We start from the raw sequence: 56,838 nt of genomic DNA on the forward strand, positions 1-56,838 counted from the left end.
CCCGCGGAGCGGGTACCACATCGCTGCGCGATGTGCAAGCGAACACCCGCGCTGCGCGCGGGTGTTGCGCTCCCGCTCCGCGGGAGCGCCGGCGGGACGCTGCGCGTCCCGCTCACCTCGGTTGCTGCGCAACCGGGGTGACGCTCCGTCCGCTGCGCTCCCGGAGCAGTGTGGGCTACGCCCACGCGAGGTAGCTTCCGCTGCGCTCCAGCTACAAGTGGCGCTGTGCGCCACCAAAGCCGGCATCGCTGCGCGAAGCCGGCCAACGGGCCTTGCGGCCCGGGCGGCAGCTAGGTGGGCCGCCTGCGTCGTGCAGACCGGTTGGCTACCAGCAGCCAGATCCACACGAGAACCATGCCGGCTGACACCAGGATGCGGCCTGTGCCATCACCATCGACTATCCGCCACACCAGCAAGCCGATGCCCAGGCAGAGCATCGGCCAGTAAAGCCACGGCCCCCAACTGTTGCCCGGCCTCGCCCATGACGGCGGAACGTAGGGCTCGGAGCGTTTCCTCATGCGCGCCCCCTCCTTCCTTGCCTGCAGCTGCCATCAAGCGCGCCTCTCCCCGGGCTAGATGCCGAGGCGGGCAGTCTGGCTTCCGATCAGATCTGCGCCACCAATATCCATGTGGCGATCGCCAGGAAGAGCACCCCCGTAACCCGCTGCATGGCGTACCCCTTACTGGTGGGCTCGGTCGCGTCCGGGTCCTTCACCCATCCCCGCTGAAGGTTCCTGTTCGCCTTCCAGAGCAGTTGCGGACGTGTGACTTGAATGAACCCCATGATCAGCAAGGCGCACAAGATCGGGATGAAAACCGGACTGCCGCCGCCATCGGAGGCAGCCTCCATTACCGCATCGCGATTCATGCATCTGCGGATGCCCTGACATCGCCTCAGATAACGGACAGCGCCCCCTCGGCGGATCCACTTGCTTCTCCGCCGCCCCACGATCCTTCCGGCTGCGCCTCCAGGAGCGGCGGCCCGCCGACACGGGCAAGGCTGGGTGCGAGGGGTGCTCGTGACTATCGGGCTCAGGCGTTCGCGTGGCGAGAGGCGAATGCCTGTCGCGGTGCAGCGTGATGCGCCGGCCTGTTTGCTGTGGCGGCCTGGAGGCGCCTCAGCCACAGGGAGGCCGTGAACAGCAGGCCGGTGAACACCGCCAGGAGAAGTACGGAGACCCACATCTGCCGGCTTGCGGGATACGCCCATCCCGTCCAGGCCGCGGCGGCCGCCCACAACAGGACCCCTACCGCGTAGAAGGCACGGACCTGACGCAGCTGGCGCTCGGCCCGCAGGGACATGAGGTGATCAGTCTTGGGTGCCATGCCGGCCCGTGTACCCCGAACCGCGCTATCCAGTGGGCTTCGTTTGATGCCCTTCAGGTTTCGCTGCCCGGCTTCCATGGCCTACCAGCCGGTTCGGGCGGCTGAGGACCATCCAGGGCGCTGCGGAGTTTCTCCTTGAAGCTTTTCGGCGGGGCCTCCTTCTCTTCCTGTGTATGCATGAGCCGGGCAGTGGTCACCCGTATGTGACACTCGCGGTGCCGCTGCCTGAGGAGCACCAGCCAGGCCCCGTCCTGGGTGAGGAAAGCATGCCGGGCCGGTTCGTCTCCCGGTCGGGCATGCCGAGCGAGCACTCCCGGCATGTAGTTCAGGGCCGCATCCTCGGCCGCGGCGGCGGCCTGTTCCTGATCTCCTGCGATGTGCTGAGTGGCCGCCAGTTTCCAGCGGTGCAATCTGAGTTCAACGCCGTCGGCGCGCTTGGTCTCTCGTGTGTCCTCTTCGACGAGGACGTACCACTCGGCGGTCATGGCGGGAGCCTATCTTCCCTCCACTGGCCGAACCGCGACCAGCCGATTGATGCAGCATGTAGAGTTGACGAAAATGTAGGACACCCTCACCGCTTGGACGGTGCGCAGCGCAGGCCGTCCAGAAAAGGGAAGCCGTATGTGGCCTGCTCGGGATGTGCCGCGGGATCGGGTCCGGCGTCAGGCAAATAGCCTGGACGGTGCCGTTGCGCAGCGGGTCGCAAAAGCCGCTGCGCGTGAGCGTGAGACAGCGGATCAGTCGCGGCGGGGCGATTCCTTCTCAGAGTTCGAGAGGGACCCGGAGCGGCTGGCTGACACCTGGGCGGCCAAGCATGTGGAGTGGCGGCGCGTCAGGGACTCGACGGCTGCAGCCGGCTTGGCGCGTACGAGGCGAGACAGGGGATCCAGGGCTCGGACTGGGCTCGGGAGCACGAAGATCAGAGTTCAGGTCCTGGCGCCACCCGCCGAGCGGGGCATGGTGGGCGAAAGACGGTACGGTGTCCGTCCCTTTCTTTACACCGTCCCGGTGATTTCCTGCAACGGTCGTAGATAGAGCTTGAGGAGGGGCACTAAATGCGGGGTATTCAACTCCGGGAACATCAGGTCGACCAGAAGGCTAGTTTCCGTTAGTGGGTCGGATTCTCTGCAAGGTCATCTGTGCCCCCTCAGGGAGCCCGTGGCACGATCGTGTCAGCTACCGGGTCCGGCAAAACGAGCATGGCCGCCGCGAGCACGCTGAACTGCTTCCCCGAAGGCCGGATCCTCGTGACCGTGCCGACCCTGGACCTGCTCGCACAGACCGCCCAGGCGTGGCGGGCAGTCGGCCACCACTCCCCCATGATCGCGGTGTGCTCGCTGGAGAACGACCCAGTGCTGAACGAGCGGACCTGACGCCCAGCGCCGCCCATGAACCACCTCTGGCTCGGTGCACCGACTACCGGCACTACCGTCGGATCATGGACTGGAACTTCCCCGACGACGACATCTTCTTCTGCGGCGGGTGCGGCGACGACGACACCCCCGACCCGCGGGTCCCGCGTCAGGACAAGGCCCTGTGCGTCCGCTGCGACAGAGTCGAACGGCAGGTCCGCCGATACCGGATCACCGTGCCGCGGAGGAACGCGATCATGCGCTTCCAGCGCGACGTCTGCGCCCTGTGCCAGGAAGGCCCGCCGACCGACCACTGCCCCGATGCCGTCAGCTTCTGGCACATCGACCACGACCACCGCTGCTGCCCTCCCGGCGGCTCATGCGGGCGGTGCGTCCGCGGCCTCCTGTGCCTGCCCTGCAACGCCACCCGCCTGCCCGCCTACGAACGCCTCCCCAACGTCCTCCGCGACAGCCCTCGCTTCAACACCTACCTCAACAGCCCACCCGCCCGGCACCCCGAAGCCCGCCCCACCGCCAGGGACCATGCAGGCCCCCGCGACGCATCCAGCTACCTCATCGACGCCTTTTTCACCGCCGCGGACCATCCCGAGGGGAACGCCCTCAGCTCCTGAACGCCGCTGTCCTCCCGGGCGGCGGCCGGCAGCCACGGGGCTTGGTTCGGGCTCGCGACGTTCGCCGTCCTGAGCGCAAGGCCAGAAAAGCGTCCTTGGCGAGCAGCAGGGCGCGGTGGCGGTCATGCCGCAGCTGCTGCGCCAGCCGATCCGAAGACGTCGTCGAAGCAGTGTGCTTGCTCCGTGCGTACGAGGTGGAAGGCACCGCTGCGGTGGCGCAAGGCGTGAGCGGTGTAGTGGACCACCTCCGCCGGCGTGAGGACCTTCAGGTCGCCGAAGACGTAGTACAGCGGAGTCGGAGCGTGGGCCGCGGTGAAAAAGAGGCCGGCGGTCACGGTGTCGGCGCTGACGGCGTAGCGGTCGGTGTCGGTGCTGGGCATGCGGTCCTTGGCGTCGATGGTGATCAGGTCGGCGCCGCGGGCGGCGATGAGGTCGGGGAAGTGCCGCAGGGCGGAGCGGGTCCGGCGCAGGGCTTCCCGTACGGCGGGCGGGTAGGTGCCCTGTCCGCAGGGCTGGACGGTCCAGCCGCGGGCGCGCAGCGCGGCCGCCACCCGACGTTCGTGCATGTCGCCTATCGCCTGGCGGTCCTGCCACTGCGTCACTCGGGTTCCCCCTGGGGTAAGTGCCACGATCCCTGTGCGTGATACGAAGGATTCATAGTTCGTCCTACCCTCCTGAAGGCTATGATGCTCCTCATGGCGGCATACGTTGACCCACGCTTTCGTCCTACGCTATGGCCTGGAACGCCCGTGCCGACACCGGAGTTGATGCCTCTTCGCGGAGCGCGGGCCGACGGTGAATGGATCGTCTGGACCCCGCAGGTCCGCTCCCGCTCGCACACGGTCCCCGTGCCGGAGGACTTCTACCTGCGCGAGTTCATGGAGGTCGACCCTGAGGACCTCGACGCCGTGGCCGCCCTGATGGGCGCCTACGGACACCTCGGCGGGAGCATCAACACCGGAAGCTGGGACGTCGACGTCTACGAGCGCCTCAAGGAGCTCACGGAGCGCGAACACCCCCGCGCGCCGTTCGCCCTGCACGGCGAACTGGCCACGCTGTTCATGAGGGAGGCGCAGGCGGCCATCACCACCTGGCTGGCCCTGCGCCGCGAGGGCGGGCTCGACGCGCTCATCGAGCCCGAGGTGTCCGAGGAAGAACTGGCGCAGTGGCAAGCGAGCAACGCTGATCTTGAGGAAGCGTGGCCGCGGGACCTGGACCACCTGCGCGAACTCTCCCTGGAGATCAGGATCAGCAACCTCGTGAGCGAACTGAACGCCGCGCTGAAGCCGTTCAGCATCGGCATCGGCGGCCTGGGCGACCGCTACCCCACCATCCTCGCTGTGGCGTTCCTCCAGCTCTACAACCACCTCGCCGAGGACGCCACGATCCGCGAGTGCGCGAACGAGACCTGCCGCCGCCACTTCGTACGCCAGCGCGGCCGCGCCGCATACGGGCAGAACCGCACCAGCGGCATCAAGTACTGCACCCGCGAATGCGCCCGCGCCCAGGCCCAGCGCGAACACCGCCGGCGCCGCAAACAGCAGACCACGACCCTCCAGCAGCCGCCGGCGCCTGGTCCTCAGTCTCACGACACCTCAGAGCCGACTGCCGAAGGGCGCTGACTGATGATCAGCCTGCGAGAACACCAGGTGGAAGCGAACGCGCGCATCCGGGCGTGGGCGGGATTCCCCACGAGGTCACCGGTACCGGCGCAAGGGCTGCGCGGGACCGTCGTCTCCGCGACCGGCTCCGGGAAGACGATCACCGCCGCGTGGGCCGCACGGGAGTGCTTCAGGGGCGGACGGATCCTCGTCATGGTCCCCACGCTCGACCTGCTCGTGCAGACCGCCCAGGCGTGGCGGAGGGTCGGCCACAACGGGCCGATGGTCGCGGCCTGCTCGCTGGAGAAGGACGAGGTCCTGGAGCAGCTCGGCGTGCGGACCACCACCAACCCCATCCAGCTCGCACTGTGGGCGGGGCACGGGCCGGTAGTCGTGTTCGCCACGTACGCCTCACTCGTAGACCGTGAGGATCCCGAGGACGTCACGGGCCGGGCGAAGGTACGCGGTCCGCTGGAGGCCGCTCTGGCCGGCGGGCAGCGGCTGTACGGGCAGACGATGGACGGCTTCGACCTCGCCGTCGTCGACGAAGCCCACTCAACCACCGGTGATCTCGGGCGGCCGTGGGCGGCGATCCACGACAACAGCCGGATCCCCGCGGACTTCCGGCTCTACCTGACCGCGACCCCGCGCATCCTCGCCTCCCCCCGCCCGCAGAAGGGCGCGGACGGCCGGGAGCTGGAGATCGCGACGATGGCCAGCGACCCCGACGGCCCTTACGGTGAATGGCTGTTCGAGCTCGGGCTGTCGGAGGCCGTCGAGCGGGGCATCCTGGCCGGCTTCGAGATCGACGTGCTGGAGATCCGCGACCCCTCCCCCGCCCTCGGGGAATCGGAGGAGGCGCAGCGGGGCCGGCGCCTGGCGCTGCTGCAGACCGCGCTCCTGGAGCACGCCGCCGCGCGCAACCTGCGCACCGTCATGACGTTCCACCAGCGGGTCGAGGAGGCCGCCGCGTTCGCGCAGACGATGCCGCAGACGGCAGCCCGGCTCTACGAGGCCGAGGTCTCCGCCGAGGCCCTGGTCGACGCCGGGGCCCTGCCGGAGTCGTCGATCGGCGCGGAGTTCTACGAGCTGGAGGCAGGCCGCCACGTACCCCCGGACCGAGTGTGGGCGGCGTGGCTGTGCGGTGACCACCTCGTCGCCGAACGCCGCGAAGTCCTGCGCCAGTTCGCAGACGGCCTCGACGCCGGCAACAAGCGCGTGCACCGGGCGTTCCTGGCCAGCGTGCGGGTCCTGGGCGAGGGCGTCGACATCGTCGGCGAACGCGGTGTGGAGGCGATCTGCTTCGCCGACACCCGCGGCTCCCAGGTGGAGATCGTCCAGAACATCGGCCGGGCCCTGCGCCCGAACCCCGACGGCACGAACAAGACCGCCAGGATCATCGTGCCCGTCTTCCTCCAGCCCGGTGAGAACCCAACCGACATGGTCGCCTCCGCCTCGTTCGCACCCCTCGTAACCGTCCTCCAAGGCCTGCGCTCACACTCCGAACGCCTCGTCGAACAGCTCGCCAGCCGGGCGCTGACCAGCGGGCAGCGGCACGTGCATGTGAAGCGGGACGAGGACGGGCGGATCATCGGCACCACCACCGAAGGAGAGGGCGGGCAGCACGAGAGCGAGGGCGCAGTCGAGTCAGCACTGCTGCACTTCTCCACCCCGAGGGACGCGACGACGATCGCGGCGTTCCTGCGCACCCGGGTGTACCGGCCCGAGTCGTTGGTGTGGCTGGAGGGCTACCAGGCCCTGCTCCGCTGGCGGAAAAAGAACCACATCACCGGCCTGTACGCCGTCCCGTACGACACCGAGACCGAGGCCGGCGTCACCAAGGCATTCCCGCTGGGGCGGTGGGTCCACCAGCAGCGGCGCACCTACCGTGCGGGCGAACTCGATCCCCACCGCACGACCCTGCTCGACGAGGCCGGGATGGTGTGGGAGCCCGGCGACGAAGCCTGGGAGAACAAACTCGCGGCCCTGCGCTCCTTCCACCGCGCCCACGGCCACCTCGCCCCCAGACGCGACGCCGTATGGGGCGACGCCGACAGCGAACTGGTCCCGGTCGGGGAACACATGGCCAACCTCCGCCGCAAGGACGGCCTCGGCAAGAACCCGCAGCGCGCCGCAACGCGGGCCACGCAGCTGGCCGCGATCGACCCCGACTGGAACTGCCCCTGGCCACTGGACTGGCAACGCCACTACCGCGTCCTGGCCGACCTCGCCACCGACGAACCCCACAGCCGACTCCCCGACATCCAGCCCGGCGTGCAATTCGAAGGAGACGACCTCGGCAAATGGCTCCAGCGACAACGCCGCAGCTGGGCGGAACTCTCCGAGGAACAGCAGCAACGGCTGACCGCGCTGGGCGTAACACCCGCCGAACCGCCCACACCGACCCCGTCCGCGAAGGGTGGGGGGAAGGCAGCAGCCTTCCAACGCGGTCTCGCGGCCCTCGCACAGTGGATCCAGCGCGAGGGCGCCCACAAGGTAGTACCAAGAGGACACGTCGAAGCCGTCGTCATCGACGGCCAGGAACACCAGCACAAGCTCGGCGTATGGATCTCCAACACCAAAACCCGCCGCGACAAACTCACCCACGACCAGCGCACCGCACTCGCCGCACTCGGAGTCGAGTGGGCTTAGCAGCAGGGTCTGCCTCAGCGGTTGGTGTTCTCCTCTCGGATCATCCGTCGGAGGCTGGTGCGTGCTGCCGCCAGGTCTGTTTCCAGGGTGCCCACGCGAGCCGGTGGTTGTCGTCGGTGGCCTGCTGGAGGCTGTCTTCGAGCCGTTGGTTGTTCCGGGTGAGTTCGTCGACGCGTTCGGTCAGGTGCCCGGTGTCGAGGGCGTCGAGTTGCTGCCCAAGCTGGCGTTTCCGTGAGCACCGACGCACTCCCCCGGACGCGGCCGTGGCGCCGTGGGCGGCGCAGCAGCCCCCGTATCTTGCCCCGCACCAGTTCAGTCTCCTGCCGCTGCCCGAACTGCTGCGCTGGGAGGTCCTCTACGGTCTGCAGCAGGTGGACCCGTGGCTGCGGATCTTCGAACCTGCGCAGGTCCGCCGCATGGTGCGGGACCTGGCTGAGACCGGCACGCTCATCGACGGCATCAGGGACCAGCAGATGTGCCCTCGCTCCACCGTTGCGGTCTTGCGGATGCTCGGCCGCGTGCGTACGGCGGTCCGTGCGGGCCATGCGGAGTACACCGGCACCGCGCCGGCACAGGACGACGTCCTGGATCTGCGTGCGCTCGGCCAGCGCTCCCGCACCCCGGCCGGTATCCGGCAGCCCAAGACCGTCGATCTGCGCACCATCCGGCAGCCGTGGCTGCGCGGCCTGCTGCGTACCTGGACCGTCCAGCAGCGCCCGGGAGCGGACGAGTTCGCCCGCACGCTGCGCGGCGTGGAGCTCGCCTCCCGGGCTCTCGCGCAGCGCCCGGGAACCGACGACCCCGCAGGCTTGCGCTACGACGACGTCACCGCCGTGGTCGACGCGATCCGCACGGCACTGAAACGGGACGGCGAACCGGCCGGCTGGAACTACCGCATGTCCATCGCCAGCCACTTTTTCGCCTTGATCGACTACGGCCACCGCTCCGGAGCCGCGGACGACCTCTCGGCCGCCTTTGTCCGTGACCCCGCCCTCCACCGCATCCCTGAGCAGGAGGCCAACGAGGACGAGATCGGCAAGGCGATCCCCGAACCGGTGATCCGCCAGCTCGACGCCCACCTCCACCTCCTTGGCCTGGGGCGGGCCCGCGGCCAGCGCACCCTCGCCCCCGACGACCTGCAGCTGATGTACCGCACGCTGTACATCCTGCTCAGAGACACCGGCCAACGGCCCCTGGAAGTCCTCTCCCTGCCCCGCGACTGCCTGGAGACCCGCAACGACCAGATCTCCCTGATCTGGAACAACCACAAGGCCCGCCGACACCGCCGACGCCTGCCCATCACCACGTCCACCGCCCAGGCCATCCGTACCTGGCAAGAACGCCGAGAACAGCTCCAGGCCAGCCTTCCGCCCACCGGCGCCGACTACCTCTTCCCCGCCCTCACCCACCTCGCCACCCGCCCCTACCTGCACACCAGCTACCTCGGCGAGACCCTGCGCGACTGGGTCGACTCCATCCCCCACCTGCACGGCGAAGGCACCGACACACAGGGCAACCCACTGCCTTTCGACCGCTCCCTCATCTACGCCTACGCCTTCCGCCACTCCTACGCACAACGCCACGCCGACGCCGGAACCCCACTCGACGTCCTGCGCGAACTGATGGACCACAAGTCCGTCAGCACCACCCAGCGCTACTACACCGTCTCCCTGAAACGAAAACGCGACGCCGTCACCAAGCTCGCCGCCCACGTCGTCGACCACCACGGCCACCCCAGCCCCAGCTCCGAGACCGCCTACGAACTGCGCTCCGTCGCCGTCCCCTACGGCGGATGCACCGAACCCAGCAACGTCAAAGCCGCAGGCAGCTCCTGCCCTATCCGCTTCCAGTGCGCTGGCTGCGGTTTCTACCGCCCCGACCCCTCCTACCTCCCGGCGATCGAACAGCACATCAACGAACTGCGCGCCGACCGCGAAACAGCCCAGGCGATGGACGCCGCCGAATTCGTCATCACCGCCTTCACCGCCCAGATCACCGCCTACGAGCAGGTCACCGACCGTATGCAGCGCCGCCTCGCCGCTCTCCCCGTCGCAGAACGCTAGGAGATCGAGGAGGCCAGCACCATCCTGCGCAAAGCCCGAGCCGGCAACACCCACACCCTCCTGCCGCTCACCGTCGTCTCCAGGACCGGCCCGGCATGAACCCCCGCGGCAACCCGCACACCCTCGCCCAGGCCCGCCACCGCACCAGCCTCGACAAACGCCAGCGAGCCCTGACCGCGCTCACCACCCTGGAACAACAGGGCGAAAAGATCACTCACACCGCGGTCGCCCGCACCGCCGGCGTCTCCACATGGCTCACCTACGCTGAAGGCATCCGCGAGCACATCGAAGCCGCGCAACAACGCCAGCACCCCACCACCCCCTCGCCCGCCCGCACCCGCAGCACCACCGCCACGCTGCGCACAGAACTCGAGCTCGCCAGGCAGGAGATCCGGACCCTGAGGGAAGACAGAGACCGGATGAGGAAGGCCATCCAGCGCTGCGCATGATGCCGGCACAGGCCCCGGCCGTACAGGCCCGGCAGCGGGCAGGCGGGAGCCGGGCAGGCAGGGGTATCAGCATACGGGACGGCGGTGTCCTCCCACCGGCCGGCGGTCTTGCGGGTGGAATGGGTTTTCCACTGGGTGTAGTGCGTGGCGCACAGTTCCTTGCAGTGGCGGGGCCGGACACAGCGCTGCCCGTCCTTCGTGAAACTGCACGGCTCCGGAACACCACCGAAGGCAACGCGGTTACGCACCGGCACGAAGGCCCGCGCGAACTCCGCGTCGGGCAGCGGCGACCGTTTCTGCTCCTCCTTGCAGAAAGGGCAGAAGATGTTGGCCGGTGAGACCACGGTGTCGCACGCCTCGGTACGGCACAGCGCAACCGAGCTGCGCGGCTCGTGGACACTGCCGGTGAACAGCCAGCAGTCCTGCCGCCATTCACTGGTCCGCCAGGCGGGATCGAGATGACCTCGCAGCCACGCAGCCCATCCCCCGCCGTCGAGATCCCCCGCGTTTTCGGCGCGCGGTGCGGGCAGCCGCGACAGTGCGGACGAGATGCTGCTCATCGGCGCTCCTTCAGAGAACCGACGCGTTCGACCGCTGCCCGTGCCTCGGCGTCGTTGACGTGCCGGTAGCGCTCCATCGACAACGGGGAGGCGTGGCCCAGGAGCCGCTGCACCACATCGCGGTCGACGCCGTCACGCAGCCAGCGGGTCGCCGCCGAGTGACGCAGCATGTGCGGACGACGCGCATGCCCGAGAGCAACGACGCCAAAAAAGCCACCGCCTCCGCCTGCAGATCAAACGAACCGGCGTCCACCACCACCCACCGCACCACACCGGGCACCGGAGAAACAGCACGCTCCGCCACAAATTCGGCATCCACGTGACAAACACAACCACCGCCCGCAGAACGGCGTACGGCACACGCTCACTGGCCATCCCCGCAGGCGACAACCCAAACAAACATCCCCCACCGCTGGCTCGCCCCGAGATAACTCTCGGCGGGGCCAGGACCAGGGGTCAGTGGGGTCAGCGCTCGTTTTCCAAAGCAGCGGTCAACCCGTAGGCACCTGCTTGCGAGAGCCTGTCGATGACGTCCAGGCAACGGATCCGTTCGGCCTGCCGGCTTTGCCGATAGAGGCGGAGGACTGCCGAGACCAGGTGGTGGCCGTCCGCCGCACGATGGGTTCTGAGGTCGCCGAGCTCCCTGCCCGCGTGCTGAACGATGCGTTCGCAGGCATCAATAGCGACAGTGGGAAGGGGGCCAGCGTGGTCGTAGAGAGCGAAGGCCAGATGTTCGAGGTGGTCGGGGAACGCCTTGCCATCGAGGAACGCTCTGACGAGTTCGTCGGCTTGCGCAGGAAACAGGTCGAACACCTGCCGCATGCCCTGGGAGGCGTTCTTTCGCACGTCGGCGTCATCGTCGTTGAACAGCGGGACAAGGTGCGGGTAGTGGTCGATGTTGTCGGCGAAGACCGATGCAGCCCCACGGCGGGCGAGGGCGTTGAGTTCATCCGTGCTGTTCGGAAGGTCAGGGGTGAGGCATCCCTGGATGGTGGCAACAGCCCAGGACTGGCCGGCAAGTTCGGCCGTATCGCCCGGCCCTTGGAGGGCTCGAGCGAGGTGGGCAGCGAAACGTGACGGTTCACGGACCAGTATGTTGATGAGCAGCCGTTGAGTGGTGGAGGCGTTGTAGGCATTGGCGTCCTGGTGGTTCAGGAGTTGCTCGGTGGTGTCCAGCGCAATCTGAGGGTCATGCTTCATCAAGGCCAGCACGGCCTGGGCGGCACAGACTCGGACAGCGAGCACAGAGTCGTTGGCGAGGCGGGTGACCAGGGGTGTCAAGGCGTGCAGGTGCTCACTGCCGTGGAAGAGCAGGGCTGCAACGGTGAGCGCTGCCTGGCCGCGGGTGGCGTTCATGCCGGCGGTCAGCAGATCCGTTCGGGTTCCCTCGGCATCGGCGTCGCGGATGTCCTGCTCGGGGTGGGGGTCCGTGGTGTAGCTGTCGAGGGCTGGCAGCGAAGCAGCAGTGAAGTTCTGCGGCGCCGACTGCAGGGCGCGGCAGATCGTGGGCGCGGCGGCGGGGCCGAGGATCTGGTGAGTGTGGAGAGCCAACTGCTCCCAACGGTCGGCGTCCAGATGAGGCGTGACCGCTCCCACGATCGCGCACAGGTAGGTGGCTGGTGCGTCCGGGCCAAGCGTGAAGGCGAAGTCGGTAAAGCGCTCGGGTTCCTGCTCCGCGCGGCTGCCCAGGGTCTGAGCAAGTTCGTGAACGCCCCCCTGAGGCGGCCAGAACCGCTCGGCCTGGGGCTTGGCGTACATGTTCAGAGCTCGGTGCCACTGTTCATTGGTCATGTGCCGGGCCGCATGGTCACTGATCGGCGAGCCGACGAACCCAGTCTGGATTGGTGTCGGTGGCGACGGGACCTGGCCAGGGAACTTGCGTTCCCATTCGGCGAGTCGGCGGCATCCCGCGTCGCTACGGCGCGAGGGGCAGATTGCCGACAGCAGCTCGTACTGGCTCCAGCCCCAGGCGCTGTGCTGCCCCTTCTGCCGTCGGTGTTCCCACGCCGGGTAGTAGTCGAGCAGCATCGCGGTCAGACGTTCCAACGTCTCGTCACTGCAGTGAGGCGTGGTTGCCTCGATGAGTTCACGCGAGGCCCAGCGCGCACTGCTCAGCCAGCCCAGGCGCAGGTTGCGTTCATCGTTCAGGAGCCAGGCGATCGCCTCGTCTGCCTGATTCATGACGGCGTAGACACGGCAGGCGAGGAAGCGCAGCTCTTGAACCGGTGAGGGAGTCAGTTGCTGCAAGGCGTCCGCAGCGGCAGCCGGGGAGTTGGCAGCCAGGGAGCGCAGTGCAGTGTCGAGGGCGGTCAGCAGTGCAGCGTCGACGCCGTGGCCGCCCACAAGGCGGTGAGCCCAACGGCCGCTGGGGGCATAGGCGTCGGTGCCCCCCGTGCTGCCTGCCGTAGCCACGTCGATGACAAAGGGCAGGACCTGGCTCACGTAGGCTTCCGGCTCGGCCTCCGCGATGCGGGAGAGGACCGTGTCGGCAAACTGGGAATGCGTTGACAAGTGCCCGGATTCGAAGGGGTCGCCGGAGTCATCGGCGCGCGCTCGGGCAAGGTGACGCCACAGATAGGCGCCTACAAGGCGCGCAGCGGGAGCGGGAGCGGTCTCGGCCAAACCGTAGAGGAGTGACCAGAAGTCACTGTTCACCGCGATGGGTCCACGCGCCTCGTCCGCATGTCCGCTCTCGATCAGGTCGACGGCGAGGTCAATAAGGCCGGGTGTGAGCGCCCACTCAATCAGCCGCAGAAGCCGCTGTCCCCACTGTGGCGTGGTGCCCGCATACGGTCGTACCAGCTCCGCAACACGGCTCGGGTCGGTGGCGCGCGACGGCCAGCAGTTCAGGGAACGCAGCATCGGCGGTCCGCGGCGTGCCCAGCCAGCGTTCCCACCTCTGATCGTGGTCGGCGGCGTCGAACCACTGCGGCAGGGCGAGCAGACCTCGTACCTTGCCCGCCACAGGCGTCTGACCCCAAGCGACCGGTTCGACGGCCTTCCAGTCAGGCAGCGCGGCATCGAACTGCCCGAGGACCGCGATAATCACATCATGCAGGTGCGGGCGGATCCGGTCGGAGCCCAGAAGCCGGCCCACTGTGGCGCGGAAACGTTCAGGGTCTGTGCCAGCAAGGTGTTCGAGGATCTGCCGGGTCTGGGCGCGACGGAACAGGTACTGACCTGAGTTGGCCAGGAACTCGTGGATGTCCTCTCCGGCGGAGATGAAGGACCGGGCGAAGAGGAAATCGAAGTAAGTCTCGTGGAAGAACCCGATCTGTTCCCCGTCGCGCACCAGCACACCGTGCGATTCGAGCACCTTGATGTGCTGGCGGGCAAAACCGTCGAGGAGAGCCATGGGTGCCTGGAGGGTTTCGCGTTCGCTCATGGAGGCGCACAGCGTGCCCGTGATACCCCGCCAGTCCAGTGCGGCGACCTGTCGCTCGATCTCCTCGCGTCGTTCATCGGTGTAGCGCGCGTACAGCTCCTGCAAGGTCCGGTAGGAAGCGGCCCGTGCGGAGGACGACAGACGGCTGAAGACCGACAGGTGCAACGGAGTCCGCAACAGCTCCAGCGTCACCGGCCCCAAGCCGTCGGGATCCGTCCCGCTGGCGGACAGCACAGCCCGCACCTGTTCCACGTCCAGCACGCTGAGGGGGAACCGGACTGTCCGGACGCGGTCGGCGACCAGGTCGGACAGCCTCCGGTCATTGTCGATGTCGATGGTGCGGGCCACCAGGAGCACCTTGACGTTCGGGGCGACGACCAGCTGTGCGAGTACGTCCTCCACGGCCTCATAGGCATCCGACATCCTGCCGTTGTAGGTGCTGACCGCATCCAGCTGGTCAATCACCAACAGCGCCGGCGCTTCGTCCGCGACCCCAGCCAGCAGCACCGCCGGCGAGTCCGGCAGGGTCATCCTGACCCCCAGGTCCTTGGCCGTCTGCACACTCGCGTCGGCGCCGTCCATCCGGACCGCGGCCGCCGGCCATCCCTGCTCGGTCAGCCGGACCAGGACGTCGGTGACGACCGCTGACTTACCCAAGCCAGCGCTGCCCTCGCAGACCACCATCTGCGGGCCGTCCTCAGCCACCAGGCGCTCGTACAGCTGCTCCACATGCGGACGAGCGGCCATCCCGAACGCGGGCTTGTCCCGTCGCACGCGCCGCACAAAGCGCTCGACCGTCCCGGCCAGGGCCGTGAGCGTCCCGGTGTCACCCGCCAGCAGACGTGGGCGCACCCCCGGCACGGTTAGAAGATGGCTGCGGATCTGGGAGCCGGTGAGACGCTGGTGCAGGTGCTCGTCGAGATAGCCGCTCAGCTGCCTGACGATCACTTCCGGGTCCCCGACAAACAGCAGCTCATACTCGGAGACCACCAGGCGGCGCAGTGCCTCTGGTGGGATGTGCTCCACGTGCACGGCCTGCAGATACCGCCAGCCGACCTCCCGGTCGACCGGCATCCCGTTGTCGGACCAGTTCTCGAGTACCTGTACAAACTGGGGAATCTGGGCCTTGGTGATCATGCCCTCGAACTCGGCGAGTGTGTCGGCGCCCCGGGCCCGCTTAGAAAGATCATGCAGTTCAGGGGCCCCCGTGGACAGCACAAGGCGCACCTTCTTGCCCCCCGCAAGATGCCCCGTGACCGCCTCGAGGATCTTGCCCGCAGCGCTCAGGGTCCACGGCCCCTTCGAGGGGACGTCCTTCACCTGCTCGCACCAGGTGCCGTCGTCCGCCTCGAGCTCGAACTCGATCCCGGCGCCCGCCGGCCCCGGGGGTTCCAGACGAATCCCCGTCGCCCGCCCCCGCAGCAACTCCGCCACCCTCAGCGCGGTCCACCAGTCCTCGTACCGGTTACCCGCCTTATCCGCAGCCCCACCCGCCAGCCCCACCCAGCCTCACTCCCCCAGGACATTCCATCGGTTCTCACCCTTTCGGAACCGCGCCACGCGACCCTACTCCCACCAACTGACAAACACTCAGAACATTACAAAACAGCCAAATCATGATCTTCTACAACTTCAGGCTCCACCACAACTGTCGGACCGCACGGAAGATTTCAGCGGGCGTGACTGTGACCTGGGCACTGAAATCTTCCGTGCGACGCCTTGGGGTGGCGCTAGCGCACCGATCGCTTCAGGTGACCGTGACGTCTCTTCTCCTCTTGTCCTGCGTGGTGATGGTCAGCGCTTTACGCGGCTGCGGACGGCAAGGACGGCCAGGCCGAGGAGGACGGGTTCGGCAAGCCGGGAGGTCATCTCGGTGTAGGTGCCGGTGGCGGTGAGGTCTTGTCCGGAGGAGCGGAAGATCACTGAATTGATCACTACCCGCAGACCCTTCTCCAGCCGTTCGGTGGTGACGCGTTCAGTCAGTGGACCGGAGGGGTTGACCGGGGCGGGGACGTCGGTGGTCAGGAGGACCTCCTGACCTACCGCGACCTGGCGGCCGGTGGTGGTCGGCTTCGGGTCATCGGCGGGCAGGCCCCACAGCACCATCACCGCGATCGTGGCGGCCATGGCCGCCACCAGCCAGGCCAGTGTTCGGATGGCGCGCAGCCCGTACCCGGACAGGGCCCAGTAGGCGGTCAGCAGTGCCCGTTCCCCCCAGGGCCGCGTGACGTCATGGCGGCGCATCTCGGACTCGCCGTAGTAGAAGTCGGCAGCGTCCGGCTCGTTCTTGCCGTCTTCCAGCGACTTTCGCAGTTGCCGGTACAGCGCCGCCACCATTGCCGGCTTCAGCACGGGGGCGTCCTGCGGCGAGGTCCAGCCCCGGGCGACGGCCCGGCCGGGGCGGCGGGCGGTACGCACTCGCCAATGGTGTTCCTCTACCAGTGTGTTGCGCTGGCTCGACGGCCAGGAAAAGGGTCGGCCCCAGCCAGCGGGAACGCCGGCGAAAGTGCACCAGCCGTCCACCTTCAGCTGGTCCAGGTGGACGACTCCGGCGAACCGGCAGGCACTCAGGTCGATGTCCTGCAGCGCCAGGTGCGCGGCATCCACCCCATCCACCGACATCAGACGCACTCCGGGCTCCCGGCCGGACAGCTCTGCCTCCGACAGCGAGACAGATACTCGGCTCCGAAGGGCGTTCGGGCGGGCGGCAACTGTCACGGGGTACTCGAAGACAGCGTCCCTCAGGTCCAGCTCGGCGTAGCGCAGACGCAGCGTGGCGGTCGATGCCCACCGGGTGCGCACACAGCTGACCTGATGGGCGGCAATCTCCACCGTCACCGGCTGCCCGAACACCGCACCGTCCATCACCACCTGCTTACTGCACACCAGTGGCCCCAGGAAGGACGACATCTCGAACCGTGCCCCGTGAAACCTGGCGTCGCCGGAGAAAGTTGCCCCCTGGAACGAGGTATCGCGAGAGAAGGTGGTTCCGTCGAACCGGGCGTCCTCGGAGAATTTCGCATCGACGAATCGCGCGCCAGCGGAGAAAGTTGCTTCGCTGAACCAAGTGCGGGAGAAGCGCGCGCCGATGAACCGGGCTTCGCCGGAGAAAGTTGCTCCGGCGAACGAGGCTTGGTCGGAGAAGGTCGCTACGTCGAATGATGTGCGGCAGGAGAAGGTCGTTTTCCCGAACCGAGCGCCATGCGAGAAGGTCGCGTTCTCGAACTCGGTCTCGCCGGAGAAAGCAGCTCCGTCGAACCGGGCGTCCTGGGTGAAGGTTGTTTCCCTGAACTGGGCCTTGCGGGAGAAGGTTGCCCCGTCGAACCGGACCTCGCGGGAGAAGGTTGCTCCATTGAACCGAGCCTCGCCGGAGAAGGTTGCCCCGTCGAACCGGGCCTCGCCTGTGCGGGGCTTACCAGTGGTGGGGTCACGCAGGGCGGCGAGGAGCTGGTTCAGCAGATTAGGGGTGAAGGGAGTGCCTCGGTGGTCGATGTCGGCGCCGGGTGACAGAACTGTGAGGTAGGCGGCACGGTCGGTGTCGTCCAGGTGGGCTAGGCAGGCGGTATGACTGCCGACGCGGAGGCCACGGCAGCCGACCGGATCCTCTGGAGTGGCGTCATGGGCACAGTGTGGCCACGCAGGTGGAGTGCTCGACGGCGTAGACGGCGTAGCAGACGGCATGCCCTAGGGACGCGCTGGCACCATCGGACAGTTGCAGGATTCGGTCGCAGCGAAGCTAACCCCTGAAAACTCCGATGCGTTACTGAAGGGCGCACTGAAAAGAATCATGCGCTACTGAAATCTTCGGTGCGGTCCGACAACAACAAACGTGCCTACCGAACCGCCCGCCCTGAGATAAAAGGTCTTCGGGCTCATGATGAAGAGGCAATCGAATTGCTGGCGATTCCGCAGGAGCCGCAGAAGGACGTCGCGCAGCCGTCCCAGCACATCGGTCCGCCGCCCGAGGAAGGCGAGGACGAATCACGGTTGCTGCTCCGTTTCGCAGCCCCGCGTGATCCGGTGATGGTCGCGGACTGGGTGTCCTTCAACGTGATCGACACCGAGAAGCAGGACTGGGCCCGCGGCTGGGCGGCACTCAAGAAGTTCACCGAACGTGAGCAGCACGCCAGAGTCCCCTATGGGTACAAAGAGGGTGCTTACCCTCTCGGGCAATGGGTCGCAGAACAGCGACGCGCATACGGGGCGGGGCAGATGACCGGCCAACGCGCCCGGCGGCTGGAGCAATTGGGCATGGTCTGGTCACCGGCCGATGAGCGATTCCAGGAGAACCTGGAAGCGGCCCGCGCGTACTTGGAGGAGCACTGGACGCTGTGCGCGCCCCGCTCCGCGACCATGCTGGACCGGCCGGTGGGGCAGTGGCTGTCCAACCTCCGCCGACCCGGCGCCCTGGAAGGACACCCCGAGTGGAAGACGGCGCTGGAGGCCGTGGACGAGGATTGGAACCCGTCGTGGCCGGCGGAGTGGCAGCGGCACTACGCCGCGCTGCGCGATCTGGTGGCCGACGAAGAGGGCCAGGCCGACGTCCTGCCGGGCTTCACGGTCCACGGCATGGACATCGGGAAGTGGCTGGCCCGGCAGCGGAAGCCCGAGGTCTGGCAGGCCCTGACGGACGGGCAGCGCGAGCGCCTGGAGCAGCTCGGCATCGTGCCGCTGGCCCTGGAGCCGGAGGAGCCCGCGAAGCCGTCCGCGACGCCCGTGGGGGCCTTCGAGCGGGGCGTGGCGGCCCTGGCGCAGTACAAGGCCCGGGAAGGCTCTGTGACGGTGCCCAGGGCCCATGTAGAGCGGCTGGAGGACGGCACCGAGGTTCGGCTTGGGGTATTCCTGACCCTCGAGCTGGTGCCTCTCCCAGCGCCAGTGGGACCGCCTGCGCCCTGTACCTGACGGCCGTCAGTGCCTACCACTGATCCGGCGATCATCGCCCCTGCCAATTCCCGGTCCCGTAGTCACCTCCCCGCCGCCTCGGCTGTCGAGAACGTTTCGACCTGCCTACGTCGTTGCGGGCCGTTTCCGAGTGATTCTGGTGCCGCTGTCAGGCGAACTGTTCAGCGACAGTCGAAAGTTCAGCTGCGCTTCAAAAGGTCAAGTGCGCAGGCATCTGTTCTGTAGCGCCGCATGGCGGAAATCGTTCGATCGGGCGTGCTGTGGCGAGTGGTTGCACGAACGCTCGGACGGATGTTGCCGCGGGTGCGGCCGATCGGTGGACTTCGCGGACCGCGGCAGTGCGGCGTGCTGTCCACACCGCCGCGCATCAACGCCCACACACGTTGTGTCGGGCAACCAGGACGACTCGTTTTCCTCAACGCGATGCATCACACCGTACTGCGGGTGACGACGGTGGAGCCGCGTGACGCATCGCGGTCGGACGCCGAGGTGAGGCCCTTGCCCGATCCCGCCGTCACCGCCGATGACCTCCCAAAACACCACAGCCGCGCCCTGCGCACCAAATTTTTTGCCTATCAGGAAAGTTCAATCACGAACTAATCACGTTCCGTACCTTCGCGGCAACCATGCAGGTCCTTCACCGGTCACCCACGCGCAAACACAGCAGAAACCCGTGGGGAGCACCATGAGCCAGCAGCAGTACCCCCAGCCCCAGCAGCCCGGCCGCAACGGCCTGGCCACCACCGCACTCGTCCTCGGCATCATCGCCGTCGTAGTCAGCTTCATCCCTGTCCTCAACGTCGTCGTCTGGCCGCTCGCGATCCTTGGCATCGTCTTCGGCGCCATCGGCCTCTCCAAGGCGGGCAAGGTCCGCAAGGGCAAGGGCGCCGGCATCACCGGCCTCGTCACGTCGGCCGTAGCGATCATCATGTTCTTTGCCATGAACGCCCTGTTCTTCTCCGCCGTGGACAAGGCCAGTGAGGAGCTCGACAAGTCGTACGACTCCACCACCGTCGGCGACGGCAAGTCCAAGACCGGCGGCGCCAAGGAGTCCAAGGTCATGAAGGACTTCAAGGTCACTAAGTGCGACGTGGTCACCGGCGACTTCGGCATCAAGGAGATGGCCATCCACGTCGACTACGCCAACAACGGCGACCGCCGATACTCGTACTTCGTAGAGGGCGAGGTCCTGGCCGACGGCAAGAAGGTCGACGACTTCATGTCAACCGCCGAGAACCTCGCCCCGGGCCAGAAGTTCACTGACAAGAACGCTGGTGCGCTGGTGAACGCGGACGAGATCAAGGACGCCAAGAAGCTCGAGTGCAAGACCATCAACGCGTCCCGAACTGACTTCTGATCGCTGACGTCGCATGACGCCGACCACCATCTGCAGGCCTCGCCGCGCACCCCGCAGCGGCGGGGCTCGCTGCATCATGGAGACCATGGAGTCGCAGCGGCACGGGCGCCGGCCGGACTGAAGCGGGGCGGAGACATGAGCGCAGGCCCGGCCGAGGGCCGGGCCGCGCGCGGGGAGCGGAGCGAGTCTCAATGACGGAGTCAAGCCGCTTGCGTGGCAGGCGGGGATAGACACGCAGACAGAAACAGATCAGGCAGGTGCTGAATCCAGTGCCTGCCTGATCTGCTGTTTCGGCTGTCGGGTGGCGGGATTTGAACCCACGACCTCTTCGTCGGTTACGAACGCCCCAAGTAGCCGCACCGTCGGGTGTCTGCGCACTGAACAAATCAGTGCGCAGATCCTCGATTCCAGCTGCGCAGAGAAGAGTTCAGTGCCCAGGTCAAAGCCTTGGGCGCTGAACTGTTTCCTCTCGTCCGACACCTGAGCGGCCGCCACCTCGCGCGGCAGCTCGCCGGAGCGGCGGACCTGGAGGCGGTGGGCCCGCGATGATCCGCCCGCGCTTAGCCCCGTGTCCGGCGCACCGACGGGGCCGTGACAGGCGCGACCATCATCACGGTGGCGCCCGGCCCGGGGATGCCGCTACGTGCCGTGCCGTACGGGCGTACCCGCGAGGCGGTGCTGACGGTCACGGCGACTTCCGGCCTGCTGGTAGCTGAACGAACCAGTGGGCGAGGTGTCGACGCTGCCGCGCTCGCCGCTCTGGCTGCGGACCCCGTGAGGCGGACCGGTGAGGGGGAATGCCGCACCAGATGCTGCGACTTGATGCCCGAGCCGACCGCTGCCGGGGAAGCGGCGTTGAAGCAGCCTTCATGCCCTGTTGGGCTGTGCCACCAGCGGTTCATCCCCGTGCCGCTGCCACCGCCCGCACGGCGTGCGCCCTGACGAGCCCGCCGTGCGGGCGGCCCCGCGAGACAACTCGACTTCCCTTGCAGAGGCAGGCAGGCGATGGCCCACGCGCAGGTCCGTGACGTCCCCCACACCACAAAGGCGCCGGCCCGCGCACCACAGCCGTTCCCCCTGCCCGCACCGGCCGACGACCCGGAGCTACCGCGCACCCCGCCGACCTTCCGGGACGTGCTGCGCCACCGATATTGCGGCCGCCTGCTGATCGCCTCGGTGACCGGACGCTTGTCACTGGGCATGGCGCCCGTCGCCCTGATCCTGGCGGCGCAGGCGGACGGCCACTCCCTGGCGAGCGCCAGCCTGCTGGCCGGTCCGGGTCATGCTGCCCGCCGATCCCCTGCTCGGCACCGATCAGCAGGAAGTCGTGGCGCGGCTGTGGAAGCGGCAGCAAACCGAGACGGGATGGGCCTACCTCGTGGGGCTGCCGTCCTACCGAGATCGCGAGGACGGCGATGTGGAGGCGGCGGCGTACCGGGTATGGGTGCGCGCTCCCGACCACGTCCGGCCGGTCGACGGCGTCGACTACGACCAGGTCGTCACCGAGAAGCTGGAACGGTCACCGCAGTCGGCGGTCCGTGAGGTCCTCGGGGAGCGCCGGCCTTCGGGGTGGGTGCTTGCGAAGCTGCGCGACGGCCGCGGCCCGGCCCGCTCCGTCCTGCACGCACCGGACTGCGAGGAAGCACCGGCGGGGGCGCCGCTGCTCGATATGGACCGCGCACTGGACTCGGCAGAACACCCGGGCACCCGGCTGTGCACGCTGTGCGGAGCCGCGCAGGAGCTGACACCTCTGCTGCGCGGCTTCGACCACATCACCGACTCCGCCCCCGACGACTCCTGACCCTGGCCGCCGCACCGTCGGCGGCCCTGGCGCGGCGGCCCCGCCCGGCGCGCAACACCAGCGAACGCGCCCCGATCCCCTCGCCCGCAGCCCGGGACCTGACCCACCACCCACCTTCCTTGTTCTTCCTGCTGTGGGGCGTGGTCCGGGGGCGTAGAGGGGATGTCAGAGGCCCGACCACGCCCGTACGGTGGGGGTGACCTGCACGGATGCGGCGGCGCCCGTGAGGCTCGCGCAAGAGAAGTCGCAAGAGATGCCGCAGGAGAAGACGCAAGAGTTGGCGCAGGAGATTTTGCCGCGCGACAGACCGGAGCGCGGTTCGAACAGCAGTACCTTTGCCTGGCGGCTTCGTACGACTTCCCCCAGGACCTGACCGACGCTCAGGACGAACTCCGTCAGGTCCGCGCTGATCTGCAGACGGTCTACCGGCGGGTGCCGTGGTCGGCCGAACCGCTGGACGCGTGGGAGACGCACGAGAACGCCTGGCGGCCCTCATCCCGCCCTGCCTCCCCCGGCTGGGGCCCTCAGGACGCGGCGGAGATCGCCCGGCTACGGGCGCGGGAAGTCGAACTCGCCACGGCGAACGTCACGCACGCGTACTGGAGCGAGTTCGCTCCGGCCCACGTCCTCGCGGCCCGTAACGCGCTCAAGCGCCACCAGGAGCAGCAGATGGCCGACGCCTCCAGCTAGCCGCCGACCACTTCCCCGGCCGCCGCACCGTCGGCGGGCCTTGGCGCGCCCGCCCCGCCCGGCGCGCAACCCGGCGAGGGCGCCCCGATCCCCGGCTGCGTCCGCGCCGCCCATCCCGCCCTCCCACCCCTCAACTCCAGCCAGGGCATGGGCGAAGGGGGTCGCAACGGGGATGTCAGCGGCCCGACCACGCCATACGTCTGCGGTGACCTGGGCGGACCCGAGGACGCGGTGAAGGCCTGCGCAACCTCTACCGCAACACCTAGCGCAATCCGGGGCCCTACGCGGTCGGGTGAAGACGCCAGGATCGGAGAACTTCTGCGGGTCGCGGCGCGTAGTGCCAAGGCATGAGGGAGATCACTGACGCGCACGTGGCAGAGCCGGACCTGGCTGTGGTGGAGGTCGCGGCCGCCGATGATGAAACCGCGCTCGCGGTCCAAGAGCTGCTCGCCGCGCGGTGCGCGATTGCACCGGCGGACCGTACGACCCGGGAGCCTGGTGAGCCCGGTGTACGGCTGCGCTGCTCCCTGGACCTGCGCCAAGAACCCGACTCGTAGGACTGCGGACGAGCGACCGCGTCCGCTGACCAGCCGTGGTCCGGGTCATGGTCGGGGCTGGCGGCGGCCTGGTCAATCCCGTGGTCGGTCTGCTACCGGTGGGAGTGGTCGTCCACAGTGGGGCGATGAGTGAACTCCGCCCCTAGGACGAGGTGTCCTCAGGCGCTGCGTGATCGGCGTGCTGCCGTCCTCTTCGTGGCCTTCTTCGCCGTCGTCTTCTTGGCCGACTGCTGCTTCGCGGTCTTCTTCTTCGGCAGCTCGTGGACGCCGGCGTCCACGCCGCGGGAGGCCTAGGTCGTGTCCGATGGGTCGAGTGACGCTCCCGTTGGGAACTCGTTCCGTGGGACATGGGGCGGGGAGATCTTTCGGATGAGGAGTGGGCTCGCCTGGAGCCGCACTTGCCGGCGAATCGCGGGCGGGGAGGACGCTGGAAATGCCACCGCCGGGTGATCAACGGGATTCTGTTCCGGCAGCGGACCGGCCTCCCCTGGCGGGATCTGCCTCCCTGCTTCGGTAGCTGGAAGACGGTCCACGACCGTCATCGACGCTGGTCGGCGGACGGAACGTGGGAGAGAATCCTGCGGGCCGTCCAGGCCGACGCCGATGCCGAGGGCCGGATCGACTGGAGCATGGTCAGTGTCAATTCCACGACCTGCCGCGCTCATCAGCACGCGGCTGGCGCCTCCACCCGCGCCCCGAAGATCCCGGGTCGACGCAGGAGCCCCGCGCGCCACCGTCCCGATGAGGCCCTGGGACGCTCGCGAGGCGGGCTCACAAGCAAGATCCACCTCGCCGGGGAAGGCGGGCGCCGCCCGCTCGGGTTCCTCATCACGCCCGGCCAGTGGGGGGATGCACCGCAGATGATTCCCGTCCTGGAAGAGATCCGCGTGCCCCGGCAGGCTGGTGGACGACCGCGCACTCGGCCCGACCATGTTGGAGGCGATAAGGCGTACTCGTCACGCCGCAACCGGCGTCACCTGCGCAGACGTCAGATCAAGCACACGATCCCCGAGCCAAGAGACCAGCGGGCCAACCGTCGGCGCCGCGGCAGCGGAGGCGGTCGGCCCACAGGGTTCGACAAGGCGATCTACCGCCGCCGCAACGAAGTCGAGCGGACCATCAACCGGCTCAAGAACTTCCGAGCCATCGCCACGCGTTTCGACAAACGGGCGTACGTCTTCCACGGAACGGTCACCGTGGCGGCGATCCGCCTATGGCTGCGTCCGGAGTGAAGTGCCCCGTTCAGAGATCCTCGGCACCCGGGTAGTGCTGGCGAAGTTCGCTGAGTACGCGCTTGTCGACAGCCCTGACATCCCACGAGGAGCTGTCGAACTCGGTCAGGACGAGCACCAGCTCGTCCCCGGCGAACCCACGTGCTTCGGCGTCGATCAACTGGAGGAAGGGGGTCGTCAACGACAACAGCGTCAACGTGTCCATGCCGGCGTCGGCGGACCGTCTCTCCATCTCGACACAGCGAGGATCGACGATCTCGTCGAACTCAATGCGCCACGTCAGGTCCAGGCCGAAGCTGCCGAGCCGAACCAGCACCTCAGCCAGGGTCACGTAGTGCTCTCCGTGCCAGGCAGGAAACGTGATTCCCCTCATCCCCACCTCTGCTACGGCTGTATCGCGTGACATGCGGCCCCCTTCGTTCAACGAACATTAGGCCACGGCTCTGATCAGCTCATACGACCCATCGGACAGGCCCTAGCCGTCGCCACGGGCCTGGTTCTCGAACCGGTTGAGCCCAGGGGTGTCGAAGGCCCTGGGCTGGTGGACGGTGCGGGCCAGATCGAGCAGAGAGTGAATGTGCCGGGTCCGGCCCCATCCTGCAGAAATCACCGGCCGTCAGCACCTTTGAGGGCGTTCACGGCGTCATCTCTGGACAGCTCAAGCAGTGATTCCTCGGAGTAATCCTGAATGTCGCTGACGTAGGGCGGGATGCCTGAGCGGCGTGTACAGAAGGTGACATTAGCCGTGAGGGTGTCGTCCGACAGGCCGCCCTCCGAGAGGGAAACGTACCCCAGGAGTGGGTGCTCGCTTTCCGCAGGGGCAGCCTGCAAGGCCAGGCAGGCGTAAGCGATGGAGCGTCGCAAAAGCCGATTCTGCCTTTCGGGCCCTGAAGCGGGGAGGTCGTAGTCCATCATGCCGCGCCCGTTCACCGTGGCTTCGAAGTGAACAATATCCTCGAATTCTCCAGCGGTGGATCCGTGGTACCCCGCCTGCAACGCGGAGAGCAGGTAGGCGCCATTCCCGTCCACGGTCCAGCCTTCCTCCGCGATCGCACGATACGCGGCAGGAACGTCGTCCGGAAGAACCGATGGCAGCTCGGCACCGGCAAGGCTGAGCATTATCTCGTTCATTCTCATCGCTAATCCTCTCCCAGAACCCTGAGCCCCTTGCGGATACCCGCTTCGAAACCAGGAATCTTGCCGACTTCCCGTTCAACCGAACGCGGCAATCCGTCGAACTTCCCTTCGTCGAAATTGTACTGATACTTCGCGGTGGGGTTGCTCTGGTCCTGGAAATGCAGCTGCCCGGCCCGCTGCCCTGGATTCGGATTCTCAACGTCGATCCGGTACGGCCCGTGATTCCACATGGTCTTGCTTGTCACCTGGGTCCCATTGGCTCCGATCATGCCGCTCGGCGGACGTTCCTTGATCCCGTACAACTCGCGCATCTCGTTGATCCCCCGCTCCACCGCGTCGGGGTGGTAGGGATCGTTCTTGAAAGCGGGCTGGGAGGTGTATCCCTCCGGCGGCTCGCACTTCAGCCCGAGCGGGTCGGCCCACATATGGGGATTGGGCACGTAGGCGGCCGGGTTGGGCGCGGGGCCGAGTCCGAGGGGGTCGGGGGTGACGTAGCGGGCGGTCTCGGGGTCGTAGTGACGGAAGTAGTTGTAGTGCAGGCCGGTTTCGGGGTCGTAGTACTGGCCGGGGAAACGCAGCGGCGTGTATGCCGTGCTGTTCTTCGCCCAGGTGGTGCTGCCCCACAGGGTGGCACGGGTGCGCCAGACAATCTCTCCCCGCTCGTCGAGGAGTTCGCTCGGGGTACCGACGAGGTCGGTGACGATGGCGAAGAAGCGGGAGTCGATCTCCTGCTGGGGTGCGTCGGCCGCGACGATACGTTCGGTCTGCGTGACCGGCCGTAGGCCCTGGTGGTCCCAGGTGAGGGTGACCTGGTGGGGCAGGTCGGGAGATGTGGTGGTCTGCTCGCACAGAACCGTGCCGTCCCAGGTGAAGTCGACTCGCTCGACGAGGGTTTCGCCGTCTTCGGCGAGGCGGAGTTTGGCGGTGCGCCGGCCCAGCGGGTCGTAGGTGTAGCGCCAGCGGGTGCCGTCCGGGGTGGTCACGGAGGTCAGGCGGTCTTCGGCGTCCCAGGTGTAGCGCCAGGTGTCGGGTTTGCGGGACAGTCGGGTCTTCTGGCGCAGGATGATGCGGCCGAGGCCGTCGTGTTCGTAGCGGACCTGGCCAGCGCGCGTGAGACTGGTACCCGTGTATGTGCGATTGCCGATCGCTTCCTGGCCGGGATGACCCGCCGGCCAGGAGGCCGACGTCTGGTTGCCCACCGCGTCGTAGGCGTAGGTCTCGGTCCAGTTCACCGCATGGACGGCCGTCACCCGGCCGGCCAGGTCCAGATCGAAGCGGCGCTTGCCCGAGAGTTGGTCCTCGATGCCGATCAGGTGGCCGTCGGCGCGGTAGGTGTACTGGCGGTGCTGCGTCCTGCGACCGGCCGGACCCAGCACGGACTGGGATGTCAGGCGGCCGAGGGCGTCGAAGGAGTGTTCCAGGGTGATGTGGCCGAAGCGGCGGCCAAGCTCGCGGCCTGCCTCGTCGTAGACGAAGTCGATGCTCCGACCGGAGCCGGTCATGCTGGTGCGGCGCCCGGCCACGTCGTAGGACCAGATGGTCGTGGCGCTGCTGGGGGTGGTGCGGCGGGTACGGCGACCGAGCTCGTCGTAGTCGTAGGTCAGTGCCCGGCCGTTGACCGCTTCCGAAATCATACGGCCGTGGCGGTCGCGCAGGATGGTGAGCGCGGTGCCGTCCGGACCGGTGGCCTGCGCCAGCTGGTCGGTGAAGTCGTAGGCGTACGTCGTGGCCTGTCCGGCGGCGTCCTTGCGCACGATCTGGCCCAGTTCGTTGCGCTCGAAGGCGATCATCTGGCCGAGGGCGTTGGTGCGCGAGGCGAGGCGGCCTGCGAAGTCGTACTCGTAGGTGAGGGTTCGGTTGTCGAAGTCCGTCTCCGCGACCAGCCGCCCGGCCGCGTCATAGGCGTAGTTCCAGGTAAGGCCGTGGGGGTTGGTGACCTGGGACAGGCGTAGCTCGGTGTCGTGCTCGAACTCGTAGCGCACCCCGTCCGGGCCGGTGCGGGCGGTGGGCAGGTCGAAGTGCGTGTACTCGAACAGACTCACGCCCCCGACCGGGTCGGTGTGGCTGGTGCAGTTGCCCTCACCGTCGTATGTCCACGACTCACTCGTGCCGTCGGGAGCTGTGCGCCGAGACAGGTGGCCCTCCACTGTCCACTCCAGCCGTGTGGTGGCGCCGGTTGGATCAGTGATCGCAGTGGTGCGGCCGAAGGCGTCGCGCTCGTATCGCGTCACCGCGCCCAGGGGGTCGGTGACTGTCAACGGCAGTCCGGCCCGGTCGCAGACGATGCCGGTGGTGTGACCGAGCGGATCAGTCATCGACGTGAGACGACCACCCTCGTCGTAGCCGAAGCGGGTGGTCTGACCGGACGGGTCGGTGACCGAGGTGAGGTTGCCGCGTTCGTCGAAGGTCTGCCGGGTGATCGTGCCATCCGGATTGACCAGTTTCACCGGCAGGCCGAGGGCGTTGTACTCGGCCCGTGCCTCGCGGCCGTCCGGGCGGGTCGCTGCAACGAGGTTGCCTGCGTCGTCGTAGCGGAACGAGGTCGTATGCCCGAGGGGGTCGGTCTGGGACAGCAGCCGGTTGTAGCGGTCGCGCTGGTAGCGGGTGACCGCGCCGAGTGCGTCCGTCTCAGCGATCACCTGACAGCGTCGGTTGATCAGGTAGTGGGTGGTTTGACCGTATGAGTCCGTGACGGTCGTCGTGTGTGCGCCGGTGCCGGGGTCAACTGCCCCGTAGGCGAAGGTTGAGCGCAGGTGGCCCGCGGCGCCCGACTGGTGGGTGCAGCGGTCTTCGTCGTCGTAGGCGTAGCTGAAGTGGCTGTCGTTGGTGTCGGTCCAGGAGGTGATGCGGCCGAGTTCGTCGCACACGTACTGAAGGGGGCGGCCGGAGGAGTTGACGACCTCGGTGAGGTGGCCGTCGGTGTAGCCGTAGCGAATCAGATCCTGGTCCCCGCCGTCCACGGCCGCGCTGGCCAGGTGCAGCGCGGTGACACGCCCGGCCTCCGTGGATATGCGCAGGCGGTAGCCGCCGCTGTGGGTGAGATACCGGGGTGCGCCGTCGGCGTCGTACTCGAACGTGATCCAGTTGCCGTTGCGGTCGTCGAGCTGCTCCAGCACCGCCAGAGTGTCGGAGCGGTCGACGAAGTGCCGTATGTGGCCCGACTTCTGGTCTGTCAGCGTGTAGCCGCCGTCCGTGCGGTCGAGTGACCAGCGCGGACCGTGGCTGGGCAGGGTGGGCACGCCGGGGGCCGGGTGTGGGTAGGCGAGCACCAGGCCGTCCTCGCCGACGAGGACAACACCCGCCGTGTCGACCTCCAGGCGCTGGTCGAGCGTTGAGGACCACGTCGGGCCGAACCAGCCGCCCAGCCGGTACGACGACTCGAACTGGCGCTTGACGACCAGAGGCAGCTGCCCCGGAAGCGAGACGTCGATCTGTGGCAGTACCATCCGGCCGGTCGCGACATCGACGGGGTCCTTCTCGCAGATCTTTGCGCCCCGCTGCCGCGACGCGTCCTCGGCCGCGTCCTCCACCGCGTTCCGCGCGGTCTTGCGCAGCCCCTGCTCCGCAACCCCCTCCATGCCCTCCTTCAGCGCGAGCCGCATCCCGCCGCGGGCCAGTCCCGCGCCCTTGGTGCCGATGAGTTCCGGGATGAGGCGGCCGACGAACTCCGAGGGGTCCTTCTTGAAGCCGTCCACGGCGGCCTGGACGACCCGTTCGGGGTGTGCGGCGGTGGAGACCAGGCCGGAGAGCGTCATGCTGACGTTCTGCAGGTAGACGGCCGGGTGGGTGAGGTTGTAGGGGTCGGTGGGGTTCAGGCCGGGGGCGAAGTCACCAGGCCGGCCGTGCCCTTGAGGGCGCCGCCCACCACGTGGGTGAGTTCGGTGTTGGCCGCCTGGAAGCCGTCTTTGAGGTCGTTGCCGATGCGGTCCAGGGGCGGGGGCTCCGCGGGCGCGTGCGCCAGGGCGGCCTTGATTTTGCCCTGTGCTTCGGAGGCGGCGGTGTTGCGCTGCTTGCGGGCCTCGGCGAGTTTCTGGGCGGCGGCCTTGATGTCGGCCTTGCCGGGGTCGTGGAACGGCTCGGGTTTCGGGCCCGGGTCCTCGTTCGCCTTGATCTTGGCGTTGTAGGCGTCGACCTTCTTGTTGTAGGCGTCGACCGCGTCCTGGGACGCCTTGACACCCTTCTTGTAGAGCTCGACGGCCTCCTTCGCCTGCCCTTGCGCCCACTTGAGGGTGTCCGCGTACAACTCCAGCGCCCCCGCCGCCGTGTTGCACGCCTCGGCCGCCTGTGCCCACTTGGTGGGGTGGACGCCGAACTTCTCCCGGAAGGCCTCACCGCCCTCACCCTGCCAGCCGGAGGAGTCGACCTTCCGCAGCCCCGAACTCACCTTGTCGAAGGCGCCGTGGAAGTCCTTCAGGTGCTTGGCACTCTCGCGGATCTTGTCCGGATGGCCGTAGACGAGTTCGTCGGGCTCCTCGGTCTGGCCGAGCTGCTGCTCACCCGGGGTGGCCCCAGGTCGGAGGCGATTTCGTCGCCCCAGTCCTCCACACTGTCGGCCCAGTCGTGCGCACCGACCTTGTCCAGGCCCTCGCCCACCTTGTCCGTGGCCCAGTCGACGCCCTCGCCGAGCTTCTTCTTGCCCGCGTCGTAGAGGTTCTCCGCGCCACCCAGAAGCGAGTTGGTGACATCGCCGAGTCCCATCAGCCCTCACCGCCCTGCTGCTCGGCCGCCTTGGCGCGAGCCTCGGGAGAGGGCCCGAAGGTGTCGTCCAGGTACTGGTTGTACTCGTCGTCGGACACTCCGAACGCGCCGTGCAGTTCCTCCGGGTTCACGCCCGGCACCGGACCGATCGTGTGCGAGGTCATCACGTCCCGGCCCGCGTCCTTCCAGGCCTGCCCGCTGTTGGCCATCGCCTGATCGAAGGACTCCTTGCTGTAGTCCACGTTGCCGCCGTACACCCCGGACGTGGCGATGTCGCCCCAGCCCATCTTCTCAACGTTCTCCTCTGAGGCGTACGGATTGCCGATGGCCGCGTTGGTGACGACCTTGAAGGTGCCCTCGATGTACTTGTCGGTTTCGTAGTATGTGCCCGCCGACAGGCCCGTCTTCAGCGCGAAGCCGTTGCCCTCGTTGATCAGCGACCGCACGCCCCACTCCCAGCGCTCGCAGAACGACGTGAACTCACCCGTAAGGCCCTCGTGGCCGAGCTCAAGCCCGGACAGGGCGATGTCGCCGAAGCCGCGCCCGGCTCCGGCCTCGCCGACCATGCCCAGCTCCTTCAACTCGCCCAGCGCCTCGGTCAGACCCTTGGCGATCAGCGCCAGCCCCTCGGTCTTCAGGTCCTTGCCGTCACCGCTCATGCCCCGCCCCCGCGTCCCTGTCGGCGTCGATGTCGAGTGCTGCCTCGTCCGGCACGATGCCGCGCACCGGCGGGAAGACCATGCCCTCTTCGCCGTCCGCGCAGTCCAGCGCCACCCCCCAGGGCACCCCTGCCGCGGGCACCGCCACATCCAGCAGTCGCGCGCCGAGGATCGTCTGGTACGTCCACTCACGCGCCGCCTCACCGCGTGCCACCGCGTAACGGGCCAACGCCTGCTCGTCCGAGAAGGCCAGGATGAAACGGATGCCACCCAAGTCCGCAGTCAACAAGCCGCGTTCCTCGTCCGGTCCGGGACCGTCGCCAAGCGGGACCAGGACGGGGGTACGGCGGAAGTCGCCGAGCAGCGCCGCGAACTCCCGCCTGCGTGCCACTATTTCGGGTACCTCGCGTGCAGCTTCGCGCAGAGGCTCCCGAGAGGGCGGATGTTCTCCCTGCTGTGAATCCGGCTCCCGCTGCTCACGCGACGACGTCACCGGCTCAGGAGCGGCCGACGCGTCAGTCATATCCGCGTAGTCCGCAAGTCGCGACCGTGGAACCCTCTGCGGCCCGTCGACCGCACCCCCGTGCTCAGACATACAGCACATCATCACAACTGCACACGGCACGCCGCAAACGCCAGCCGGAGCAACCGTCGCTTTCATGTCACCGTGCAAGCAAGTGACGGACGGTCATGCGGACGAACGACATCACGCTGAGCCAGCCAACCGTTCCGTGCGACATCGTCCTGCCGGCACCTCCAGGATCGGCTGCGTCATGCCGTACGTCCCGGTGATGGTGTACGCAAAGAGCGGGGGCTACCGGGAACTCGCCAGCACATCGAGTACGCGCAGAACACCAAGCACCTGCCGAGCAAGTACGACACCAGGAAGGTCGCTGACCGCACCCCGCACGATGGCACCCCTCGCCCCGATCTCTCCCCTGCCGTCGTCCCCCACCACAGGTACGGGACGACGGGCTGAGAACGGTGACGGCCAGAGGCCGTAGCCGGCCCGTGCAGCTGCTTCAGGTGTTCGCTTCGCCGTCTGGACCTGTAGCACGAAAGGAAGCCCAGGCATCCAATTGCCCCGAATAGCCTGCTCGACGGTTCCGAGCCGCCGGAGTTCCTGCTCAGCTCCATCGCGGGTCACGGTTCGCGGCGGCTGGGCCTGGACGCCATCCAGGCTCGGACAGTGTCGGAGTACCAGTACGGCTTGCCGCCTTCCACGTGGTCCGGCGCCGGCAAAAGCCCGTGCTTGCGATACCAGCGCACCTTATCGGGCCGCACGTTGATGTACGCGGCGATCTCCTTGTACGACCACAGCGCCCGGTCGATCGTCTTCGTCGGCTCCTCCGCAGTACCGGAGCCAGGGATGAGCGTCATCGTGCGCGCGTGGTCCTGTTGTGTTGCGATGGCGTCGACGAGCTCGGCATGGGTGGTGGCGAGGATCTGGTCCAGGCGGTCGTCGGCCTCGGTCCGCTCGTGCTTGTCGAGCGGGAACTCACGCATTGTTGTCTCCCTTCATGAGGCCGAGCGTGGTCTTCAGGCGCGCACGTGCACGGCAGATGTTCGTGTTGACGGCGCCGGGGGCCATGTTGAGCGCTTCGGCGATCTCCGCGGTGTCGGAGTCGCTCATCACGAATGCCATCACGGTGCGCTGGGTCGGGGGGAGCTGCTGGATCGCATCAATGATTGCGTTCGTCTGCTCGGACAGCTCCACGCAAGTCACCGGGTCGATCCCGCCCGGCAGGTCGGGGAGTTCGTCCGTCGGGATCTCGCGGGTGCGCTCGTTTTGCCGTAAATAGGCGCGGATTGCGGACTTGCGCATGTAGGCGCGAGGATACTCCAGGGTCTTCCACCGGTCGGGGAGCAGCTGGGACAGTACTTCGTGTGCGAGGTCGTCGGCCTCCCACACACGTGCCCCGGCGTAGATCAGGAAGGCGATCAGACGCTTCTTCTCGGTGCGATAGAAGACGGAGAAGTCGTCGCGCCTCACCAACTCGGTCGACGGGACTGGCCGGGTTTCAGGGAGCGGCTCCCTCCGTCCGGCTTGGGCCGGGGTTTCGCTCATCACGCCGCCTTACTGGGCGGGAGCTTGATCGTGACCCGCCGGCCGTCGCGCAGAACCTCAGTGACCTCGCTGCCGGGCGGCAGCGAGCTGATGGTCTCCATCAGAGTCGCACGTTCCAACTCAGCGCGATGGATCTCCAACTCGACGCGGCGCCTGTGCGACCACGCGCTCAGCCAGACGTATCCGAGCCGGACCGCCGAAGTCGCCACGCCACAGCCCGCGGTGAACGTCACCGGGTCCATGGTGCCTCCCATTTCTGTCTCGGCGGCGCATCCCGAGCCCCGCATCACCTCCTTAAGTCACGAACCCCCTCCTGCATTACATGCCAATGTGGATGTTTCGGCACCGCGTCAAAAGGCGCAGAGCATGGCCGGTCCCTTCCTCTCTACGCAGACGCCACCCGATGAGGTGATCGCGAACCTCGCCGAAATGTCAGCCGAGGCAACCCCGCACCCGCTATAGCAGTCGGCATGAGAATGGCCTGGCCTTTCGTCACCCATGTCAGCAACAGGTGAGCACCATCCGCCAGTGCCAACTACCAGGTCACTGAGGCTGCGCCACTGACATTCAGATGACGATGCCCAGCTGACACTTCCCCGCAGACTGTCACCAACATCGTGCAAGCTCTCCGCGAGCACCACCCCACCACCGGCCAGACCCCGCCCTCAAACTCCGGCACTACCACATGACCACCCCCCAGCCCGAGGCCCGCACGCCGCTTCTTACGTAGCGGCCCAATCAACCTGCACGCCACCCAGGCAACCTGCACGACCCCCAGGCCAGAAGCCCGCAGCCCCCACCACCAGACCACCAACCGGCCCCGAGCAACACGAAACGAACCGCTACAACTGAGAAACCACCAGCCCAGAACACCCGCACTACGCAGAAAGAGGACCCGCGACATAAAGAGGGCGCATACCCCCTTGGGGCATGGGTGGCAGAACAGCGACGGGCCTACGGGGCAGGGCAGATGAGCGGCCTGCGCGCCCGCCGGCTGGAGAAGCTCGGCATGGTGTGGAGCGTCGCTGACGAACGCTTCCAGGAGAACCTGGAGGCCGCGAAGGCGTACTACGAGGATCACTGGACCCTCTGTGCTCCGAGGTCGGCAACGGCCCTGGACAGGCCGGTGGGGCAGTGGTTGAGCAACCTGCGGCGCGCGGGTGCGCTGGACGGCCACCCGGAGTGGAAGGCCGCGCTGGAGGCCGTAGACCCGTACTGGAACCCGGACTGGCCGGTGGACTGGCAGCGGCACTACGCCGCGCTGCGGGAGCTGGTGCGCGATGAGGGCCAGGCCGACGTCCTGCCCGGCGTGACCGTGCACGGGATGGGCGTCGGACGGTTTGTCGCGAAGAACCGTCAGCACGCCGTCTGGCAGGGCCTGATGGACGGGCAGCGCGAGCTCCTGGAGGCCATCGGCATCGAGAAGGGCAACCTGACGGCCCTGCCGGAACTGGCCCGGGAGTACGCCGAGGACAACACCGGCGCCCGTATCGTGATCGTCGACCGCACCGGCCGACTGCTCACCGACTCCGCAGGCACCACCGCCACCGGGACCACGCTCGCCGGCGAGCCGGACATCGCCGCCGCCCTGCGCAACCAGACCACGGTCGCCACCCGCACCGGCACTGATGGTGGTGACGTTCTGGCGGCAACCATGCCGGGCTCCTCCGGCACCACGATCCGCGGCGGGCTGCGGGTGACCTACCCGATGACCATGGTCACCGACCGGGAACACCGCATCTGGGCCGCCCTCGCCCTGGCCGGCGCGTGCGTCCTGGCCGCCGTGGCGCTCGTGGCGTTCACCCTGGCCCGCTGGATCACGCGCCCCCTGCGCACCCTGGAACGCGCCACCACCCAACTCGCCGCCGGCCGTCTGGACAACCCGCCCGACGCCGGCAGCGGACCGCCCGAACTGCGCCGCCTGGCCGCCGCGTTCACCCACACCGCCACCCGCCTGCAGCACCTGCTCCAGGCCCAGCACAGCTTCGCCTCCGAAGCCTCCCACCAGCTCAAAACCCCGCTGACCTCGCTGCGGCTGCGCCTGGAGAACTTCGAGCCCTACCTCGACCCCCGCGCCCATCCCAGCCTGGAAGAGACCATCGCAGAGGTCGAACGCCTCAGCCGCATGGTCCACGGCCTGCTCGCCCTGGCCCGCCTGGAAAACACCGCCACCACCCCCGAACCCGTCGACGCGGACGCCGTCCTCGCCGAGCGGGCGGCCATGTGGGAGCCACTCGCCGCCGAGCAATACGTCACCATCACGGTCTTCGGCCCAGCGGTCGGCCGGGTGTGGGCGATTCCCGGCGCGCTGGAACAGATCATCGACAACCTCGTCGCCAACGCGCTGCGGGTCTCTCCGCCCGGCACGTCCATCACCCTGGCCCGCGCTCCCGGCGCCGATCTCCACGTCATCGACCAGGGCCCCGGCATGTCGGAGGCCGACCGGGAACGGGCCTTCGACCGCTTCTGGCGCGCCTCCGACTCCCATCACGACGGCACCGGCCTGGGCCTGCCCATCGTCCGCCACCTCGTGCACGCCTCCGGGGGCGAGATCACACTGCATGCAGCCACCGGCGGAGGTCTGGACGCCCGCGTCCGGCTACGCCCCGCCAGCCGGGAACGCCGCTTTCAGGCAACTGCCATAACAGGCGCGGCAGGCCGCGGACGATGAGCACGAATCGAGAGTGCTGTGCGGGTGGAATGTCCTTCCCCCTGGAGGCCTCAAGCCGATGAAACCGCGTCCGCTGTCCTCACTGACGACTCCTTCAACACGCTGACTTGCCAAGGAAGACGAACCTGTCCGGGTGCGGCCGGTCGTCGTTCGGGCTCCGATGCCGGCGACGTACAGCCCGCGGTAGGCGATGAACCCGTTGTCGGCCGCGTCCTCGCCGCTGGGGGTCCAGAGGCATTCGGCGAGACGGGCGTTTCCGTCGTCGGTCTCGCTGGTCTCGATCTCGTACAGGGCCGTCGTCATGCCGACACCTCGCGGGCGATAGCGGCCGCCAGGAGCACGGCGGCATCGGTCTCGTACGGGTCGTCGTAGCTCTCGTGGTCGCTGACGTCGAACGGCGCGGCCTTCGCGGTGACCGTGAACCCGGGGCCGACGGTGGCCGCGCTGCCCGCCAGCTCGGTGTTGAGGCGATCGGCGTCGCGGGAAGCGAGCCAGTCTGGTTGTAGGGACCGAGGCGGAGCAGCGTGTACCCGGTGTTGTCCGGTCGCCGGGCTTCAACATGCACGCCGTAGTTCGCCGGGGCCATGCCGACGACGGCCGGAAGGTCCAGGCCCGCCGCGGCGTGGGTGAGCGGCGCGTAGGCCGGATTCCACGCGCCGTGGATCGAGTCCGTCTCGCAGCGCAGCCAGCCCAGTTCCCGGTAGCGCTCGCCGTAGGGCGTGTACGAGCCGCCGGGGTGTTGCAGGGCGACGGCGATGATGTCGGGTCCGTGGTCGTCACTCGGGCGCGGGTGAGCGCGCTCAACGAACGGCCCACGCGGACGGCGAGGTCCTGGCAGTGGCCGGGGGTCCAGGGCTCCGGTCGCGCAGGGCGGCGAGCATCGCACGGAACTGATCGACGCGGCCTGGTCCTCGGGGGAGAGGGCGCCGGGCGCCTGGCCGCATCGGCGGCAGAGACGGCGCTTCATCGGGTGGCCTCCTGTGTGGGGCTGGGGTGGGCGGTTCCGCTGGCGGGCGTCTTGAGCACGCGCGGCAAGTGGACGTGAAGGTGCTCGACTTCGACCTCGCGGCCCCGGTCGCGGAGTGCGCGGGCAAGGATTTCGGTGAGGCCGCTTCACTTAACCGGATTAAGACCCTCCGAGCCGAATCATCGACGGGGCATGGCAGACGGCCGCAGGCGGCGATCTGCGCTTCCCGGAGGCACTGGGGAAGCGACCACTCGGGTCGGGCCTCATCGAACGCTGCCTCGCCGGCTTCGCCCGGCCGGTCCGGGCGAACAGAGTCTGGCCCATGGAAGATTCAACGGAGGCGAGTCGGGTCTGGCGGACACGGTGGGAATGACATTCCGCTCGGCCCGGACCAGGTCGCGGTGAGCATCCGCCATCGCCGCGCGGGGGCGTCGAGGAGACCGCCTTCGCGCCCGCCAGCCGGGAGAGGGTGGCGCTCACCGCGGGCGTGGAGGCGCTGCCAGTGATCACCCAAGACCGGCAGATATACTTCGTAGCTCGATATATGATTGATGCATGACCAGACGGAACCCGCCGTTGACGGAACCGCAGTACTTCATCCTTGCTGCGCTCATGGATGGTCCGTTGCACGGTTACGGCATCATCAAGGCTGCCGAGCAGGCCACCGACGGACGGCTCCGGATCGCTGTCGGCACGCTCTACGGGGCGCTGGAGCGGATGGAGCGGGCCGGGCTGGTGGCCGCCGGCCATGAGGAGATCGTGGACGGGCGAGCGCGGCGCTACTACCGGCTCACCGAGGACGGCACCGAGGCGCTCGGCCGGGAAGCGCTGCGGATGCAGCAGGCGGCGGCCGTCGTCATCGGACGCGCGCGGGATGCCGGAGCGGCCCCGGCATGAATCGTCTGCTGCTTGCGGCCTATCCCAAATCCTACCGTTCCCGGCAGGGCAAGGAGTTGCTGGCCTGCCTTGCCGAGGCGTATCCCGGCCGCTCCTGGCCGCCGCCGCGGGAAGTTGCCGCCTTGGTGCGCGCCGGGGTGCAGGCCCGCGCCCGTGCCACCGTTGACGACACTACTCGGCCGTGGTGGCTGGACGGCATCCATCTGGCCGCCCTGGCCCTCGCCGCGCTGGCGCTGGTTCCGTACTTGCAGGATGTGTGGCACTGGGCACTGCACATCGACCCCGGACAGCACGCCATCGCCTTCCACTTCTCCGGCTGGTATCCGTGGGCCGGAGGTCCCACGCGGATTCGGCTGCTGCCCTACGGGCTGCTCCCGCTGGGCGGCCTGATCGCTCTGCTGCGTGGCAGAGCGTGGATCGCGCTGCCGGCCGCGGCATCCATGATCTGGGCCGGCGCCACGACCCACGGCCGCACCCTCTTCGGCGACGAGGGCAAGGCGGGCTTGAGCTACTACGGGTTGGGCGCCCCGATAACGGCCCGTGACCTGGCGCTCTCGGGGACACTGTGCGCCGCGTGCGCCGTGCTGGCGCTCTGCCGACCCAGCCGTCTGCGACGCCGCTCGTACCGTTGGCTAGCCCCCGTCGTGCTCGCCATGTTCGTGGCCGGGGGCCTGCACATCATCTCTGTCAGTCCGACTTTCCAGCGCGGCTTGTTCGTCCTCGAGGTCGCCGCGCTGCTCGGCGCGTGGGTGGCGACGGCAGCCACCGGCGACCACCGGTGGCTGATCCCCGTCGCAGCGGTCGCGATCGTCCGCACGCAGGCGATCGTCGCCCAGCCGGACGCGTTCATGCAGTCCTTTCCGGACCTGGTCGTTCTCCTCCTGCTGATCGCACCCCTCCCTGCCCTGGCGATCACCGCCCAGCGCCGACAGGGCCAGGCACTCCCCGAATAGGAGCGGACCCCCGGTGGGCCGGCCGAGCCCGGCGGCCCACGTCGTGCCACAAGACGTGCGTGACCTAACTCCCCTCAACGGAAGAAACAGAGCGATGACTCAGCACGATCCTCCGACCCTGCCCGCGCACCGTCCGCGGGCCTCAAGACAGGCCCCCGAGGCCCCCGACGCACCCAGCCTGTCGCGTACGACACGGCCGTGGATGCCGGCTCTGCTGTACACCCTGGGGTTCCTGACGGTCTACCTGCTCGCCATCTGCACCCCGTGGGGGCAACGAGCTGAGAACGCCCTGTTTGGTCTCGGTAAACAAGGCGGCGAAGAAGCATGGTTCTACCCCCTGTCAGGAGCGGCCTACGGCTCGACGCCCCTGCCGCCGCTGGAATTGAGTGCCAAGCCCACCCTGATGGTGGGCCTGGCCGTCATCGTGGTCCTCACCCTGGTGCGGCGGTGCTGGTGGCCGGGGTGCGCGGCGCTCGGGGTCGTCATTCTCACGACCGGAGGCAAGGAGGTGCTCAAATCGACCCTGCCCCGCCCCGATCTGGTGGGCGCGCCCGAGAATCTCCTTGATCAGGGGTTCCCCAGCGGGCACACGGCCATCCCCGCCGCGCTGACCCTCGCCGCCGTCCTCGTGGTTTCCCCCCGCATCCGCCCCTACGTCGCCACGGCCGGTGTGCTGTGGCTCGCCTGCATCGCCGCCTACAGCGCGACCAACGGCGGCCACCGGCCCAGCGAAGTGCTGGGGGCCACACTATTGGCCTGTGCCTGTTACGGCCTCGCAACCTGGCTGCTGCCGCCGTCCGCCGCGCCGGGCGCCACGCGGAGCCCTCGAGCGCTGCCCGTCATCACCCTGACGCTGGCACTGGCCGTCGCCCTCGTTTCCGGCGCACGCAACGACACCCTCACAAGGTCACTGGTCTCCGCGGCGACGGGCTTCATATGTGCGGCCCTGGTCTGGTACGCCGCAGTCGGGCGGCCTGCACACACCGCACGCCGCACACGCCCCGCACTGGGCTGACCACCCGGCCGGCTCCGGGCGGGAACCGGCGCATCCTGGCAAAGCGGCTGTCCGATGCCACCGCCCAGTCGTAGAAGCCGTCGACGCCCGAGCGGGGATGCGCTCCCGCCCGACGTGTCCTCCCATAGTCCGGTCAACAGGTCGGTGCCGGCCTCCTGTTCTCTCGCCTATTCCGACTTGTTGCCGAACATCAATCGATCACGGGTCGTCTGTAGCTCCCCACGCCAAGCCGGTTAGGGACGTGCGACGTGCACTGCATCTGTCCAATGAGCACTGGACTTGTCGCGCTGGGTATTCGAGTTGGCGGGCGGGTTGGCCCTCGTCGAGGCTGAGCGGGTGGGGTCACAGATGGCGTGAGCGCTGGACCGAAAGGGTTTGGCACGGGGGCCACACATCGACGATGATCACCTCATGACCACCAGAAAGGGCCATGCCTTCTAGGCGGCCCGCTTCGCTCTCCACCGCTCGCGCACCGCCGCCGCTCACCGCAGCGCCCGAACGCCGTGACCGCCCACCCAGGAGAGCCCGCCCGTGCAGAAGACTGCCCTCGTTCCCTATGCCCACCTTCCCCGAGCGCACCACGCCCACCACGTCCTGACCAGCACCGTCGACGTCTTCGGCACCGCCCACTGGCTGCTTGCCGACCGCGCTCCGCAGCCCGGCGGCGATGTCCTGCCCTTCGACGCGCTGGTCGTCTCCGTACATCCGGGCGGCGACGTCGAACTCACCGAGCTGAGCGCCGTGCGGGCCCGCTGGCCGCACCTGGACCGCCTGCCTGACGGCGGGTTCGTCGTCGCAGCATCCCGCGCCCGCCGGTACGAGGACGCGGACCAGGTCCAGGTCTTCGACGCGCTCGGCCGCGAGGCCTCCTCCTTCTCCGTCGGGGACGCCATCGAGCACCTGCTCGTGGACGAGGCCGGCCACATCTGGGTCGGGCACTTCGACGAAAACCCGGCCGGAATCCGCCGCTGGAGCCCCACAGGCCACATCTACTGGACGTCCGACGGCGCAAGCATCCCTGGCCTCTTCGACTGCTACGCCCTGAACGTGTCGGGCACCACCGCCTGGGCGTGCACGTACACCGACTTCCCGCTCGTCGAGATACGCCCCGACCGGCCCGTGAGGGTGTGGCCGAACCAGGTACGGGGCGCCAAGGCAGTGGCCATCCACGGCGAGCGGGTCGCCTTCTACGGCGGCTACGGCGAATGGCCCCGCCCATCGTCTGGGGCCCGCGCTCCTGCGCGCCCGCGTCGCTGCTCAAGCAGCCCCGGCCTGAGGGGGCTTGCGTCCTCCCATCCGGGGGCTAGCGTCCAGCCAGTCCTGGTGCTCACGCTCGGGCACGTCACAGACCATGAGGAAGGCCAGCATCTGATCCTTGTTGAGCATTGCTGCGGGGAAGGCGCCCCAGACCGGCCCGGCGTTCCATCTCCCGCAGCGGCATCGCTCCGGCTCGCTGGTACATCTCGCGCAGCGCGGCACGCAGTTCCGCCGCGTTCTCCACCAGTCGGAAGGGGGCTCTCATGGCTGAGCTTGTCCGGCAGCAGCATCTTGACGCTGACGTGGGCTACCACGGCTTTGGTTTTCAGGAGTCCGATGACGGAGACATCCTGGCCCCCTTCCCGGATGACTTCGCCGACGAGGTGTTCCTGAACGCCTTCCCGGGACGGCTCGATATCTACAGCGCCGGCCACACGCACACCGCGTCGGTCACCGTCGCGGTATGGGACGGCCCGCCAGCCGCGCACGACCGGGTGCAGTGGGACGAGCAGGCGGAAGCCGACTACGACTCGGCCAGCGGCGAAGTCGCCGTGTGGTCGATGAGTCTGGGGCGTGCTGACGAGGTGATCACGCTGGCCGACTCGGGCGGGCTCTGGCGTGTGCGGGTGAGCTGCACCGGGCGTGCCGTGGCCGCGCGTCTGTCGGAGGAGGAGGGCACTGGCCACGGGGTCGAGAAGTATCTGGTGCAGTTCTGGCCCCGCACAGCCTGACCGGCGGGAGCCGGGGCGGCCGCATACTGCCGCCGCCCCGGCTTCACACGGGTCAGGAGACGATCTTCACGCCGAATCCGTCCTCGAGGCCGTCAATGAGGCGGTTCTTCGCGTAGAAGCTGAGCAGCAGGCTGCCGCCTGCCCCGTTGTCCGCCTTCGCGATCGGACGCACGGAGAAGTTGAACTTTCTCGCGTCAGGGTCGTAGTCGTACTCGGCGGCACCTTCGTAGGTGGTGGCGAAGGGGTACTCGTCGCACTGCGAGCCGGAGGGAAGGACCGTCCTCAGTCCGCCGAGGGCAGCCTTCAGCCCGACCCGGAGGGGATTCGCTGACGGCTCATTTCTTTCTTTCGTCACTTAAACCGTGACTTCGGCCATGGTTCTCACACCGGCGGCCTGATGGGATTCGTACATCTGTTCCCACAGAGAGGTCGCAGGTTGATATCCCTCACCGCAAGAACCACAGGAAGACGTCGCTTAGCCCTCGGCACGATCCTCGCGATCGTCATCGGATCCGGTGCCACCGGCACCGCCTACTCGGCCGACGGCTCCGACAACCCGCCGCCCGTCCACGGCCCCGGGGCACGGGCAGCTGCGGCCGCCGAGCCGGACACTCCCAACGGCCCCGAAGTCGGCCCGCCGTTCACGAAGACCAACAACGTGTGGCAGACCGACACCACCACACCGACGTTACGCAACACGGTCACTGCCCCCAGCGGCCACAAGACCACCGCGACCTTCGAAGTTCACACCACCGATTCCAGCGGCAAACCCACGGCCACGGTCGTCAAGCTGACCGACGAGAACCAGTGGGGCGTCCTCGTCTCCGGCGAGGTGACCGCCGGCAAACCGGCCTCCGTCACGGTTCCGGCCGGCAAGCTCAAGAACGGTGTCACCTACGCGGTCCGCTCTTCCGGGTACGACGCCACCAGCAACGTGTACGAGAGCGACTGGTCCCCGTACTCCACCTTCAAGATCAACGTCCCCCCGGCCGAGAAGCCGTACGTCACCTTCCCGGCACCACAGGCCACGTCCGGCATCGACTCACTTGCGCAGACTCCGATCGAATTCACGCGTACCGATCCCGGCCCGGTCACGGGACTGCGCGGCGATGACAACGGCCGGAAATGCTCCGCCCCGGACGCCGAGGGGCGGAAGGTGTGCATCGAAATCAGTCGTGACGCGCCGACTCCCGAAGACGCGGCGGTCGCCAAGGGAGCGATGAGGCAAGCTCTTCGGGGCGCCGATCTCGTCTCGTGGTGCGCCGCGAAACCGGACGGCAAGGACTACATGAACCGGGGCGAGGCGTGTCTGAAGAAGGTCGGCTACGCGACCCTGATCTTCGTCGACGCCGATGACCTGCCGAGGTTCGGCACCGCCACGTTCGCGCTGTCCCAGCAGATCAAGCTGTACAACAAGAAGTCGGACACCGGCACGGACCGTGCGGAGTTCGACCAGCAGCTCACCGTGGTCCCGACGCAGATCGACGACGCGACCGAGGGCGTTCACCTCACCTGGCAGCCGGGCGACAACTGCAAGGACTGCACCAGCTCGCAAGTCCAGTGGTCGAGCAACGACGGCCTCAACACCACGCCGCACTGGGCGGTCGGCGAGGTCGGCGCCCAGTACGCCATGACCGCGAAGAGGCAGACGATCTGGAACGGCACCGGCAAGGAGCAGTTCGACCTCGGCTGGAGCCTCCTCGGTTCCGTCGACGCTGGCAACGCTCACGCGCAGACCAGCCTCGGCACCAGCGGCGACGTCCGTGTCCGGGAACTGGCGCCACGCTGTGACGACATCGCCGGAGGCAACATCAAGACCGGCTGTGTCTTCCCGTACTTCAAGCCCACCTGGACGGTCGACACCAACCTGTACCCGGCGGCCGGCGCCTACTACTGGCTGCTGCAGGAGAAACTCCCCTCCCACCCCGGCAGCCGGAAGTGGGATTCCCTCGTCACCTACCTCGGCCCCGGCAACAACGCCGATCCGGACGGCGGGGACTGGACCAACGACGACAGCCGCGGCATCGTCTGCCCCACAGGGACCAGCGGTTTCAAGCCCAACCCTGCCACGCCCGACGGATCGTGCGACGAGTACGCGCCCGCAAGTACGTACCAGAGCGGCGGCATGCCGAAGGGGCCGAACCAGGTCGCCTCCGGGAAAGAATGCGCACAGCTCTACACCAAACCCATGACCGGCGGCACGTGGGGACTGCTTGCAGAAAACCGCGACGGCTACACCGGCCCGAAGTGGAACGAAAAGTGTGGTCGTGCCTCCGTTCCCACGGATCAGAACACTGGCGCCTTCCGCGACCTCGGCATCAAGTTCGTTCCCCAGATGCGGCTGCTCGACAAGGACGGGTTCTTCATCAGTGATCCTGGCTTCGAGCACTGCAAGAACGCCGACACGGTCTGCGCGTGGAAGAAGGTCGGCTGACCTGACCCTTGAATGACCAAGCCTGTGGCCGGAGCACCCTGTGGTATTCCGGCCACAGTGCTATGCGAAGCGTGTCCATTCCGGGTCCCGCGGATGCGCCGGACCGTCCCACACCAGGGCCTGATCGACGAGACCGGGCACCTTCGTGTCCTGGTGTCCGTCCGCGTACTCCACGCCGCGGTTCTCGTACAGGGCATCGGCGACTTCGATGAGGTAGTCGGCAAACGACGACCACACGCCCAACTTGGGGATGCCGGCCTCTTCGAAGGTTCCGATCCGTCCGTAGCCGGTTCCTGGGGTGCAGTCCGTGAACAGCCCGTACAGACCGCTGCGGTCGGTCGCGGCGAAGGCCAGGTACCGCACCATGGGGTCGTCCGGCCGGCCGATCGTGTGTGGGCCTTCATCCCAGTACGGCAGATGCTGCACCGGAGGGATCCCGTGCTTCCTCGGCAACAGCCAGGCTGTTTCCTGTCCTTGCAGGGGGAGCCCGGTGTCGGGTTCGGGTGTCCAGCCGAAGTCACCGGGGTGACCCGTGCCGTTGCGGAGGCGGTAGAAGGCCTTGAGGCCCGGCGGGACGGTGAGGTCGAGTTCCTGCTCGACCTCACGGATGTCGGCCTCCGGGGCGGGCGGAGGAAGCATCCGGTAGGAGCGCGGAGCGTGCCGCTCCAGCCACTCCTCGATCCTCGCCCAGGCGCCCGCCACGGCCTGCTCCTGCTGCTGATCGTCCGTCATACCTGCGACTCTACGGGTCTCGTGCCGCGCTCCGGCAACCTCACGAACCTCTCCCCCTGCACAAAACGGCGGCGGTGACATCGGCGCGTGTCGCCCGGAAGACGAGGTCGTCGAGCACGTCGGAGAAGCCGACGGCGACGGCGAACAGGCGCAGGCCCCCGTCCGTACGAAGCCGCTCACTGAGACTGCTTCGCTGGGGCGCGGGCGGCTGGCTGCCGCTTGGCCTCACGGTCAAGTGGCGGGGTGGTGGGAGTGGACTTCGGCATATGGATCTCCGTAGTGACCGGAGACCCAGGTGTCAACGATGAACGTCAGTTTTAGACCCGACTTGCGGAGCGCGTTCAGCACTTCAGCCGAGGAATAGATACGGGAGAAGTTCCGTCAGGCGCTTCGGCTACGCATGCCCGCTGAGGCGAGCACCACCGTCGGCACCGACACCAGGACCGCCCAGCCCAGGCGGCGCGACTGGTACGTGGCGCACGTCGCCTCCACTCCGTCCTCCATCGACCCATGCGCGGGGCTCGAGTCGTTGCCGAGGACGGAGTGGCACTCGGAGCGGGGGTAAGCCGAGCTGATGTCTGGCGCGCTGGTCAGCAACCACAGGATCACGCCGGCTCCGGCGCATGTCAGAAGCCACGCAATTGTTTTGTTCATGCCGTGACTGTATGCCTGCGGCCTGCTCAAACTCTCTATGGTCGGCGACCAGTTCCTGAAGCAGTTCCAGAGTCACGTCCTTCAGGTGCGCGGTGACGTCGGGTAGTGGCCGGGCGCTTCCCCGGGCAGACCCCGCCGCCGCGCGAACTCCGTTTCCGCTGCATAACTTGGGCAGCAGCCACATCGCGGCGCAGAGACCGGGACCGCACGACCTCTGTGTGCTCACGGGCAGGCCCGGTCCCCGCGAAAGTCGGTATGCGCCGCACCACGGTGCTCCAAGCCCTCGTTGACGGGGAGAGCGTGGGCGAAGCCTGGGGGCGGGGTCGCCCGACTCACCGGGCATGCGGTGAGCGTGCCCGGTGAGTCCCGCCGCGGCGGCCGCTTCCTTACACCGCGGCGATGCCCTCCATGCCGGATTCGGCGAAGGCGGGCAGGTCTGTGACCGTCGTGACCTTGGTGAGGGCGCCGGTGCGTCCGACGCGGAAGCCGTCGACGGTGCCGGAGGTCGCGTTCTGGACGTAGACGAACTTGTCGGCGGCGACGGCGATGTCGATGACGCCCTGGGACTTCGCGGACGGCGCGGCGGCGATGCCTGCCTCGTTGGTCAGCGCGAGCCGGCCCCGGGCGTCCATGCGGTAGCCGCTCACGGTCGAGTTGCCGGTGTTTCCGCCGTAGAAGAAGTCACCGGCGCGTTCCAGCCAGCACAGGGTGTCCTGCCCGTTCGGCAAGGGCTTTTGGAGGACTTGCAGCTCCCCGTTGCGACGGACCTTGTAGGTGCTGACGGTGGACTCGGCGGCCTCGGCGACCAGCATGCGGCCCGTTTTGTCGAAGGCGATGGCGAACGGCACCATGCCCGCGGACTTGTTCACGACCGGCTTGTGCGCCGGGCGGCCGTCCCGACCGATGGGGAAGACCTCGACGGTGTTGGCCGACTTGGTGGTGACGACCAGGTTCCGGCCGTCCGGAGTGAACGCCGCCTGGCCCGGCGAGCTGCTGAACAGCGGCACCTTCTCGTTCTTCAGCCCCAGGGTGCGCAACGAACCGCTGAGCGGCTTCAGGCCCATCGTGGTGATTCTGAAACCCTGGACGCTTCCCGCGCCGCCCGCGTTCATGACGTAGGCCAGGTCGCCCGAGACGGCGATGCCGACGGGGAAGTCCCCGCCCGTGGGCACGGTCTGGCGGTCTGTGAGTTTTTGGCCGTGCACAGCGTACGACGTCAGGGTGCCGCTGCCGGCGTTGAGGGCCAGCAGCCGCCCGGAACGCCTGTCGTAGACCAGCGATCCCTGCGATGCCAGCGAGTCGGTGGGCGCGTCGACCTGGTCGCCGCCCTTGCCGCCTGTCGCGTACTTCCCCGCGGCGGTCAGCTTGCCGTCGTCGCCGCGGCGGAAGACGTGGATGGTGTTCCCGGCCAGCTCGTTGCCCTGCACGAACACGGCGTGGTCGGCCTTCGACGCAGTGCGCGGGGTGGGCGAGACCTGGTCTGCCGAGGCGATGTTGACCGTGGCCACCACCGCCGCTACGGCTACCGTGCCGCCGCCGAAGACGGTCGCCCTCTTGTGCAGCGTCGACCTGCGCCTGTTGTGCCTGCTCACGTGTGGCTCCTGTGATCCGGGGGCGTGAGTAAGCAGAGTTGCGGATGGGGAGATGACAATGAAAGCGAACGACGGCCGCGTCAGACTCTCGTAAGAACCCAACGGGCCTCGGCACACGCTAATTTGACGTGTCGGCCATCGCAGTCACGTGCGTCGTGGGCCTGCTCGCCGTCTGGGGCACGGCCGATCCACACAGTCAGCTGGCTTCGTCGCTCTACCCGGCACGCGTGTGATCGATGAATGCGGTCAACGCGTCCACAGTGGCGTCGGGCTGCTCGTCGGGAATGAAGTGCCCGGCTTGTGGGATGACGACGCCGGTCACGTTCTCTGCCCAGGGGCTGATGGCGGCGGCCATGTCGGGGATCGAGCCGTGGGAGCTGGAGATGCCCAGGACCGGGATGGTCAAGTGCCCTCGTCGAGCGAGAGTGTCCTGGTTCTTGCGTGCTGATTCCGCGGCGTCGCGGAAGTAGGCGAGCGACGCTCGCAGCCCTCCCCCGGCTGCGATGGCTGCGGCGTAGTGGTCGATATCGGCGCTGTCGAACGTGTTCGGGGACAGTGTCTTGACCCTCAAGAACCAGCCCACGTAGTCACGCTCGCGGCCGGTGATCAGCGTCTCGGGCAGTTCGGGCACCAGGTGGAATGCCAAGTGCCAGGTCTTCCAGGCCCGTTCGGGATCCGTCGGGATGGCGTCCGGGAGGGTGATTCCGGGAATGCCGGCGTCGAGCAGGGCGACACCGTGCAGCCGGTCTGGGTACCTCAGGGCGAGCGAGAAGGCGACGCAGGCCCCGATGTCGTGGGCGACGAGCCAGTACTTCGGCACGTTGAGCGCGGTCAGCGCGGCCTGGACACGTGAAGCGGCGGTGTGCGTGTCGTAGCCCCCTTGGGGACGATCGGAGTGGCCCTGTCCCGGCAGGTCGACCGCGATCACGTGGAAGCGCTCGGCCAGACGCGGCATCGCCTTGTGCCAAGCCCACCAGGTCTGCGGGAATCCGGCGAGCAGCACGACGGTGGGGCCGCTCGACCGGCCGCCTTCCACGGCGTGAAGCCGGATGCCTTCCGCGTCGACCCAGCGGTGCGTGAAGCCCGCGAGGTTGCGCAGCGGCAGCCCGGGGACGTTGTTCTGCTCGGGAGAGCGGTTCGGGGCGGCGTCGGTCATGCCTCGAGCCTACCCCATCTTGGACCGTTCAGTACAAGATGAGGTGGGGCCGAGGCTGCGCCGGGGGTGCGGTGGCTCGCTGATGCCTTCCGTGAAGTCATCAGCGGCGTTCCGAGAAGGCCGTCCGACAGCGTGACAGTTCCGCGCACGCATCCCGTTCACCAGCCGGCACCAGCACACTCACCCCCACGGCCTTCCTGGTGAACTCCCCTACTCCGTCGCAGGGTTCAGGATCACCAGGAAGGCCGCCCCATACCCTGTAACCACTCCAAAGAGTGACCGCACAATCGGGGCCGAGGGCCAAAGAACAAGCTGAGCGCGCACGACCCGCGGCTGCGCCAGCTCCGCCTGAGACCACCTCCTTCGCCCAGCGGGTGGCCGGACTTCGAAGCCGACGACTGGGCGCGGGCCCACGCCCAACTGTCGGCTTTCGTCGCGGAGAGATCACCCGCCACGTCTGTCATGGCGCTGCTTCATCAGGACCTCCACCCCGTACCGCAGCGAATCTCCCGGCTTGTCGAGCGGGCTGTAGCGCTCGCCTGGCACGGCCCCGCGCTGAGCACCGGCTGCCTTCTGTTCGGGCTGCTGTAGCCGGCAGCGGCGTGCGGCCTGCGTTCGCTGGCTGAGCGGGGGCAGCAGCCCGTCGCCGGGCCACAAAGATCTGACGCCACGGGCCGCAGGGAGCGGCCCCGTCGGCAGGCCGCTCGGGGAGATGGATGTGGGAGAGATTACGCAAGGGCTGGAGCGCGCGTTGCGCACTCGGCCCGTTCTCTCGAGCACCGAGGCTCGCCCGCGGTTTCTGCTCGCGACTCACCAGGGTTCTACAGGAGCGTGGCCGCGTTGCTGGGTGTTTCGCAGCGCACCGTACAGCGCTGGGTGACGAAGAAGCCTCGATCGTCCCGACCTCCGCCCGGCCCGGCGGAGGTCGGGACGATCGAGGAGGCGGTCCTGATGCGATAGCAGCCCCAGGTGCGGGCCCGCCTGCGTGCCCGGGCCGAAGCGGAAGGCTTCGGCCTCCACATCCGAGCGCGCTTCGGGTTCGCGGCTCTGGCGGGGGTCCTCGGACGATCCGCGGGTGCGGTGGGCCACCCAGTCCCTGCCGGGAGAGGCGGCCCGTGAGCTGTTCGCCGTCCGGGACGTCGGCGCGGGCGAGCAGCAGCTGGTGATCCTCGCCCGTGCACTGGGTCACGCCTACTTCCGCGACGGGGGCCGACGCGGCCACCGTCTGCACATCGCCTTCACCGACATCGAGTTCGCCGGCTTCTCGACCGGATGACCTCCTCGTCCGGCGTACCGGCGCCGGACGACGCGTCCGAGCAGGCGACGGGTCCTCGTGGGCAACGGTCGGCTGCCCGGACCTTTTGGCAGAGGGCGCCGCTGGGGACCGGGTTTCGTACCTGCCCCCCCGGTTATCGAAGGCAGGTACGAAAGCCGGTCCCTCGGAGGGCATCCGTCGGCTTCCCTCCTCATGTTCTGTCCCGGCCGGGACAGAACATGGGGAGCGGCTCCGCTGTTAACGAGTGCTCGTGGTGTCGATGTCGACGATGTGGTTGTACCGCTCCACCAGCACGAAAAGCTTGGTCTTCTGCGTCGTCTCCCCGCTGCCGAAGGTCAGGGTGACGATGACCTCATGGCCGTTGCCCACGGTGCCGTTGTCGGTCGCCGTCCACTGCGCCGGGATGTTTTGGGCGCGCAGGACGCCGTCCGCCGCGTTCGTCTTCTCCCAGGCTGCCAGCCGCTTGGCGAAGTCGGGCGTCAGGTAGTGGTTGCGGAGGGCCGTGGCGAGCGTGGCGTCCGGGTCCGTGTAGTCGCCCTTCGCGTCGATGTACGCGCCGTAGAAGTCGGCGACCCGGGTCACCGCTTGGCCGGGCGTGCCGCTGACCGACTGTGCGGTGGACGCCTTTGCGGGGGCATGGACGGCCGCCTGTGCCGACACCTGTGTCGACACACCGAGTCCGACAGCCAGGACGAGGCCGGCGGCGACGGCCGCGCGGCGGCCCGGACGACGGTGTGCGGAGGACTTCCTGTTCATGTGTGTCTTCCTTTTCTGGTCTGTATGCGGTTGCTCTTGGCCGGTTCCGGCTCTCGTGCCGAAGGCGCACTTGTGGCCACCTCGTCCGCCTCCGAGTCGAGGACAGGACGGCCCGGCTGCCGGATCGGACAGGAGTGGGCCCGGTGTTTTCGCCCCGGGGCCGTCGTGTGGCGGCGGGCGCCGCGGGGTGCCGAACGCCGCACCTCGGGCATTCGGGTACACGGGTGTCCCGGTACGCAGGCGCAGGTGGTGTGCCGTTGCTCATTCCTGCTGAACTGCGGAAGCGTCCGCCGGCCGTTCGGGCAGATTCAGCAGGTGGAACTGCTGGAGATCTTTATTCCGGTGACGCTGTAAGCGTTCGCGAACACGGTTTCGGAATTCGGCACCAGGCAGATCGAGTTCCCGTCCTGGAGCCGTAGGTACGCCACGTCGTCGTTCCGGGTGTTCACGACGTGGTAGTGCGGCCGGGATCTGACCGTCTGGTAGGAACTGGTGACATCGCGGTACTTCGTGATCGGTGTGCCCGCGTTATAGGCGTCCTCGTCCACGTAGAAGCAGACGTAGGGGTACGGGCAGCCGTGGGTGGGGGACTCCGCCTGGGCTGCCGATGCGCCGGTCACGGACATGGCTGCGACGGCCACGCTCGCGCCTGCGAGGCCTGCTGCCTTTCGGATGACGGACTTCATCAAACCTCCAAGAATTTAAGTAGATCGTCTGAGACGGCAGCTGTAGATCGTGATCCGTTGCGGATGCCGCTGGTCAGCAGGGGCGAAGCCCGGTGCTGCGAGGCGTACGGCAACCGGCGTCGTGAGCGTGTGTGACGACGTATCAAGCGCGGTGGCCATGAAGGCAACCGTTGGTGCGTGCGTATCGGGACGTCGCCCAACGCCGGTTGGTCCCTGTAGCCGTGGTCGGTGCGACACCCAGAGCATCGGCGGTCACCGGAGTCCGGCGCAACGACTGCCGGCCCTTTGGCGACGGTGGAACCATCCCAGCCCATCTGACGTGCAGGGATATGAGTGCCTGGGATACGGGATCGTGGGCGGGACGACGGAGGAACGGTGTCGATGCGGGACGATGTCGAGGAGTTCGCGGCGCTTCTGCGGCAGCTGAAGGACCGCACGGACCGGAGCTACGGCTCGCTGGCCCGCCGCCTCAACATGAACACCTCCACGCTGCACCGGTACTGCGCGGGCGAGGCGGTGCCGCAGGACTTCGCGCCCGTGGAGCGGCTCGCCGCCTTCTGCGAGGCGACACCGAAGGAGCGGCTCGAGCTGCACCGGCTGTGGTTGTTGGCGGTGGAGGCTCGGCAGCGGGTACGTACGGCCGGCCCGGCGGAAGCGGCGGTGTCGGCGGAGGCGGCGGTGCCGGCACCGGACACGGACGGGGCACTCGCCGAGGACGGGGAACCCGCCGAGGAGAGCTGCTCCGCGGAGCAGCCCGGGGACGGTCCCGGCCCGGACGAGCCCGCTCCCTCCCCCGCTCCCCGCCCCTGGTTCCGCCGCCGACGGGTCCTGGCGTCCACCTCCGTCACCTGCGCGCTGCTCGCCGCTCTGGGCACCACGTCCGCCCTGTCGGACGACCGCTCCTCCGAGGCGGACGGCTCTCGCTCCGCGGGCCCGCGGGCGGCCGCCCCCGGCGCATCCCACCGTTCGGCGAAACCGTCGGCCGGCGGCTCCCCCTCCCCTTCCCGGAGCTTTGCGGCGCCCGGCCCCCGGCAGAAGGCCCCCGCCCCGTCCGGCACCGGCAGCGGTCCCACCCCGGCCGCGAAGCCTGCCACCGGCCTGCCCCTCGCATGGAGCGCCGACTCCCTGGTCTGGGACAAGGGCTGCGACCACGACTACGTCATCGACAAGCCGCCCGCGCAGGTGCCTCCACCGCCGGTGCAACAGGACGCCGGGGCGTGGGCGGCGACGCAGGGCGCGGTGCACGGGCGGCATACGATGGTGCAGATCTCCGTGCAGGGGCAGTCCTCCACGGCCGTGGTCCTCAAAGCGCTCCACGTCCGCATCGTCAGCCGCGGCAACCCGGCCGCCGGGAGCGCCTACGCCATGGGCCAGGGCTGCGGCGGCGACCTCACGCCCCGCCGCTTCACCGTGAACCTCGACGCCGGCCGCCCCATCGCCCGCCCGAAGGACGGCGCCGACATCGGACACACCATCCCCGCCGTGCAATTCCCGTACCGCGTCTCCGCCGAGGACCCGGAGGTGCTGCTGGTCGACGCGACGACACAGGCCTACAACGCCCGCTGGTACCTCGAACTCGACTGGTCCTCCCAGGGCCGCACCGGCACGATCCGCATCGACGACCACGGCCGCCCGTTCCACACCACCAGCATCAAGGGAATGCCGCGCTACTGGTACGGCACGAACAACGCAGGCGGGCGTGCCTGGGTCCCCTACGACAGCTAGCGCTGGATTCCTCAAACGGTGTACACATATCGCCGCCGTAGCCGACGGGTCGGCGGTGCGGGTCTGCCCCAGACCCAGGGGGTGGCACGGGAGTTGAGCTGGCTGGTCGCCAGGGTGGTGGCGTATGCGATGTCGTCGAGGTTGGCGAATGACCGGCCAGGCGAGGGCGGCTTTGCGGAAGATGCGCCACCAGCCTTCCTGCAGGTGTCGCGCCCCGTCCTCGATGTCCCTGGTCCAGCTGGTGGCGGACGTGGCCACCGCGCCACGGGTTCCGGATGGCGAACAGGGGGCTCGGCCTCCGGCGCGAGCACACCTGGTCGGCCCCGGCTCGTGCGCATGTGTGGGCGCACGGAACATGTGCAGGCTCAAGCCCGAACAGGTGCCGGCGACCGCGCTGGGGCCGGGACAGAAGGTGCAGCGGTGCTGCGCGGATGAGTCGGGCCAGATGCTCCGCCGCCGAAAGCACGGGCCTGGTCCCCGCGCGGTCACATGCCCCGCGTCGGAGTCAGCGCCTCGGACTCGGGACGCATCTCCCTGGCGGGCGTGGTCTGCCGCAGGGCTGGTCAACGCAGCCGGCTGCCGGTGCCGGCGTGGCTGGCCGGCAGGGGCGGGCAGCCGGAGGGCTACTGCCACCTGCAGATGATCGACGCGGTCCGCTACCTGGTCGACAACGGCATCGAGTGGCCGGCGATGCCCGCGGACTTCCCCGCCCGGGACCGCGTCTGCGCCGTCTTCCGCCGCCGGCGTGACCACCAGCTGATCGCCGGGTTCCATGACCGGCTGCGCGGCCGGGTCCGCGAGAGCGAGGCCGGAACACGGAACCGACGGCCGCGATCGTGGACTCGCAGATCGTCGCCCTCGGTGCCGTCACCGCAGTGCTGATGCCCCGCCAGGGCCAAACGGCCGTAACGGAGGCCGAGCCGGCCACCGCCACCCACCAGGCGCGGTCCGCGGTCGCCGTCGGCGAATAGCGCACCCGCCTGCCGTGCCGGCCCGGGCCCGACGCCTTCCCCCGCCGTCGGGCCCGGGCCCTTCTGCGACACCACGGTTTCCGTCGCGGCCTCGTCAGGGCCAGATGAATCAGGCCAGGCCTGCGCACAGTGCATCCCAAGCCCAAGGAAAGGAGTATTCACGTGATAGTTCTCGTGAATGTATTCCAAGTCCACGGATCTCCCACCGCGTTCGAGCGCGAATTCGCGAACGTCTCCGAATGCATGCGGGCACAGCCCGGATTTCTGCACCACAGGCTGCTCTGTTCCCAGGGCACTGACTCGACCTATGTGAACGTCGCGCAGTGGCAGGACGAGCAGTCCCTGCGCGACGCGCTGGCCCGTCCTGAGGTCGTCGGACGCCTGCGTCCGACGACGGCGTTGGTTCACCTATATGAACTCCGCACACATGGATATACATGTGGTGGACGGCGTGCAAGACTCCTTCAACTCCCTTACCACGCTGTTCAGTTGGAGAGAGGCAGGTACCCGTGTCCATTTCTCGGCGGGCTGTTTTGGCTACGGCGGCCGGCACCGCGGCCGCGTATGCGTCTTCGCCTCAGTCTGCGCAGGCGCTGGCCGAGCAGGTACCGGCAGCGACGGTGCGCACGCTGCGTGCGGCGGCCGACTACGCGGTGGAGAAGATCCGTGCTGTCGCGCCAGGCGTGAGCGCCTTCCCTGTCGGGACGAAGTTCGAGAAGTGGGTCTACTCCCAAAACGGTGACTGGGTCGGCGGGTTCTGGCCGGGAACGTTGTGGATGGCCTGGCTGTACAGCAAGGACGAGCAACTCCGCACACTGGCGCTCGAGTCGGCGAGGAAGCTCGCCCCCCGTCAGCACGACACCAGCACGCACGATCTCGGTTTCCTGTTCTCTCCGTCGTGGGTCACCGCATGGCGCCTGACAGGTGACGACGTCTGGCGGACCGGTGCCGTACAGGCGGCGGACTCGCTGATCCAGCGGTACAACCCGCGCGGCCGCTTCCTCCGGGCGTGGGGCGCACTGAACGATCCGAACAACGCAGGGCGCGTCATCATCGACACGATGATGAATCTCGACCTGCTGGCATTCGCCAGCCGGCAGACCGGCGACGCGAAGTACCTCGACATCGCGGTGGAGCATGCGAAGACCGCCCAGCGGGTGTTCCCGCGGCCGGACGGATCGACACCCCACGTCTTCGACTTCGATCCGGCCACCGGCGCCCCGGTCGGCCCGGGCACCGTGCAGGGCTACAGCCCCACCTCGTGCTGGGCGCGCGGACAGGCATGGGGCGTGTACGGGTTCACCACGATCTACCGCCGGAGCGGGGAGCGCCCATTCCTGGCCACCGCGTGCAAACTCGCCGACTACGCGATAGGAGCGCTCGGCGCGGACTACGTGCCCGTATGGGACTACCGCGCGCCGCAGCAGCCCAACGACATCAAGGACGCATCGGCCGGCGCGATCATGGCATGCGGGCTGCTCGACCTGTCCGCCGCGACGGGCAGGCAGCAGTACCGCACGGTGGCACTGCGGCTGCTGAGCGCACTGTCGCAGACCTGCCTGACGGACAAGTCCGCCCGCGCGCAAGCGGTGGTGGCCCGCTGCACCCGCAACCGGCCGGCCGAGGACGGGATCGAGATCTCGCTCCCCTACGCCGACTACTACCTGCTGGAAGGCATCTTGCGCGTCCTGCAGCCCCAAGATGTCGACCGGGCGATCGACCTGTCTGCTCCCTGACCGGTCGTCGCGCAATGGTGGATGGCCCTGGCGGGGCAGTGGGGCCTCGAGTCTCAGCGGCAGCCTCGCGCGGGCGGGAGTCGAGGCCACCGGTGCAGGGACGTCTGCCGGCCGTGCCGGGTGTCAATGACGTTGCTGCCGCACTCCGGCGATTTTCTTTAACCGCCCGCTGGCCGGCGACCTCACCCTTGGCTGCGACGTGCTGGCCGTCACCGGCGACTGCGACCAGACTCCCGGCCATCTGCGCCGCCGGACCCGGCACCTCCTCCGAGCAGGCCCGCCGCCTGCTCGCCGACTGGACCGGCGAACCGGCCGGCCGGGAGGCGATGACGCCCGGCGCACTGCTGTAACTGGTCCTAACAAAGCCGCTGTACGTGGCGGTGGGTGATCAGGCAGACGGCGAGTCCGAGGAATGCTTCGTGGATGTCGGCGCGTCGTTCCCAGCGGATGCGAAGGCGCCGGAAGCCGTGGAGCCAGGCGATCGTGCGCTCGACGACGTAGCGGAAGATGCCCAGGCCGGTGCCGTGAGGCTCGCCTCGCTTCGCGATCACGGGGCGGATCCCGCGGGCCCGGAGCAGGCGGCGGTATTTGTCGTGGTCGTAGCCGCGGTCGGCCAGCAGCGCATCGGGGCGTCGGCGAGGTCTGCCGACCCGGCCCGCGATGGCCGGGATCTTGTCGAGCAGGGGCAGAAGTTGGGTGACGTCATTGCGGTTTCCGCCGGTCAGCGACACCGCGAGCGGGATGCCCTGGCCGTCGGTGATGACGTGGTGCTTGCTGCCCGGACGTGCGCGGTCGACCGGGCTGGGTCCGCTTTTGGGCCCCGCCGGGCAGCCCTGACGTGGGAGGAGTCGATCACCGCCCGGGACCAGTCCAGCTTGTCCTTCGATCGCAGTTTCTCCAGCAGCAGCACATGCAACCGGTTCCAGACGCCGGCCTCGTTCCAGGCCGCCAGACGGCGCCAACAGGTCATACCCGAACCGAAGCCCAGCTCCTGGGGCAGGTACTCCCACTGGATCCCCGTGTGCAGGACGAAGAGGATCCCGCACAGCGCCTGCCGGTCAGGCACTCGAGGTCTGCCCTCGACCAGCTTCGGCGCAGGCTTGGGCAGCAACGGCTCGACGAGCGACCACAGTTCATCGGGTTACCTCCGAGGAGACCCCGGCCTTCAGGCCGGGGAGGAATCGGACTCCTGCGGAGCAGGGCAGGGAAAGGCGATTCGCCTCCAGGGCGAATCGGCGCCCGCCACGACGCATCGCAGGCTCACAAACTGATGGCCTATCATGTGAGTTATGGCCACTCGCGTGAAGCGGGCGTTCAAGTACCGCTTCTGTCCGACCGATGCGCAGGCAGCGGAGCTGTCGCGCACGTTCGGGTGCGTGCGGAAGGTCTACAACCTGGCGCTCGCCGCCCGTACCGAGGCGTGGGCGCGGCAGGAGCGGGTCACCTACAACCAGACCTCCGCGATGCTGACCGTGTGGAAGAAGACCGAGGAACTGGCGTTCCTCAGC

52 protein-coding genes and 3 pseudogenes (1 of these 55 only partly in view) are annotated in these 56,838 nt (G+C 68.2%); 27 read left to right on the plus strand and 28 right to left on the minus strand.

From position 1 onward, the window contains the following. Window positions 1-604: 604 nt before the first annotated feature. The 3 genes from GTY58_RS00005 to GTY58_RS00015 form a co-directional block, all read right to left on the minus strand. Entirely contained in the window at window positions 605-868 is a 264-nt protein-coding gene (locus tag GTY58_RS00005) for a DUF6199 family natural product biosynthesis protein (RefSeq protein ID WP_237528682.1), read from the minus strand. A gap of 164 nt (window positions 869-1,032) precedes the next feature. Then, window positions 1,033-1,326, minus strand: a complete 294-nt coding sequence (locus GTY58_RS00010) for a hypothetical protein (protein WP_037651945.1) — start codon at window positions 1,324-1,326, stop codon at window positions 1,033-1,035. 53 nt (window positions 1,327-1,379) lie between these two features. After that, the gene (locus tag GTY58_RS00015) at window positions 1,380-1,811 is read right to left on the minus strand and encodes a hypothetical protein (RefSeq protein WP_010981437.1); all 432 of its coding nucleotides are present in this window, start codon (window positions 1,809-1,811) and stop codon (window positions 1,380-1,382) included. A gap of 570 nt (window positions 1,812-2,381) precedes the next feature. Between GTY58_RS00015 and GTY58_RS00020 the strand changes: the two are divergent. Both GTY58_RS00020 and GTY58_RS00025 read left to right on the plus strand, forming a co-directional pair. Continuing rightward, window positions 2,382-2,690 (plus strand): annotated as a pseudogene (locus GTY58_RS00020) (DEAD/DEAH box helicase family protein); the annotation flags it as partial. 74 nt (window positions 2,691-2,764) lie between these two features. Further along, on the plus strand, window positions 2,765-3,310 hold the full coding sequence (locus tag GTY58_RS00025) for an endonuclease VII domain-containing protein (RefSeq protein ID WP_010981439.1): 546 nt from the start codon (window positions 2,765-2,767) through the stop codon (window positions 3,308-3,310). 122 nt (window positions 3,311-3,432) lie between these two features. Here GTY58_RS00025 and GTY58_RS00030 read toward each other — a convergent pair whose 3' ends face one another. Then, window positions 3,433-3,912, minus strand: coding sequence for a hypothetical protein (locus GTY58_RS00030; RefSeq protein ID WP_037651948.1), 480 nt, complete (start codon window positions 3,910-3,912; stop codon window positions 3,433-3,435). 165 nt (window positions 3,913-4,077) lie between these two features. Between GTY58_RS00030 and GTY58_RS00035 the strand changes: the two genes are divergently transcribed. The 5 genes from GTY58_RS00035 (at window position 4,078) to GTY58_RS39955 (ending at window position 10,075) form a co-directional block, all read left to right on the plus strand. After that, the gene (locus GTY58_RS00035; RefSeq protein ID WP_042494090.1) at window positions 4,078-4,932 is read left to right on the plus strand and encodes a CGNR zinc finger domain-containing protein; all 855 of its coding nucleotides are present in this window, start codon (window positions 4,078-4,080) and stop codon (window positions 4,930-4,932) included. Window positions 4,933-4,935: 3 nt separating this feature from the next. Further along, window positions 4,936-7,563, plus strand: coding sequence for a DEAD/DEAH box helicase (locus GTY58_RS00040; protein WP_010981442.1), 2,628 nt, complete (start codon window positions 4,936-4,938; stop codon window positions 7,561-7,563). Window positions 7,564-7,666: 103 nt separating this feature from the next. After that, window positions 7,667-7,798 (plus strand): hypothetical protein, encoded by a 132-nt coding sequence (locus GTY58_RS41445; RefSeq protein ID WP_255253769.1) that lies wholly within the window; start codon window positions 7,667-7,669, stop codon window positions 7,796-7,798. A gap of 28 nt (window positions 7,799-7,826) precedes the next feature. Then, window positions 7,827-9,626 carry a site-specific integrase gene (locus tag GTY58_RS00045; RefSeq protein ID WP_242432120.1) on the plus strand — a complete coding sequence of 600 codons (1,800 nt, stop codon included), beginning with the start codon at window positions 7,827-7,829 and terminating at the stop codon, window positions 9,624-9,626. A 95-nt stretch (window positions 9,627-9,721) separates the two neighbouring features. Next, window positions 9,722-10,075, plus strand: a complete 354-nt coding sequence (locus GTY58_RS39955) for a DUF6262 family protein (protein ID WP_052082438.1) — start codon at window positions 9,722-9,724, stop codon at window positions 10,073-10,075. A 556-nt stretch (window positions 10,076-10,631) separates the two neighbouring features. Here the strand turns inward: GTY58_RS39955 and GTY58_RS00055 are convergent. From GTY58_RS00055 to GTY58_RS00065, 3 genes are all read right to left on the minus strand, one after another. After that, window positions 10,632-10,805 (minus strand): tyrosine-type recombinase/integrase, encoded by a 174-nt coding sequence (locus GTY58_RS00055; RefSeq protein ID WP_010981445.1) that lies wholly within the window; start codon window positions 10,803-10,805, stop codon window positions 10,632-10,634. A gap of 295 nt (window positions 10,806-11,100) precedes the next feature. After that, window positions 11,101-13,497: a hypothetical protein gene (locus GTY58_RS00060; RefSeq protein WP_010981446.1), complete on the minus strand. Its 2,397-nt coding sequence runs from the start codon at window positions 13,495-13,497 to the stop codon at window positions 11,101-11,103. Window positions 13,498-15,814: 2,317 nt separating this feature from the next. Continuing rightward, window positions 15,815-17,701 (minus strand): pentapeptide repeat-containing protein, encoded by a 1,887-nt coding sequence (locus GTY58_RS00065; protein WP_010981448.1) that lies wholly within the window; start codon window positions 17,699-17,701, stop codon window positions 15,815-15,817. A gap of 174 nt (window positions 17,702-17,875) precedes the next feature. Here GTY58_RS00065 and GTY58_RS00070 point away from each other — a divergent pair. The 7 genes and pseudogenes from GTY58_RS00070 to GTY58_RS00105 all read left to right on the plus strand — a co-directional run. Then, window positions 17,876-18,862: pseudogene (locus GTY58_RS00070) on the plus strand (helicase associated domain-containing protein); the annotation flags it as partial. Between the two features lie 291 nt (window positions 18,863-19,153). Continuing rightward, window positions 19,154-19,522, plus strand: a complete 369-nt coding sequence (locus GTY58_RS00075) for a hypothetical protein (RefSeq protein ID WP_137951134.1) — start codon at window positions 19,154-19,156, stop codon at window positions 19,520-19,522. 85 nt (window positions 19,523-19,607) lie between these two features. Then, window positions 19,608-20,279, plus strand: coding sequence for a DUF4190 domain-containing protein (locus GTY58_RS00080; protein WP_037651949.1), 672 nt, complete (start codon window positions 19,608-19,610; stop codon window positions 20,277-20,279). Between the two features lie 1,282 nt (window positions 20,280-21,561). After that, complete coding sequence (locus GTY58_RS00090) at window positions 21,562-22,080, plus strand: DUF6233 domain-containing protein (protein ID WP_010981451.1); 519 nt, start codon at window positions 21,562-21,564, stop codon at window positions 22,078-22,080. A gap of 432 nt (window positions 22,081-22,512) precedes the next feature. Continuing rightward, window positions 22,513-22,770, plus strand: a complete 258-nt coding sequence (locus GTY58_RS00095) for a hypothetical protein (protein ID WP_237528684.1) — start codon at window positions 22,513-22,515, stop codon at window positions 22,768-22,770. Window positions 22,771-23,117: 347 nt separating this feature from the next. Then, the gene (locus tag GTY58_RS00100) at window positions 23,118-23,327 is read left to right on the plus strand and encodes a DUF6207 family protein (protein WP_037651950.1); all 210 of its coding nucleotides are present in this window, start codon (window positions 23,118-23,120) and stop codon (window positions 23,325-23,327) included. Window positions 23,328-23,674: 347 nt separating this feature from the next. After that, a complete protein-coding gene (locus tag GTY58_RS00105) occupies window positions 23,675-24,559 on the plus strand; it encodes an IS5 family transposase (RefSeq protein ID WP_010981454.1) in 885 nt (294 codons plus the stop codon). 10 nt (window positions 24,560-24,569) lie between these two features. On the opposite strand, the gene GTY58_RS00110 is transcribed toward GTY58_RS00105, so the two are convergent. The 11 genes and pseudogenes from GTY58_RS00110 to GTY58_RS00145 all read right to left on the minus strand — a co-directional run bounded on the left by GTY58_RS00110 (window position 24,570) and on the right by GTY58_RS00145 (window position 33,363). Beyond that, window positions 24,570-24,890, minus strand: a complete 321-nt coding sequence (locus GTY58_RS00110; protein WP_242432213.1) for a hypothetical protein — start codon at window positions 24,888-24,890, stop codon at window positions 24,570-24,572. Between the two features lie 144 nt (window positions 24,891-25,034). Continuing rightward, window positions 25,035-25,169, minus strand: a complete 135-nt coding sequence (locus GTY58_RS41185; RefSeq protein ID WP_255253770.1) for a hypothetical protein — start codon at window positions 25,167-25,169, stop codon at window positions 25,035-25,037. Continuing rightward, entirely contained in the window at window positions 25,166-25,690 is a 525-nt protein-coding gene (locus GTY58_RS00115) for a hypothetical protein (protein ID WP_010981456.1), read from the minus strand. The genes GTY58_RS41185 and GTY58_RS00115 overlap by 4 nt, the downstream gene beginning before the upstream one ends. 8 nt (window positions 25,691-25,698) lie before the next feature. Then, window positions 25,699-29,451 carry an RHS repeat-associated core domain-containing protein gene (locus GTY58_RS00120; RefSeq protein WP_010981457.1) on the minus strand — a complete coding sequence of 1,251 codons (3,753 nt, stop codon included), beginning with the start codon at window positions 29,449-29,451 and terminating at the stop codon, window positions 25,699-25,701. A gap of 56 nt (window positions 29,452-29,507) precedes the next feature. Beyond that, complete coding sequence (locus tag GTY58_RS41450; protein ID WP_338059011.1) at window positions 29,508-30,305, minus strand: putative T7SS-secreted protein; 798 nt, start codon at window positions 30,303-30,305, stop codon at window positions 29,508-29,510. Continuing rightward, a pseudogene (locus GTY58_RS41455) lies at window positions 30,263-30,394 on the minus strand (hypothetical protein); the annotation flags it as partial. The pseudogene GTY58_RS41455 and the gene GTY58_RS41450, both read right to left, overlap by 43 nt. Continuing rightward, the gene (locus tag GTY58_RS00125; RefSeq protein ID WP_037651954.1) at window positions 30,394-31,053 is read right to left on the minus strand and encodes a hypothetical protein; all 660 of its coding nucleotides are present in this window, start codon (window positions 31,051-31,053) and stop codon (window positions 30,394-30,396) included. The gene GTY58_RS00125 and the pseudogene GTY58_RS41455, both read right to left, overlap by 1 nt. Then, window positions 31,043-31,648 carry a hypothetical protein gene (locus tag GTY58_RS00130; RefSeq protein WP_078234669.1) on the minus strand — a complete coding sequence of 202 codons (606 nt, stop codon included), beginning with the start codon at window positions 31,646-31,648 and terminating at the stop codon, window positions 31,043-31,045. Before GTY58_RS00130 ends, GTY58_RS00125 begins: the two co-directional genes overlap by 11 nt. Window positions 31,649-32,196: 548 nt before the next feature. Continuing rightward, window positions 32,197-32,433, minus strand: a complete 237-nt coding sequence (locus GTY58_RS00135) for a MarR family transcriptional regulator (protein ID WP_042494098.1) — start codon at window positions 32,431-32,433, stop codon at window positions 32,197-32,199. Window positions 32,434-32,551: 118 nt separating this feature from the next. After that, on the minus strand, window positions 32,552-33,121 hold the full coding sequence (locus GTY58_RS00140; RefSeq protein ID WP_078234668.1) for a sigma-70 family RNA polymerase sigma factor: 570 nt from the start codon (window positions 33,119-33,121) through the stop codon (window positions 32,552-32,554). Beyond that, on the minus strand, window positions 33,121-33,363 hold the full coding sequence (locus GTY58_RS00145) for a hypothetical protein (RefSeq protein WP_137951135.1): 243 nt from the start codon (window positions 33,361-33,363) through the stop codon (window positions 33,121-33,123). The genes GTY58_RS00140 and GTY58_RS00145 overlap by 1 nt, the downstream gene beginning before the upstream one ends. Before the next feature lie 521 nt (window positions 33,364-33,884). Between GTY58_RS00145 and GTY58_RS00150 the strand changes: the two genes are divergently transcribed. The 4 genes from GTY58_RS00150 (at window position 33,885) to GTY58_RS00165 (ending at window position 39,624) form a co-directional block, all read left to right on the plus strand. Continuing rightward, the gene (locus GTY58_RS00150; protein ID WP_255253774.1) at window positions 33,885-35,792 is read left to right on the plus strand and encodes a Helicase associated domain protein; all 1,908 of its coding nucleotides are present in this window, start codon (window positions 33,885-33,887) and stop codon (window positions 35,790-35,792) included. 1,522 nt (window positions 35,793-37,314) lie between these two features. Beyond that, a complete protein-coding gene (locus GTY58_RS00155; RefSeq protein ID WP_010981465.1) occupies window positions 37,315-37,656 on the plus strand; it encodes a helix-turn-helix transcriptional regulator in 342 nt (113 codons plus the stop codon). After that, window positions 37,653-38,609: a hypothetical protein gene (locus tag GTY58_RS00160; protein ID WP_010981466.1), complete on the plus strand. Its 957-nt coding sequence runs from the start codon at window positions 37,653-37,655 to the stop codon at window positions 38,607-38,609. The genes GTY58_RS00155 and GTY58_RS00160 overlap by 4 nt, the downstream gene beginning before the upstream one ends. A 202-nt stretch (window positions 38,610-38,811) precedes the next feature. Beyond that, window positions 38,812-39,624, plus strand: coding sequence for a phosphatase PAP2 family protein (locus tag GTY58_RS00165; RefSeq protein ID WP_042492582.1), 813 nt, complete (start codon window positions 38,812-38,814; stop codon window positions 39,622-39,624). A gap of 342 nt (window positions 39,625-39,966) precedes the next feature. Here the strand turns inward: GTY58_RS00165 and GTY58_RS00170 are convergent, their stop codons facing one another. Both GTY58_RS00170 and GTY58_RS41190 read right to left on the minus strand, forming a co-directional pair. Beyond that, the gene (locus GTY58_RS00170; protein WP_154696701.1) at window positions 39,967-40,563 is read right to left on the minus strand and encodes a hypothetical protein; all 597 of its coding nucleotides are present in this window, start codon (window positions 40,561-40,563) and stop codon (window positions 39,967-39,969) included. Window positions 40,564-40,658: 95 nt separating this feature from the next. Further along, window positions 40,659-40,790 (minus strand): hypothetical protein, encoded by a 132-nt coding sequence (locus GTY58_RS41190; RefSeq protein WP_255253771.1) that lies wholly within the window; start codon window positions 40,788-40,790, stop codon window positions 40,659-40,661. Between the two features lie 354 nt (window positions 40,791-41,144). On the opposite strand from GTY58_RS41190, the gene GTY58_RS00175 reads away from it, so the two are divergent. After that, entirely contained in the window at window positions 41,145-41,612 is a 468-nt protein-coding gene (locus tag GTY58_RS00175; protein WP_037651959.1) for a hypothetical protein, read from the plus strand. A 52-nt stretch (window positions 41,613-41,664) separates the two neighbouring features. On the opposite strand, the gene GTY58_RS00180 is transcribed toward GTY58_RS00175, so the two are convergent. Then, a complete protein-coding gene (locus tag GTY58_RS00180; RefSeq protein WP_010981469.1) occupies window positions 41,665-41,967 on the minus strand; it encodes a hypothetical protein in 303 nt (100 codons plus the stop codon). Window positions 41,968-42,048: 81 nt separating this feature from the next. Between GTY58_RS00180 and GTY58_RS00185 the strand changes: the two genes are divergently transcribed. Next, a complete protein-coding gene (locus GTY58_RS00185) occupies window positions 42,049-44,046 on the plus strand; it encodes a hypothetical protein (RefSeq protein WP_037651961.1) in 1,998 nt (665 codons plus the stop codon). A gap of 60 nt (window positions 44,047-44,106) precedes the next feature. On the opposite strand, the gene GTY58_RS00190 is transcribed toward GTY58_RS00185, so the two are convergent. From GTY58_RS00190 to GTY58_RS00205, 4 genes are all read right to left on the minus strand, one after another. After that, window positions 44,107-44,778: an SMI1/KNR4 family protein gene (locus tag GTY58_RS00190; RefSeq protein WP_202497278.1), complete on the minus strand. Its 672-nt coding sequence runs from the start codon at window positions 44,776-44,778 to the stop codon at window positions 44,107-44,109. Window positions 44,779-45,159: 381 nt separating this feature from the next. After that, a complete protein-coding gene (locus tag GTY58_RS00195; RefSeq protein ID WP_010981472.1) occupies window positions 45,160-45,432 on the minus strand; it encodes a hypothetical protein in 273 nt (90 codons plus the stop codon). Between the two features lie 386 nt (window positions 45,433-45,818). Next, window positions 45,819-47,024 (minus strand): beta-propeller fold lactonase family protein, encoded by a 1,206-nt coding sequence (locus GTY58_RS00200; protein WP_242432214.1) that lies wholly within the window; start codon window positions 47,022-47,024, stop codon window positions 45,819-45,821. A gap of 214 nt (window positions 47,025-47,238) precedes the next feature. Further along, window positions 47,239-48,180, minus strand: coding sequence for an alpha/beta hydrolase (locus tag GTY58_RS00205; RefSeq protein ID WP_010981474.1), 942 nt, complete (start codon window positions 48,178-48,180; stop codon window positions 47,239-47,241). 1,075 nt (window positions 48,181-49,255) lie between these two features. Between GTY58_RS00205 and GTY58_RS00210 the strand changes: the two genes are divergently transcribed. After that, window positions 49,256-49,456, plus strand: coding sequence for a hypothetical protein (locus GTY58_RS00210; protein WP_037651965.1), 201 nt, complete (start codon window positions 49,256-49,258; stop codon window positions 49,454-49,456). Between the two features lie 237 nt (window positions 49,457-49,693). On the opposite strand, the gene GTY58_RS00215 is transcribed toward GTY58_RS00210, so the two are convergent. Together GTY58_RS00215 and GTY58_RS00220 are read right to left on the minus strand one after the other, a co-directional pair. Further along, entirely contained in the window at window positions 49,694-50,212 is a 519-nt protein-coding gene (locus GTY58_RS00215) for a hypothetical protein (RefSeq protein ID WP_037651967.1), read from the minus strand. Between the two features lie 308 nt (window positions 50,213-50,520). Next, a complete protein-coding gene (locus GTY58_RS00220) occupies window positions 50,521-50,853 on the minus strand; it encodes a hypothetical protein (RefSeq protein WP_242432215.1) in 333 nt (110 codons plus the stop codon). A gap of 426 nt (window positions 50,854-51,279) precedes the next feature. Here GTY58_RS00220 and GTY58_RS00225 point away from each other — a divergent pair, with 426 nt between their 5' ends. From GTY58_RS00225 to GTY58_RS00245, 5 genes are all read left to right on the plus strand, one after another. Continuing rightward, the gene (locus tag GTY58_RS00225) at window positions 51,280-52,623 is read left to right on the plus strand and encodes a helix-turn-helix transcriptional regulator (RefSeq protein ID WP_037651971.1); all 1,344 of its coding nucleotides are present in this window, start codon (window positions 51,280-51,282) and stop codon (window positions 52,621-52,623) included. A gap of 489 nt (window positions 52,624-53,112) precedes the next feature. Then, window positions 53,113-53,505 carry a transposase gene (locus GTY58_RS39965; protein WP_010981479.1) on the plus strand — a complete coding sequence of 131 codons (393 nt, stop codon included), beginning with the start codon at window positions 53,113-53,115 and terminating at the stop codon, window positions 53,503-53,505. A gap of 263 nt (window positions 53,506-53,768) precedes the next feature. Then, complete coding sequence (locus GTY58_RS39970) at window positions 53,769-54,281, plus strand: antibiotic biosynthesis monooxygenase family protein (RefSeq protein ID WP_242432217.1); 513 nt, start codon at window positions 53,769-53,771, stop codon at window positions 54,279-54,281. After that, entirely contained in the window at window positions 54,215-55,330 is a 1,116-nt protein-coding gene (locus GTY58_RS00240; RefSeq protein WP_010981480.1) for a glycoside hydrolase family 88 protein, read from the plus strand. Before GTY58_RS39970 ends, GTY58_RS00240 begins: the two co-directional genes overlap by 67 nt. A gap of 188 nt (window positions 55,331-55,518) precedes the next feature. After that, on the plus strand, window positions 55,519-55,680 hold the full coding sequence (locus GTY58_RS00245) for a hypothetical protein (protein ID WP_154696702.1): 162 nt from the start codon (window positions 55,519-55,521) through the stop codon (window positions 55,678-55,680). A gap of 6 nt (window positions 55,681-55,686) precedes the next feature. Here GTY58_RS00245 and GTY58_RS00250 read toward each other — a convergent pair. Next, window positions 55,687-56,462, minus strand: a protein-coding gene (locus GTY58_RS00250) for an IS5 family transposase (protein ID WP_169788662.1) whose coding sequence is annotated in 2 segments (ribosomal slippage) — window positions 55,687-56,153 and window positions 56,153-56,462 — 777 coding nt in all. Because the reading frame shifts where the segments join, the coding sequence is not laid out codon by codon here. A gap of 157 nt (window positions 56,463-56,619) precedes the next feature. On the opposite strand from GTY58_RS00250, the gene GTY58_RS00255 reads away from it, so the two are divergent. Then, window positions 56,620-56,838 carry the start of an RNA-guided endonuclease TnpB family protein gene (locus GTY58_RS00255; protein ID WP_010981483.1) on the plus strand. Its footprint extends 972 nt past the window's final position, so only the first 219 of its 1,191 coding nucleotides appear in the window; the start codon lies at window positions 56,620-56,622; its stop codon lies off the right edge, out of view.

The sequence above is a fragment of the Streptomyces sp. SID5469 genome (assembly GCF_009862865.1).
GTDB classification, from domain to species: domain Bacteria; phylum Actinomycetota; class Actinomycetes; order Streptomycetales; family Streptomycetaceae; genus Streptomyces; species Streptomyces avermitilis.

Coding starts and splice junctions, on each gene's coding strand:
- GTY58_RS00005 (WP_237528682.1), bottom strand. CDS start 868: ATGAATCGCGATGCGGTAATGGAGGCTGCCTCCGATGGCGGCGGCAGT.
- GTY58_RS00010 (WP_037651945.1), bottom strand. CDS start 1,326: ATGGCACCCAAGACTGATCACCTCATGTCCCTGCGGGCCGAGCGCCAG.
- GTY58_RS00015 (WP_010981437.1), bottom strand. CDS start 1,811: ATGACCGCCGAGTGGTACGTCCTCGTCGAAGAGGACACACGAGAGACC.
- GTY58_RS00025 (WP_010981439.1), top strand. CDS start 2,765: ATGGACTGGAACTTCCCCGACGACGACATCTTCTTCTGCGGCGGGTGC.
- GTY58_RS00035 (WP_042494090.1), top strand. CDS start 4,078: ATGCCTCTTCGCGGAGCGCGGGCCGACGGTGAATGGATCGTCTGGACC.
- GTY58_RS00040 (WP_010981442.1), top strand. CDS start 4,936: ATGATCAGCCTGCGAGAACACCAGGTGGAAGCGAACGCGCGCATCCGG.
- GTY58_RS39955 (WP_052082438.1), top strand. CDS start 9,722: ATGAACCCCCGCGGCAACCCGCACACCCTCGCCCAGGCCCGCCACCGC.
- GTY58_RS00055 (WP_010981445.1), bottom strand. CDS start 10,805: ATGCTGCGTCACTCGGCGGCGACCCGCTGGCTGCGTGACGGCGTCGAC.
- GTY58_RS00060 (WP_010981446.1), bottom strand. CDS start 13,497: ATGCTGCGTTCCCTGAACTGCTGGCCGTCGCGCGCCACCGACCCGAGC.
- GTY58_RS00065 (WP_010981448.1), bottom strand. CDS start 17,701: ATGCCGTCTGCTACGCCGTCTACGCCGTCGAGCACTCCACCTGCGTGG.
- GTY58_RS00075 (WP_137951134.1), top strand. CDS start 19,154: ATGGCGGAAATCGTTCGATCGGGCGTGCTGTGGCGAGTGGTTGCACGA.
- GTY58_RS00080 (WP_037651949.1), top strand. CDS start 19,608: ATGAGCCAGCAGCAGTACCCCCAGCCCCAGCAGCCCGGCCGCAACGGC.
- GTY58_RS00090 (WP_010981451.1), top strand. CDS start 21,562: ATGCTGCCCGCCGATCCCCTGCTCGGCACCGATCAGCAGGAAGTCGTG.
- GTY58_RS00100 (WP_037651950.1), top strand. CDS start 23,118: ATGAGGGAGATCACTGACGCGCACGTGGCAGAGCCGGACCTGGCTGTG.
- GTY58_RS00105 (WP_010981454.1), top strand. CDS start 23,675: ATGGGGCGGGGAGATCTTTCGGATGAGGAGTGGGCTCGCCTGGAGCCG.
- GTY58_RS00115 (WP_010981456.1), bottom strand. CDS start 25,690: ATGAACGAGATAATGCTCAGCCTTGCCGGTGCCGAGCTGCCATCGGTT.
- GTY58_RS00120 (WP_010981457.1), bottom strand. CDS start 29,451: ATGACGCTCTCCGGCCTGGTCTCCACCGCCGCACACCCCGAACGGGTC.
- GTY58_RS00125 (WP_037651954.1), bottom strand. CDS start 31,053: ATGAGCGGTGACGGCAAGGACCTGAAGACCGAGGGGCTGGCGCTGATC.
- GTY58_RS00130 (WP_078234669.1), bottom strand. CDS start 31,648: ATGTCTGAGCACGGGGGTGCGGTCGACGGGCCGCAGAGGGTTCCACGG.
- GTY58_RS00135 (WP_042494098.1), bottom strand. CDS start 32,433: ATGACGCTCATCCCTGGCTCCGGTACTGCGGAGGAGCCGACGAAGACG.
- GTY58_RS00140 (WP_078234668.1), bottom strand. CDS start 33,121: ATGAGCGAAACCCCGGCCCAAGCCGGACGGAGGGAGCCGCTCCCTGAA.
- GTY58_RS00145 (WP_137951135.1), bottom strand. CDS start 33,363: ATGGACCCGGTGACGTTCACCGCGGGCTGTGGCGTGGCGACTTCGGCG.
- GTY58_RS00155 (WP_010981465.1), top strand. CDS start 37,315: ATGACCAGACGGAACCCGCCGTTGACGGAACCGCAGTACTTCATCCTT.
- GTY58_RS00160 (WP_010981466.1), top strand. CDS start 37,653: ATGAATCGTCTGCTGCTTGCGGCCTATCCCAAATCCTACCGTTCCCGG.
- GTY58_RS00165 (WP_042492582.1), top strand. CDS start 38,812: ATGCCGGCTCTGCTGTACACCCTGGGGTTCCTGACGGTCTACCTGCTC.
- GTY58_RS41190 (WP_255253771.1), bottom strand. CDS start 40,790: ATGGCCACTGCCTTGGCGCCCCGTACCTGGTTCGGCCACACCCTCACG.
- GTY58_RS00175 (WP_037651959.1), top strand. CDS start 41,145: ATGGCTGAGCTTGTCCGGCAGCAGCATCTTGACGCTGACGTGGGCTAC.
- GTY58_RS00190 (WP_202497278.1), bottom strand. CDS start 44,778: ATGACGGACGATCAGCAGCAGGAGCAGGCCGTGGCGGGCGCCTGGGCG.
- GTY58_RS00195 (WP_010981472.1), bottom strand. CDS start 45,432: ATGAACAAAACAATTGCGTGGCTTCTGACATGCGCCGGAGCCGGCGTG.
- GTY58_RS00205 (WP_010981474.1), bottom strand. CDS start 48,180: ATGACCGACGCCGCCCCGAACCGCTCTCCCGAGCAGAACAACGTCCCC.
- GTY58_RS00215 (WP_037651967.1), bottom strand. CDS start 50,212: ATGAACAGGAAGTCCTCCGCACACCGTCGTCCGGGCCGCCGCGCGGCC.
- GTY58_RS00225 (WP_037651971.1), top strand. CDS start 51,280: ATGCGGGACGATGTCGAGGAGTTCGCGGCGCTTCTGCGGCAGCTGAAG.
- GTY58_RS39965 (WP_010981479.1), top strand. CDS start 53,113: ATGCCCCGCGTCGGAGTCAGCGCCTCGGACTCGGGACGCATCTCCCTG.